At 33.7% G+C, this 57,671-nt stretch carries 53 protein-coding genes and 1 CRISPR repeat array (2 of these 54 cut by a window edge); of the genes, 11 read left to right on the top strand and 42 right to left on the bottom strand.

All coding sequences use genetic code 11. From position 1 onward, the window contains the following. From lptD to sppA, 5 genes are all read left to right on the top strand, one after another. Positions 1–1,501, top strand: partial view of an LPS assembly protein LptD gene (lptD, locus tag J3U09_RS05570; protein ID WP_267357476.1) — the 3' portion only. The gene continues 887 nt to the left of window position 1, outside the view; only the last 1,501 of its 2,388 coding nucleotides appear in the window; the start codon falls outside the window, past its left edge; it ends in the stop codon at positions 1,499–1,501. Positions 1,502–1,563: 62 nt separating this feature from the next. Beyond that, positions 1,564–2,877, top strand: coding sequence for a peptidylprolyl isomerase SurA (gene surA / locus J3U09_RS05565; RefSeq protein WP_267357474.1), 1,314 nt, complete (start codon positions 1,564–1,566; stop codon positions 2,875–2,877). Then, positions 2,870–3,667 (top strand): 16S rRNA (adenine(1518)-N(6)/adenine(1519)-N(6))-dimethyltransferase RsmA, encoded by a 798-nt coding sequence (rsmA, locus tag J3U09_RS05560; protein WP_267357472.1) that lies wholly within the window; start codon positions 2,870–2,872, stop codon positions 3,665–3,667. Before surA ends, rsmA begins: the two co-directional genes overlap by 8 nt. Positions 3,668–3,671: 4 nt before the next feature. Continuing rightward, complete coding sequence (apaH, locus tag J3U09_RS05555; protein ID WP_267357471.1) at positions 3,672–4,484, top strand: bis(5'-nucleosyl)-tetraphosphatase (symmetrical) ApaH; 813 nt, start codon at positions 3,672–3,674, stop codon at positions 4,482–4,484. Positions 4,485–4,516: 32 nt separating this feature from the next. After that, entirely contained in the window at positions 4,517–6,334 is a 1,818-nt protein-coding gene (gene sppA, locus J3U09_RS05550) for a signal peptide peptidase SppA (protein WP_267357469.1), read from the top strand. A 26-nt stretch (positions 6,335–6,360) separates the two neighbouring features. Here the strand turns inward: sppA and J3U09_RS05545 are convergent, their stop codons facing one another. The 4 genes from J3U09_RS05545 to moaC all read right to left on the bottom strand — a co-directional run bounded on the left by J3U09_RS05545 (position 6,361) and on the right by moaC (position 9,551). Then, a complete protein-coding gene (locus J3U09_RS05545; protein WP_267357467.1) occupies positions 6,361–8,175 on the bottom strand; it encodes a sulfatase-like hydrolase/transferase in 1,815 nt (604 codons plus the stop codon). 192 nt (positions 8,176–8,367) lie between these two features. Next, the gene (gene moaE, locus J3U09_RS05540) at positions 8,368–8,811 is read right to left on the bottom strand and encodes a molybdopterin synthase catalytic subunit MoaE (RefSeq protein WP_255305717.1); all 444 of its coding nucleotides are present in this window, start codon (positions 8,809–8,811) and stop codon (positions 8,368–8,370) included. Between the two features lie 4 nt (positions 8,812–8,815). Continuing rightward, positions 8,816–9,061: a molybdopterin synthase sulfur carrier subunit gene (moaD, locus tag J3U09_RS05535; RefSeq protein WP_267338187.1), complete on the bottom strand. Its 246-nt coding sequence runs from the start codon at positions 9,059–9,061 to the stop codon at positions 8,816–8,818. Between the two features lie 4 nt (positions 9,062–9,065). Then, positions 9,066–9,551 carry a cyclic pyranopterin monophosphate synthase MoaC gene (moaC, locus tag J3U09_RS05530; protein ID WP_065562378.1) on the bottom strand — a complete coding sequence of 162 codons (486 nt, stop codon included), beginning with the start codon at positions 9,549–9,551 and terminating at the stop codon, positions 9,066–9,068. Between the two features lie 188 nt (positions 9,552–9,739). Here moaC and priA point away from each other — a divergent pair, with 188 nt between their 5' ends. Then, positions 9,740–11,896: a primosomal protein N' gene (gene priA, locus J3U09_RS05525; RefSeq protein WP_267357465.1), complete on the top strand. Its 2,157-nt coding sequence runs from the start codon at positions 9,740–9,742 to the stop codon at positions 11,894–11,896. 44 nt (positions 11,897–11,940) lie between these two features. Here the strand turns inward: priA and J3U09_RS05520 are convergent, their stop codons facing one another. The 21 genes from J3U09_RS05520 to accD form a co-directional block, all read right to left on the bottom strand. Continuing rightward, entirely contained in the window at positions 11,941–12,240 is a 300-nt protein-coding gene (locus J3U09_RS05520; protein WP_220225168.1) for a ComEA family DNA-binding protein, read from the bottom strand. Between the two features lie 152 nt (positions 12,241–12,392). Continuing rightward, positions 12,393–14,270 carry a SurA N-terminal domain-containing protein gene (locus J3U09_RS05515; RefSeq protein ID WP_267357463.1) on the bottom strand — a complete coding sequence of 626 codons (1,878 nt, stop codon included), beginning with the start codon at positions 14,268–14,270 and terminating at the stop codon, positions 12,393–12,395. Between the two features lie 126 nt (positions 14,271–14,396). Next, positions 14,397–16,832: an endopeptidase La gene (lon, locus tag J3U09_RS05510; RefSeq protein ID WP_065562382.1), complete on the bottom strand. Its 2,436-nt coding sequence runs from the start codon at positions 16,830–16,832 to the stop codon at positions 14,397–14,399. 162 nt (positions 16,833–16,994) lie between these two features. Next, positions 16,995–18,260: an ATP-dependent protease ATP-binding subunit ClpX gene (clpX, locus tag J3U09_RS05505; protein WP_065562383.1), complete on the bottom strand. Its 1,266-nt coding sequence runs from the start codon at positions 18,258–18,260 to the stop codon at positions 16,995–16,997. Between the two features lie 19 nt (positions 18,261–18,279). Then, the gene (gene clpP / locus J3U09_RS05500; RefSeq protein WP_304363924.1) at positions 18,280–18,882 is read right to left on the bottom strand and encodes an ATP-dependent Clp endopeptidase proteolytic subunit ClpP; all 603 of its coding nucleotides are present in this window, start codon (positions 18,880–18,882) and stop codon (positions 18,280–18,282) included. A gap of 92 nt (positions 18,883–18,974) precedes the next feature. Then, positions 18,975–20,276, bottom strand: a complete 1,302-nt coding sequence (gene tig / locus J3U09_RS05495; RefSeq protein ID WP_267357461.1) for a trigger factor — start codon at positions 20,274–20,276, stop codon at positions 18,975–18,977. 105 nt (positions 20,277–20,381) lie between these two features. After that, positions 20,382–21,410 carry a UDP-3-O-(3-hydroxymyristoyl)glucosamine N-acyltransferase gene (gene lpxD, locus J3U09_RS05490; protein WP_065562386.1) on the bottom strand — a complete coding sequence of 343 codons (1,029 nt, stop codon included), beginning with the start codon at positions 21,408–21,410 and terminating at the stop codon, positions 20,382–20,384. Then, positions 21,410–21,898 (bottom strand): OmpH family outer membrane protein, encoded by a 489-nt coding sequence (locus tag J3U09_RS05485; protein WP_065562387.1) that lies wholly within the window; start codon positions 21,896–21,898, stop codon positions 21,410–21,412. Before J3U09_RS05485 ends, lpxD begins: the two co-directional genes overlap by 1 nt. A gap of 41 nt (positions 21,899–21,939) precedes the next feature. Beyond that, positions 21,940–24,363, bottom strand: coding sequence for an outer membrane protein assembly factor BamA (gene bamA, locus J3U09_RS05480; protein ID WP_267357459.1), 2,424 nt, complete (start codon positions 24,361–24,363; stop codon positions 21,940–21,942). A gap of 25 nt (positions 24,364–24,388) precedes the next feature. Then, positions 24,389–25,699 (bottom strand): RIP metalloprotease RseP, encoded by a 1,311-nt coding sequence (gene rseP, locus J3U09_RS05475; RefSeq protein WP_267357458.1) that lies wholly within the window; start codon positions 25,697–25,699, stop codon positions 24,389–24,391. A gap of 13 nt (positions 25,700–25,712) precedes the next feature. Continuing rightward, positions 25,713–26,549, bottom strand: a complete 837-nt coding sequence (locus J3U09_RS05470) for a phosphatidate cytidylyltransferase (RefSeq protein WP_267357456.1) — start codon at positions 26,547–26,549, stop codon at positions 25,713–25,715. Next, the gene (locus J3U09_RS05465) at positions 26,543–27,268 is read right to left on the bottom strand and encodes an isoprenyl transferase (RefSeq protein WP_065562391.1); all 726 of its coding nucleotides are present in this window, start codon (positions 27,266–27,268) and stop codon (positions 26,543–26,545) included. Before J3U09_RS05465 ends, J3U09_RS05470 begins: the two co-directional genes overlap by 7 nt. Before the next feature lie 47 nt (positions 27,269–27,315). Beyond that, positions 27,316–27,948 (bottom strand): cAMP-activated global transcriptional regulator CRP, encoded by a 633-nt coding sequence (crp, locus tag J3U09_RS05460; RefSeq protein ID WP_034903327.1) that lies wholly within the window; start codon positions 27,946–27,948, stop codon positions 27,316–27,318. A gap of 85 nt (positions 27,949–28,033) precedes the next feature. Further along, complete coding sequence (locus J3U09_RS05455; RefSeq protein WP_267357454.1) at positions 28,034–28,240, bottom strand: YheU family protein; 207 nt, start codon at positions 28,238–28,240, stop codon at positions 28,034–28,036. A gap of 126 nt (positions 28,241–28,366) precedes the next feature. Beyond that, positions 28,367–29,437, bottom strand: coding sequence for a hypothetical protein (locus tag J3U09_RS05450; RefSeq protein WP_267357452.1), 1,071 nt, complete (start codon positions 29,435–29,437; stop codon positions 28,367–28,369). 116 nt (positions 29,438–29,553) lie between these two features. Continuing rightward, positions 29,554–32,229 carry an inverse autotransporter beta domain-containing protein gene (locus tag J3U09_RS05445; RefSeq protein ID WP_267357450.1) on the bottom strand — a complete coding sequence of 892 codons (2,676 nt, stop codon included), beginning with the start codon at positions 32,227–32,229 and terminating at the stop codon, positions 29,554–29,556. 470 nt (positions 32,230–32,699) lie between these two features. Beyond that, positions 32,700–34,214 carry an amidophosphoribosyltransferase gene (gene purF, locus J3U09_RS05440; protein WP_267357448.1) on the bottom strand — a complete coding sequence of 505 codons (1,515 nt, stop codon included), beginning with the start codon at positions 34,212–34,214 and terminating at the stop codon, positions 32,700–32,702. Between the two features lie 18 nt (positions 34,215–34,232). Further along, positions 34,233–34,718, bottom strand: coding sequence for a CvpA family protein (locus tag J3U09_RS05435; RefSeq protein ID WP_065562475.1), 486 nt, complete (start codon positions 34,716–34,718; stop codon positions 34,233–34,235). 70 nt (positions 34,719–34,788) lie between these two features. Next, on the bottom strand, positions 34,789–35,343 hold the full coding sequence (locus J3U09_RS05430) for an SPOR domain-containing protein (protein WP_267357447.1): 555 nt from the start codon (positions 35,341–35,343) through the stop codon (positions 34,789–34,791). Further along, positions 35,333–36,622, bottom strand: coding sequence for a bifunctional tetrahydrofolate synthase/dihydrofolate synthase (folC, locus tag J3U09_RS05425; RefSeq protein ID WP_416380046.1), 1,290 nt, complete (start codon positions 36,620–36,622; stop codon positions 35,333–35,335). Before folC ends, J3U09_RS05430 begins: the two co-directional genes overlap by 11 nt. A 3-nt stretch (positions 36,623–36,625) precedes the next feature. Continuing rightward, on the bottom strand, positions 36,626–37,516 hold the full coding sequence (gene accD / locus J3U09_RS05420) for an acetyl-CoA carboxylase, carboxyltransferase subunit beta (protein WP_267357443.1): 891 nt from the start codon (positions 37,514–37,516) through the stop codon (positions 36,626–36,628). A 307-nt stretch (positions 37,517–37,823) separates the two neighbouring features. On the opposite strand from accD, the gene tmaR reads away from it, so the two are divergent. Next, positions 37,824–38,144, top strand: coding sequence for a PTS system regulator TmaR (tmaR, locus tag J3U09_RS05415; protein ID WP_065562399.1), 321 nt, complete (start codon positions 37,824–37,826; stop codon positions 38,142–38,144). Positions 38,145–38,206: 62 nt separating this feature from the next. Here tmaR and yciH read toward each other — a convergent pair whose 3' ends face one another. The 7 genes from yciH to tmk are packed head-to-tail and all read right to left on the bottom strand — an operon-like array spanning position 38,207 to position 44,827. After that, positions 38,207–38,527 (bottom strand): stress response translation initiation inhibitor YciH, encoded by a 321-nt coding sequence (gene yciH / locus J3U09_RS05410; RefSeq protein WP_065562400.1) that lies wholly within the window; start codon positions 38,525–38,527, stop codon positions 38,207–38,209. 5 nt (positions 38,528–38,532) lie between these two features. Further along, on the bottom strand, positions 38,533–39,237 hold the full coding sequence (pyrF, locus tag J3U09_RS05405) for an orotidine-5'-phosphate decarboxylase (RefSeq protein WP_065734751.1): 705 nt from the start codon (positions 39,235–39,237) through the stop codon (positions 38,533–38,535). A gap of 30 nt (positions 39,238–39,267) precedes the next feature. Then, positions 39,268–40,443, bottom strand: coding sequence for a GDSL-type esterase/lipase family protein (locus J3U09_RS05400; protein ID WP_267357441.1), 1,176 nt, complete (start codon positions 40,441–40,443; stop codon positions 39,268–39,270). Then, positions 40,436–41,722 (bottom strand): DUF459 domain-containing protein, encoded by a 1,287-nt coding sequence (locus tag J3U09_RS05395; protein ID WP_267357439.1) that lies wholly within the window; start codon positions 41,720–41,722, stop codon positions 40,436–40,438. Before J3U09_RS05395 ends, J3U09_RS05400 begins: the two co-directional genes overlap by 8 nt. 18 nt (positions 41,723–41,740) lie before the next feature. Next, a complete protein-coding gene (locus tag J3U09_RS05390) occupies positions 41,741–43,141 on the bottom strand; it encodes an MBOAT family O-acyltransferase (RefSeq protein ID WP_267357437.1) in 1,401 nt (466 codons plus the stop codon). 58 nt (positions 43,142–43,199) lie between these two features. Next, positions 43,200–44,189, bottom strand: coding sequence for a DNA polymerase III subunit delta' (gene holB, locus J3U09_RS05385; RefSeq protein WP_065562476.1), 990 nt, complete (start codon positions 44,187–44,189; stop codon positions 43,200–43,202). Positions 44,190–44,200: 11 nt separating this feature from the next. Then, positions 44,201–44,827 (bottom strand): dTMP kinase, encoded by a 627-nt coding sequence (tmk, locus tag J3U09_RS05380; protein ID WP_267357435.1) that lies wholly within the window; start codon positions 44,825–44,827, stop codon positions 44,201–44,203. A 494-nt stretch (positions 44,828–45,321) separates the two neighbouring features. Between tmk and J3U09_RS05375 the strand changes: the two genes are divergently transcribed. Together J3U09_RS05375 and J3U09_RS05370 are read left to right on the top strand one after the other, a co-directional pair. Continuing rightward, positions 45,322–45,792, top strand: coding sequence for a hypothetical protein (locus J3U09_RS05375; RefSeq protein ID WP_267357433.1), 471 nt, complete (start codon positions 45,322–45,324; stop codon positions 45,790–45,792). Positions 45,793–45,891: 99 nt separating this feature from the next. Beyond that, complete coding sequence (locus J3U09_RS05370) at positions 45,892–46,422, top strand: hypothetical protein (protein ID WP_267357431.1); 531 nt, start codon at positions 45,892–45,894, stop codon at positions 46,420–46,422. A gap of 84 nt (positions 46,423–46,506) precedes the next feature. Continuing rightward, a CRISPR array of direct repeats spans positions 46,507–47,574; the repeat unit is 29 nt; unit sequence CGGTTTATCCCTGTGTATACAGGGAACTC. Between the two features lie 84 nt (positions 47,575–47,658). On the opposite strand, the gene cas2e is transcribed toward J3U09_RS05370, so the two are convergent. Genes cas2e through casA form a run of 7 tightly spaced genes read right to left on the bottom strand, consistent with a single transcriptional unit; the run spans position 47,659 to position 53,602 of the window. Next, positions 47,659–47,952: a type I-E CRISPR-associated endoribonuclease Cas2e gene (gene cas2e, locus J3U09_RS05365; RefSeq protein ID WP_220225192.1), complete on the bottom strand. Its 294-nt coding sequence runs from the start codon at positions 47,950–47,952 to the stop codon at positions 47,659–47,661. 2 nt (positions 47,953–47,954) lie between these two features. Then, positions 47,955–48,872, bottom strand: coding sequence for a type I-E CRISPR-associated endonuclease Cas1e (gene cas1e, locus J3U09_RS05360; protein ID WP_220225193.1), 918 nt, complete (start codon positions 48,870–48,872; stop codon positions 47,955–47,957). Between the two features lie 10 nt (positions 48,873–48,882). Further along, positions 48,883–49,554 (bottom strand): type I-E CRISPR-associated protein Cas6/Cse3/CasE, encoded by a 672-nt coding sequence (cas6e, locus tag J3U09_RS05355; protein WP_220225194.1) that lies wholly within the window; start codon positions 49,552–49,554, stop codon positions 48,883–48,885. Further along, positions 49,555–50,277: a type I-E CRISPR-associated protein Cas5/CasD gene (gene cas5e, locus J3U09_RS05350; RefSeq protein ID WP_267357429.1), complete on the bottom strand. Its 723-nt coding sequence runs from the start codon at positions 50,275–50,277 to the stop codon at positions 49,555–49,557. A gap of 12 nt (positions 50,278–50,289) precedes the next feature. Beyond that, on the bottom strand, positions 50,290–51,405 hold the full coding sequence (cas7e, locus tag J3U09_RS05345) for a type I-E CRISPR-associated protein Cas7/Cse4/CasC (RefSeq protein ID WP_267357428.1): 1,116 nt from the start codon (positions 51,403–51,405) through the stop codon (positions 50,290–50,292). A 5-nt stretch (positions 51,406–51,410) separates the two neighbouring features. Beyond that, positions 51,411–52,028, bottom strand: a complete 618-nt coding sequence (casB, locus tag J3U09_RS05340; RefSeq protein WP_267357426.1) for a type I-E CRISPR-associated protein Cse2/CasB — start codon at positions 52,026–52,028, stop codon at positions 51,411–51,413. Between the two features lie 26 nt (positions 52,029–52,054). After that, on the bottom strand, positions 52,055–53,602 hold the full coding sequence (casA, locus tag J3U09_RS05335; protein ID WP_267357424.1) for a type I-E CRISPR-associated protein Cse1/CasA: 1,548 nt from the start codon (positions 53,600–53,602) through the stop codon (positions 52,055–52,057). 280 nt (positions 53,603–53,882) lie between these two features. Between casA and J3U09_RS05330 the strand changes: the two genes are divergently transcribed. Both J3U09_RS05330 and frdD read left to right on the top strand, forming a co-directional pair. Next, positions 53,883–54,314: a hypothetical protein gene (locus J3U09_RS05330; protein ID WP_267357422.1), complete on the top strand. Its 432-nt coding sequence runs from the start codon at positions 53,883–53,885 to the stop codon at positions 54,312–54,314. A gap of 14 nt (positions 54,315–54,328) precedes the next feature. After that, entirely contained in the window at positions 54,329–54,685 is a 357-nt protein-coding gene (gene frdD, locus J3U09_RS05325; protein ID WP_220225200.1) for a fumarate reductase subunit FrdD, read from the top strand. Between the two features lie 63 nt (positions 54,686–54,748). On the opposite strand, the gene J3U09_RS05320 is transcribed toward frdD, so the two are convergent. The 3 genes from J3U09_RS05320 to J3U09_RS05310 form a co-directional block, all read right to left on the bottom strand. Continuing rightward, positions 54,749–55,609: a hypothetical protein gene (locus tag J3U09_RS05320; protein WP_267357420.1), complete on the bottom strand. Its 861-nt coding sequence runs from the start codon at positions 55,607–55,609 to the stop codon at positions 54,749–54,751. 67 nt (positions 55,610–55,676) lie between these two features. Beyond that, positions 55,677–57,422, bottom strand: a complete 1,746-nt coding sequence (gene yejF, locus J3U09_RS05315) for a microcin C ABC transporter ATP-binding protein YejF (protein ID WP_267357418.1) — start codon at positions 57,420–57,422, stop codon at positions 55,677–55,679. Continuing rightward, on the bottom strand, positions 57,419–57,671 hold the final stretch of the coding sequence (locus J3U09_RS05310) for a microcin C ABC transporter permease (RefSeq protein ID WP_267357416.1). Its footprint extends 779 nt past the window's final position; the window shows 253 of its 1,032 coding nt (coding positions 780–1,032); its start codon lies off the right edge, out of view; it ends in the stop codon at positions 57,419–57,421. The genes yejF and J3U09_RS05310 overlap by 4 nt, the downstream gene beginning before the upstream one ends.

Genomic DNA, 57,671 nt, shown 5'->3' with positions numbered 1-57,671 from the left:
TAATCAATACAGTGACGATAGAAAAAAATCAACAAATGGCAACAGATACGATAACAATCGTAATCGATGGTTATTCTATTGGAAAAACGACGAATTAATTAACTACAATTGGCGTTTTATAGCTGATACTACACGAGTCAGTGACAATCAATATTTAACAGATCTCAGTTCTAAATATGCGTCTCAAACAGCTGGATATCTGACTCAGTTTTATAAATTAGCATACAATGATGAAAATTGGGATGTTGCTTTAGGTTACAAACACTTCCAACCATTCCACTATGATATTCTTTACCAAACTCAGCCTCAATTAGATATCAACTATTATAACTACGAGCTGGGACCATTAAAATTGAAGACTTTTTCACAACTTTCTCATTTTATAAATTCAACAGATAATGAACCCGAAGCTTGGCGAGTCCATATAGAACCAACTATCAATTATACAGTTACAAATTCTTGGGCAAATTTATCTGCAGAAACTGGTTTTATGGCAACACATTACAACCAGAAAAACATATTTAAATATAATAATAATCTTGAACACATAAAAGAAGGGACAAAGTTAGATCGCACTGTAAATCGTTTTATACCGAAATTTAGTATTGATGGTAAAGTAATTTTTGAAAGAGACTTTGATCTAATCGATGGGTATAGCCAAACACTCGAACCTAGAGTGAAATATACTTATAACCCTTATCGTAACCAATCAAATATTGGAAATTACGATTCCACACTCTTACAAGCTGATTATATTGGTTTATTTAGAGATCAAACATATAGTGGTTTAGACCGTATTGCATCAACAAATAAACTTTCAACAGGTGTAACTACACGTTTTTATGATAGTAACAAAGTTGAAAAATTTAATATGTCCTTAGGGCAAATTACCTATTTTACAAAATCTAAAACCGGTGATCACAATAATGAATTAGATAAAAATTCTGATACGGGTAGTGTCACTTGGGCAACAGATAATTTCTGGCGAATTAGTAACGATATTATTTTCCGAAGCGGGATTCAATACGACACCCGTATCGATACTATTTCGCTAGCCAATACAACGTTTGAATATCGACCATCGGGTGACAAATTAATTCAATTATCTTATCGTTATGCCAATCGTAACTATATTGACACTGTAGATGACAGGTATAAGTATTCCGCATATAAAGGTTACAAACAAGATCTTTCTCAAGCCGGCATTATGGTTAGTTGGCCACTATCTGAAAAAGTGAGTGCTGTGGGATCTTATTATTATGATATTAAGCAAAAACAGATTTCAGACAGTTTTATTGGGGTAAATTATAGCGACTGCTGTTGGGGAGTAACCGTACAATATGGACGCAAATTAACCGACTGGGATAACACAGAACATATAAGTAAATACAAAAACAAACTGTCAATTAACTTTGAACTTAAAGGTTTAGGAAGTAATCGTGACACGCAAGCCAAAATGTTAAACTTTGGTAAATTACCTTATACAACAACATTTGAATAAACATACTAATAAATTTATTGTGGTAAATTTAATACCGCAACAACATAATGAGTTGAGTAAATATGAAATTATTAAAACTTTTTATTGCATTAAACTTGAGTGTTAATTTAGTGCTCTTTACACCTTTTTCAGCAAATGCTGCTCCAAAAGTGGTTGAACAGGTTGCAGCTGTTGTGAATAACAACGTCATTTTAGAAAGTGATGTTAGTGACATGCTCAAAACGATTAAAGCGAGCGCCGATCCTAAATCTTTACCTAATGATAAAATACTTAGAAAACAAATTATTGATCGCCTTGTTGTTGAAAAATTAATTTTACAAAGAGCGGCTAAAGCAAAAATTACTATTAGTGATGATGAAGTTACCGCCGCAATCGATAGAATTGCTGCTGAAAATGGTATGACAATAGATCAACTAAGAAGCAGATTATCAACTATGGGCATGAGCTATAGCACTTATCGTGATCGTATTCATACTGATATGCTAATAGAACAAGCGCGCCTGCATGAAGTTCGACCTAGAATCAAAGTTTCTAATAGAGAAGTAGAACATTTAACCAAAACAATGGCTAACCAACCAACTAACAATATTGATGTTAAAATTAGTCATATTCTAATTACTATTCCAGAAAAAGCGTCTAAACAACAAGTTGACAGTGCTACCAATAAAGCGATGGACATCATCAATCGTGCAAAAAAAGGGGAAAATTTTGCTAAATTAGCCGCGTCATACTCAAATGATGACCTTGCTTTAAAAGGTGGATCAATGGGCTGGAAAAAGTTAAATGAGTTACCTACTATTTTTGAGGAACGACTAATTCGAGCGCCAAAAGGAAGTATTATAGGACCAATTCGCTCTGGAGTTGGGATTCACATATTAAAAGTTGACGATAACCGTTCTGAAACACCACAAAAAATTACACTTCAAGAAGTTAATGCTCGTCATATTTTAGTTAAAACCAACGTATTAGTTACCGATCAGGTGGCTAAACAAAAATTAATTAACATTCGCAAAGCCATTACCAGCGGAGCAACAACTTTTGCTGCAGCAGCAAAAGCTAACTCAGAAGACACAGGTTCAAAAGATAGTGGTGGTAATTTAGGATGGAATAGGCCAGAAGTTTATGATGAAGGTTTCAGGACTGCATTATCACAATTGAAAAAGGGTGAAATCAGTCAACCAATAAAATCATCTTATGGTTGGCATATAATCCAACTAATTGATACCAGACAAACTGACGGTACAAACTTAGTTAAAAAAGATCAAGCTTATCGGATGATTTTCAATAGAAAATTTGCTGAAGAAGCACAAGTTTGGATTCAAGAGTTAAAAGGTGATGCATATATCAAAATTACAGGTGAAGGTAAGAATGAATAATCGTGTTCATCAAGGTCATTTTGCCCGTAAACGATTTGGTCAAAACTTTCTACATGATAATTATATTATTGAAAGTATTGTGGCAGCCATACAACCTAAGAAAGGAGAAGCACTGGTTGAAATAGGACCAGGGCTTGCCGCATTGACAGTACCTGTAAGTAAATTGGTAGATCATTTAACTGTTATTGAGATTGATAGAGATTTAGCTAGCCGATTAGTTGAAAATCCTTTTTTACAAAATAAAATCAGTGTGATTGAACAAGACGCACTAAATTTTGATTTCAACAAATTGTCCGATACATTAGGCCAACCTCTGAGAGTTTTTGGTAATTTACCTTATAATATTTCAACACCATTGATGTTTCAATTATTCAAATATGCACCAATCATTACTGATATGCATTTTATGCTGCAAAAAGAGGTTGTTACTCGTTTAGTTGCTGCACCTAACAGCAAAAGTTATGGTCGATTGAGTGTTATGGCACAATACTACTGCCAAATCATCCCTGTTTTAGAAGTACCACCTACAGCTTTTAAACCAGCACCTAAAGTTGATTCAGCTGTAGTTAAACTAATACCTTACAAAGAAAAGCCCTATTTAGTTAATGATATTAAAGTACTATCACGTATTACTACCGAAGCTTTTAACCAAAGACGTAAAACAATTCGTAATAGCTTAAGTAATTTATTTAACAGTGAGCAAATAGCTGAATTAGGTATTGACCCGAATTTACGTGCGGAAAATTTGACAGTACAACAATATTGTCTATTAGCAAACGCTTGGAAATAACCTTATGGCAAATCTAATAATTGGTGATATTCACGGCTGTTATGATGAGTTTATGCGACTATTAGAGAAAGCTGATTTTTCATCATCAGATACCTTATGGCTTACTGGAGATTTAGTTGCTAGAGGACCAAAATCACTTGAAGTTCTTAGATTTGTAAAACAAAACAGCGAACAAATAAGATTAGTTTTAGGTAACCACGACTTACATTTACTATCAATTTACGCCAATGTTACACCATCAAAAAAGAAGGATAATCTTGACGAACTCATCCACGCTGATGATTTCGATGAACTAATGAATTGGTTGCGTAAACAACCATTAATTCAAATAGATGAAAAATTAAAACTTATTATGACTCATGCCGGAATATCTCCACAATGGGATCTTGAAACATTGAAAAAATGTGCTAATGATCTTCATCAGGTTTTAACTAGTGACTCATATCCCCTCTTTCTTGACAAAATGTATGGTAACTTTCCTGATGAATGGTCATATGAATTACAAGGGTTAGATCGATTACGCTTTATTGCTAATGCTTTAACAAGAATGCGTTACTGTTACGAAGATGGACGGCTTGATTTTTATTGTAAAGATCAACCAGATGAGGCCCCATCGAAACTTAAACCATGGTTTTCATTACCAAGTAAAATTCCGTCAGAATATAGTATTGCTTTTGGTCATTGGGCAGCATTGAATGGAAAAGGAACACCTGAAAATATTTACGCACTCGATACAGGGTGCTGTTGGGGTGGCAAATTAACATGTTTACGATTTGAAGATAAAAAATATTTCAAAAAGAAAAACATGAAAAATTAAAAATAAAAGAATAATTAAAGGGTTATTTTATTATGTCTGTACTAACTGTTATAAAATCAATTTGGAAAGGTATCAATTTAATTAGAGAAATATTTCTTAACCTAATTTTCTTAATCATAATCCTATTGATCTTGAGTGGTATTGCATTATTTAAAGAGTCACAAAAGCAAGACATCATTCCTCAATATGGCACATTAGTTATAAATCTTGAAGGCGTTATTGTCGACAATTCACTTTATAGTGATGAATTGTATGAAATACAAAATAAATTATATGGTAAAAGAGTAAATCTATCACGTGAAAATAGTTTATTCGATTTAGTGCAAAAAATATCACAAGCTACATCAGATCCTAATATAAATAGCATAGTCCTAAAATTGGATAACTTTGTCGGAGCAGACTTGAGTTCTTTGCAATATATTGGTAAATATTTAAACAGATTCAAAGAGGCAAATAAGCCTATTTACGCTATTGGTTCAAGCTTCAATCAAAGCCAATATTATTTGGCGAGTTATGCTAATAAAATCTATTTAACCCCATTAGGTGCAGTTAATGTTTTTGGATTATCCGCCAATAATTTGTACTACAAAACATTATTAGACAACTTAAAGATTAATACTCATGTTTTCCGTGTAGGAACTTATAAATCAGCTATTGAGCCATTTATCAGAGATAATATGTCAGAAGAGGCAAGAAGTAACACTTCTCGATGGTTAAATTTAATGTGGAATAACTACCTTAATGACATTTCTGCAGAACGCAAAAAAGCACCAACACAACTAGTTCCTTCAACCGATATAATGTTATCAGAACTAAAATCTGTTAATGGTAATATGGCCCAATACGCTTTAGCAAACGGTTTAATTGATGCGATAAGAGATGAATTTGATTTTGAACTTGAACATAAAATAAAACAAAAAGTCAGTATTTATGATTATAGACTTAAGGAAAATGCTGAAGAATCAAACAAAGAACCAAAAATAGCTGTCATTTTTGTGAATGGAACTATTACTAACGGCGCAAATAGCAGTAATGTAGCTGGTAGCCAAGATATTGTTAAACAATTAAGAGATATTCGTAATAAATTACAAAGTAATAACATACAGGCTGTCGTACTCAGAGTAAATAGTCCAGGAGGAAGTGTCGAAGCTTCAGAAGCAATTCGCAGTGAACTAGAAACTTTACGTCGTTACCAAATCCCGGTTGTTGTTTCTATGGGCGGAATGGCTGCTTCCGGAGGATACTGGATATCAACTGCTTCTGATTATATTGTCGCTAGTCCGAATACGATTACAGGTTCTATAGGTATTTTTGGCATTGTACCAACCTTTGAAAATTCGCTTTCTCATATTGGTGTTTATAACGATGGCGTTTCAACCTCACCATTGGCCAATAACAGCTTAACTCAAAATTTATCCGATGAAATGAATCAATTTATTCAAATGAATATTGATAATGGTTACTTTAATTTCATATCTTTAGTAGCAAAAGCTCGCAATATGACCTCAGAACAAGTAGATCATTTAGCTCAAGGGCAAGTTTGGCTAGGCTCCGAAGGAAGTAAAAACGGCTTAGTGGATAAGTTAGGGGATTTTGACGATGCGGTTGACATGGCTGCAACATTAGCCAATATTTCTAATTATAAAATAGATTGGCAAAAGCCTGAAGGAAGTTGGTTCAATGCACTTTACTCAGATATGTTTGCTATGATGCCAAAATCAACAGCAGAGGTATTTTTTGAGCATATCCCAGAAGTAAAACAAATTAAGCAACAAGTTTCACTATGGGATAAGTTCCAAGATTCACAAAACCGTTATATCTACTGTCTAAACTGTGCTGATGTTCGATAATAAAAATCCACCTTACGGTGGATTTTTTATTTTTGTGCCTGGAAAAAATAACGCATATCATTCATTGCCGCTTGGATTGTTTTATAATCAGGTGTCTTATCGACCTGATTATTATGACAATCAAAATAGTGGCTTATACCAAGACGATTAACAAAATAGATGTTGTCTGTAGTCCGAACTGCATAAGAACTATAATTTGACATTAATAGCCAATCTCGATCAATTATTGGGCTAAATAAATCATAACCTGTCGAATAATCTGAAATATCATTTTCCACATGCAAATAATGTCGCATTATTGTTGGAACGACATCTTCATGGCTGGTAAATTTATTTATATTATCTGTGATATATTTAAGATCTTTTGCTCCAACTATGATAAAAGGTACTTTAGTTTGAGCATCAGTATAGTTACCATTATGCCCCCAAAAACCCAGATTATTGTCATTCATTTCTTGTGAATGATCACCTGTTATAAAGATTAACGTATTATCTAGCGAGCCTGTTCGTTCAAGTTCATCATAGACCTTTTGAAGCAAATAATCATCATAGTAGACACTTTGTTTATAACGATTAAAAATGGGAACAGGATCTGTATCATTGCTTAATGCCATATAATTTAGCTCGCCAATTGGGTTGAATTTAACTTCAAAATAATTGGGAAAATCATAAGCATGTGGTGCATCAAAAAATAAAAATGAAAAACTTGGTTTAGATGTATCTCTACTCTTATACCAGTTTAGCCAATCATCAGTTAACTGTTTATCTCGACTCGATGCAGATCCATCTTTACTACTAATTCTTAAGTTTTTAATGGTTAAAAATGCCGTACGATCGAATTCTGGCGCAGTAACTTTGGCTGAAGTAAATATACCTATATTATAATTTTCTTTTTGCAATGTTGTTATGAATAACGAGGGAATTCTATTTCTTAAAAAAGCATCCCAATACGTGCCGGGGATACCATAAAAAAGTCCAAAAATACCAGTTCGAGTTGCATTCCCTGTTGAGTAATGATTATTAAAAATTATTCCATTATTCTGTTTCACAAAATGGTAAGTATTGGGTGAAATTTCTTGACTAAAAGTATCATAACGCCAAGAATCTAAGACAATAAACATAATATTGGGTGTTGTAGTATTATGAGGGTTAATCATCAGCTCATTTTTAGGATAATAGATAGTTGCGTGTTGGTTCTCCTTTTCTATAAGTATCTTACGTTGCCCTGATTTATCAAACAATCCCATTATCTTTTTCGAGGTAAATGGACGATATAATGGAATATATTCTTTAACAATCATGATGGGGGAATAGGCATAATAAAACGCAACCATATGGATTAAATGACTAATAAAAAAACAACCGAAAAGAAATACTGTCGATACGATTAATATTCTTGAACGTTTTTGGCTAAATTTTTTATCTAACAAATAAAGAATTAAATATTCTGCTCCAAAAGATACTAATATTAACAAAAACATCAAAACATAAGTGATCGTTGAAAAATCGACAACTTGCCCCGAGAAAACCATTGATAGCACAGATTCATTGATATGAAATCGATACTGCTGAAAAACAATAGTATCAACATACAGCACAATCTGTAACAAACTAAATAAAGCAGCTAAACAAATATTACTTAACGTTCTCTTCACCCAAATAAACGGAAAACATAAAATAAAAAGTAATAAATAAACAGAGAAAAAATGGCCTAACACGGCTAATAGAGAAAAAAAGCTTCCATCCCAACTAAACGATGAACCAGGCACCCCAAAATATCGGATAGTAATGATAGACGAAATAAAAATATTTATTAATACGAACGAATAGAGTTTTTTCATATAGCTCCACGAGCAATAGGATTAAAAATTTTTAATAATAGCGATTTTTCTACTTAAAATTAGTACTTTCCTCAAAATTTTTAACAAAAAAAGATAAATATGAAGAGATTAATATAAGCTTAACAAAAAAGGCTCTTTTTTGAGCCTCTGAAGACATTTTGATGATGAAATCTATTATAGACTAAATAAATATTAATACCATTTCTTCAATGCATTTATATCCGATTGCTTGGCTTCTACCCAATTTTCGCCACTAGAAGTCTGTTCCTTCTTCCAAAATGGAGCCTCATTTTTTAGTACATCCATAATAAACTCCGCTGAAGCAAAAGCATCACTGCGGTGTGCTGCACTAACACCAACAAAAACAATACTTTCATTTGCATAAATTTGACCCACACGATGGACTATTGCAACACGATTAATCGACCATCTATCTCTGGCTTGATTAATAATATTGCACAGCACCTTTTCAGTCATTTCTGCATAATGCTCTAACGTTAAACTTATAACTTGGTTTTCAAAACTACGCACCTTACCCATAAAAGTCACTACAGCACCATCTATAGGCGATTGATAAAGCCAAGTTATTAATGAATTCACATCAATGGGAGATTGGTTAACTTGAATAATGTTCACGCTGTTAACCACCTGTAACTGGAGGGAAAAAAGCAATTTCATCACCCTTTTGAATGACATAGTCATAGTCAACTAAAGTCTGATTAACTGCACATAATACTGTTTTTTCTTTTAAAGCTAATACCCACTTATCACCACGCAAACTAAGGTGATCTAAAAGTTGATTTATTGACATTTGCTCTACCGATAATTCAAGTTTTTCAACCCCAATTAATTCTCTAATTTGTGCAAAAAAAATAATTTTGTTCATAGTATCACTGCTCTGCCGCATTAAATTCGCCCGATTTACCACCAATTTTATTCAGTAACCGAACTTGATTAATAACCATATCTTTTTGGTTAGCTTTACACATATCATATATCGTTAATGCAGCAACTGAAGCAGCAACTAAGGCCTCCATTTCGACACCTGTTTGGCCCCTTAGCCGACAAATTGTTTCAATCCTAATGCTGTGATTTTCAAATACAGGTTCAATATTGACTTCAATTTTACTTAGAAGTAGTGGATGGCAAAGTGGAATCAAATCCCATGTTCGTTTAGCCGCTTGAATACCGGCAATTCTTGCAGTTGCAAAAACATCACCTTTATGATGTTTCCCTTCAATAATTAGGTTAAATGTTTCAGCATTCATTAATACTATTGACTCGGCTCGAGCTTCTCGTAAAGTTAACTTTTTTTCAGAAACATCAACCATATGTGCATCACCATGTTGATTAATGTGTGAAAATGATGCTGACATTTTTAACTACCTTTAAATATTATGCTTTAACTTGCTGTTCAAGATAACAAATTTTGTTTATGGATACTACTATCATATAAATAAAGTTTTTAGATAGTTAACTCAAAAATAATTAATTTCTCTATGTAACTTTTGCGAGTTAAATAAAATCTGCGTACAATATCAATTTTTAATAATAGTGATTGTTAATGCTGATTGCCCATGTAGCCTTACCGGTACCCCTTTATCGACTGTTTGATTACAAACTAACAGTACCTGCTGAAATTGGTGCGCGGGTTAGAGTGCCTTTTGGTAAAAGGGAAATGATTGGAATAATCATTAAAATTGATCAGCAATCGACCTTTGATAGCGAAAATTTAAAATCAATTACCGCAATTATTGATACCAAAAACCCCTTTCCTCAACCAATTTGGCAGTTATTGAATTGGGCAACAAGTTATTATCACTTTCCAATTGGCGAAGTCATATTTCATGCCATGCCAGTTCTATTAAGGCAAGGTCGTCAAGCTATCAAGGATGATATAAAACAGTGGCAATTAACACCTCTAGGGCAACAAATTGATTTAAGCTTATTATCACGTGCACCAAAACAAAAGTTATTATTATCTTCACTTAGAAACAACTGTTTAAATGAAGACGAATTTAGTTCAAATTTATATCAAGAATTACAAAAAAAACAGCTTATAGAATTAGTTTATCAACAACCTGACAATATTTGCTGGCAATACTCGACCAACCCAACATCGATCCAATTAAATGATGAACAATCTAATGCCATAGAGACTATTAATAAACAGAATAAACAATTTGGTGTATTTTTGCTTGATGGTATAACTGGTTCAGGAAAGACTGAAGTTTATTTAAATATAATTGCAGATGTGTTATCACAAGGTAAGCAAGCTTTAGTTTTAGTTCCTGAAATTGGTTTAACACCTCAAACAATAAAGCGTTTTAAACAGCGCTTTAATGCCCCGATTGATATTTTACATTCAGGCTTAACAGACAAGGAACGTTTAGATGTTTGGTTAAGAAGTAAAGACGGTGAAAATGCCATTGTCGTAGGTACTCGTTCTTCGCTTTTTACTCCCTTTAAAGATTTAGGTATCATTATTATCGACGAAGAGCATGATAGTTCTTACAAACAACAGGAAGGATGGCGTTATAATGCTAGAGATCTAGCAATTATCCGAGCTAGAATTGAAAATATACCTATAGTTTTAGGTTCCGCAACGCCTTCTCTTGAATCGATTAATAATGCACAAACTCATAAGTACCAGCATCTCAAGCTTACTCAAAGAGCGGGTAACGCCCAATTAGCCAAACAATCTATTTTAGATATTCGCGGCATGGCTTTAGCTTCAGGTTTATCTCAACCACTTATAGAAAAAATAAAAACGCATTTAAATAACAATAACCAAGTGATGTTATTTCTTAACCGTAGAGGGTTCGCACCATTAATAATTTGCCATGATTGTGGTTGGATAGCAGAATGCCCACGTTGTGATCGCCCTTATACTTATCATAAAAAGCAGAATAAACTGATTTGTCATTATTGTGATACGCCAAGAGAAGTGCCAAAACAGTGCCCTAAGTGTGGTTCGACCCAGTTACTACCAATTGGATTTGGAACGGAGCAACTTGAAAAACAACTGAATATTTTGTTCCCAAATATAAAAGTTACTCGTATTGATCGGGACACGATAACTAAAAAAGAAGCATTGAATACCTATTTAAATGATATTCATAAAGGCGGAGCTCATATTTTAGTCGGCACACAAATTTTGGCTAAAGGTCATCACTTTCCTGATGTGACGTTAGTTGGCATAATTGATGTTGATGGCGCCTTATTTTCAAGTGATTTTAGAGCAACTGAAAGATTTGCTCAGATTTATACTCAAGTATCAGGCCGAGCTGGTCGTGAAACAAAAGCTGGCGAAGTGATTCTACAAACCTATCATCCAGAGCACCCTTTATTAAATACTTTATTAAATGAAGGTTATCAGGCATTTGCAAAACAAACATTAATTGAACGTCAACAAACTTTACTGCCACCATTTAGCTATCAGGTGTTAATTCGTGCTGCTGACCGTAATAATTTACAGGCACCAAAATTTTTACAGCGTATCCATGATTGGTTAAAATCCAATTATGACCATAATTTATGGCAACTTGGTCCAATGCCTGCTAGTCAACCTAAAAAAGCGGGTTATAATCGTTGGGAATTATTGTTACAACATACGAACAGACAATTATTACAACAAATATTAGATAATCTTATAACTGAACAGTGGAGTGAAGCATCAAACGTAAGATGGAGTATTGACGTTGATCCAATTGATAATTAAAAATATCTCCCAACAGATAGATTATCTATTGGAAGATAGGATATTTATAATGTGATTTTTCCTATATTTTTATCCAGCGTTGCTTGACCAATACCAGAAACTTCCTTTAATTGTTCTATAGATACAAAAGGACCAAATTTTTCTCTATACTCAATAATTTTCTTAGCTTTACTCATCCCAATACCTGTTAATACTTTACTTAGCTCTTCAGCTGTTGCAGTATTAATATTGACTTGTACAATTTGCTCTTCTTTTATAGTGACATCTGTTTTCGAATCAGCAAAACTAACTGTTGAAAAAAGTAAAGATGAAAATAAAAGGCATAATAGTGTAAAAATTTTCATGTAAATTAACTCCAAAATAATTATGCAACTAAATTTGCTTCATAACTATCTCATGGAATTAATTTGCTAAATTTAAATATTCATAAAAATGCGAAAAGCCACCAAAGTGGCTTCTCTTTTTTTGATTTATCACCAAAATTTTTCGATCTTTATCACAAATTTGCATCTTGCATGATTTCAATCTTGGCTTTAGAACGGATATCATTTGCAAGATAATGATAAGTGTCAGACAGAGACAATGGTAATAATTCTGATGAAATATCTTGATATTCTTTAGGCGTATCAACATCAGTTATGACGACAATATAAGCGGTATTATCCTCTAAAAATTCCGCATTAAAACGATTAGATTTTCGCCCCGAAATTGATGGTTCTAAATTAAAAACCATATCTACGACTTTTTTGTCTAAATCTGTCGAATCTCTATGTAAAACATATTTATTACTAAAGCTAATTTTATCTGATTTTCCAGTAGTATTTAATTCATTTAAGAGATTTTCAACATTAGCTTTAAAATGACTCTCGGAAATATTTTTAGATAGTTTTCTATTAATTTCTTCTTTAACCTCGTCAAAAGGAGCTACCCCCTCGGGGCGATAATCAGTAACTTGAATAATAAAATCATAACTACCATTAGCTCTTTCAACTGGAATTAAGTCTGATATATTAAGAGTCGATTGTCCATTAGCGATCATTTCTTCGCTAAAGACTAAATCACTAATTTCAGGATGAATCATAATTGTAGATATCTCTTTATAACTTGTCCAATCAGTTGTTTGAACTGGAAGACCTGTTTTTTCAGATAATTCTTCAATAGATTTAGGCGATTGAGATAAGGCATTTTTCATTTTATCTTCAATAGCATTAAATTCATTTTGTAATTTTTGTTTGCTTAAATTCTCGTAAATTAAAATTGAAGCATAATCAAAATCCATAGTCTTTGATGGTACCTCACCATCAAGTTTAATTATAATAAAGCCATCATCAGTAGGAATGGGTTTTGAAATTTGGTTAACTTTTTTCAATTTTGCTTTTTTAAAGAACTCAGGCAGAGAATCATCATCAACAAACCAACCTAAAGAACCATTCTTACCATAGGCTGAAATATTATTATTATTATTTTGATTTAGACTTTCAGCTGTATTTTGAAAATTTGCGCCTGAAGATAACTCTTTAACGATCTTGTCTGCTTGCTCTTTGTCTGTAACAAAAATAGCACTAAACTCTTTTTTTGCTGGGTAAGAATATTTTTTTAAATTTTGTTCATATTCTTTTTTGATATCATTATCAGTTACCTTAATGGTTTTAACGATGTCATCTTTTGAATTATAGATATATTTTAATTTTACTCGATCTTTCTTTAAAAATTCATTTTGATGTTCATCATAATACTTTCTTTCATCTTCTTCAGTGATATTAACATCTTTCATATCATCTATTGAGGAGTCAACTTTAGCAGCATAAATTTTTCTTGTTTGATTTTGTAACAAATTGATTTCAGAATCAGATGGTAAAACAAAACTAGTTTTAACTAATGCATCAATAACTTGTTCTTGTTGTAATGATGTTTTTAATATTTCTGCATAACTATCTGGAGTAAAACCGTTTTCAGCAAGTAGATTTAAATAATTTTGATTATCAAATTTACCATTTACAAAAAATACTTTTTGCTGTTTAATGAAATTTTTTACCCGTTCATTACTAATTGCTGCATGAATTTTTTGTGAAAATTGATAAGCTAAATAGTTATCTATTTGCTGAGCTAAAACACTTCGTCGGACCATTTTAATAAACGAAGCATCACCACCCTTGATATTATTTAATTGTTGTTTTACTTGAGTCTCAAATTGAGCTCGACCGATACCTTCTCCATCAACTTTAGCAATATATAATTGCTCATCATTTACATTTCTACTACTGCCACCAAAGCCTAAGAATCCAACACCAGTAAAAATAAAACATAAAATAATAATAGCAAAGATTATTTTAACAACAAGACTGTTTGCAGCTGTTCTAATTTTTTCCATCATAGCTTGTCATTCTCCATATACCTGAATTTTAATTTCGCAAGTATATCATATTTGCCAAAATTGGCTATTATCTAATTAAAAGTCAAAAAAAAGCCAACATAAGGTTGGCTTTTTGATTTTTTTATTTTAGTTCAATCGAGTTGAAATATTTGCTGTATTTTTAATTTTTTTAACAGATTTTTTAACTGGTGACTTTATTTGAACTTTTTCCTTAACTGGCTCAATACCAAATGGATTATTTTGCAATGCAATCGTCAATACGTCATCTATCCATTTAACAGGTTTTATATCAATTTCAGCTTTAACATTTGCTGGAATTTCTTCGAGATCTTTAACATTATCAATAGGAATTATAGCTGTTTTTATACCACCTCGGTGAGCAGCCAATAATTTCTCTTTTAATCCACCAATTGGTAATACTTCACCTCGTAGAGTAATTTCACCTGTCATGGCAACATCAGCACGAACAGGGTTACCCGTTAAAGTAGATACTAATGAAGTACACATTGCAATGCCTGCACTTGGACCATCTTTCGGTGTAGCACCATCAGGAACATGCACATGTATATCACGCTTTTCATAAAAATCGCTATTAATGCCCAATTTTTCAGCGCGCGAACGAACAACCGTAAGTGCTGTTTGAATGGATTCTTGCATAACGTCACCAAGTGAGCCGGTATAAGTTAATTTTCCTTTACCAACAACACTCATTGATTCAATGGTTAGCAAATCACCACCAACTTCTGTCCATGCTAGACCATTCACTTGACCGATCCGGTTTTCACTTTCGGATTTACCATAATCAAAACGCTGTACACCCAAGTAATCTTTTAAGTTAGTTTGAGTTACACTTACTTTACGTAAACGCTTGTTTAAAGCCAATTGTTTAACAACCTTACGGCAAATTTTAGCAATTTCTCTTTCTAAGCTTCGGACACCAGCTTCACGAGTGTAATAGCGAATAATGCCAATTACAGCTGAATCATCAATATCAATTTCATTTGCTTTTAGGCCATTATTAGCAATCTGTTTAGCGATTAAATGTTGTTTAGCAATGTTCAATTTTTCGTCTTCGGTATAACCAGATAGCCGAATAACTTCCATTCTATCAAGTAGTGGTGCTGGAATATTCATTGAATTAGCTGTCGCAACAAACATTACATCAGATAAATCATAATCCACTTCTAAATAATGGTCATTAAATGCATTATTTTGTTCAGGATCCAGAACTTCCAATAATGCCGATGCAGGATCACCACGCATATCAGAAGCCATCTTGTCAATTTCATCTAATAAAAATAGCGGGTTTTTTACACCAACCTTTACCATACGCTGAATTAATTTACCTGGCATTGAACCAATGTAGGTTCTTCGGTGTCCTCGTATTTCGGCTTCATCACGCACACCACCTAAAGCCATACGAACATATTGTCTTCCCGTAGCTTTAGCAATAGATTGACCTAATGATGTTTTACCAACACCTGGCGGCCCGACTAAGCATAAAATTGGGCCTTTAACTTTATTTACTCGACTTTGTACGGCCAAATACTCTAAAATTCGGTCTTTTACGCGATCCAACCCATAATGATCTTTATCTAAAACTTTTTGTGCAGAATTGATATCTTTTTTTACTTTACTGCGTTTATTCCAAGGAACTTGTAACATCCAATCAATATATCCGCGAACAACAGTTGCTTCGGCAGACATAGCGGGCATCATCTTAAGCTTATTAAGCTCAGATAGTGTTTTTTCCTTTGCCTCTTTTGGCATTTTTGCTTTAGTAATTTTTGAGTTTAGCTCTTCAAATTCATCAGGTTTATTATCTATATCACCTAGCTCTTTATGAATAGCTTTGATCTGTTCATTTAGATAATATTCCTTTTGCGCTTTTTCCATTTGTTGTTTGACGCGTTGACGGATGTTTTTTTCAACTTGCAACAAGTCAATTTCTGATTCCATTAATGAAATAAGCAACTCGAAACGTTTTTCTAAATCAGCAGTAACTAAAATCTCTTGTTTTTGTTCAACTTTTATATATAAGGTAGCAGCTATGGAATCTGCCAATTGAGATGATTCTTTAATTAAATGAATAGAATCAACAACCTCTTGAGTGACTTTTTTATTAAGTTTCGCATAATCATCAAAATTTGATAATAAGACTCTTATCATCGCTTGACTAATACTATCTGCTTTTTTAGGTTCTTTTAGTGGCTTAATATTTGCGATTAAAAAATCTTCTTCTTTTCGCTCAATAATATCAACAATTTTAGCTCGCGCGACACCCTCAACCAGAACTTTAACTGTACCGTCAGGTAATTGAAGTAATTGTAAAACATTGGCTATAGTACCAACTTCATACAAATCCTCTACATCAGGTTCATCTTGTGAAGGATATTTTTGTGTTACAAGAAAAACTTGTTTATCCATCTCCATTGCACTTTCCAAACAACGGATTGATTTATTACGACCAACGAAGAGAGGAATTACCATATGTGGAAATACAACAACATCACGCAATGGTAAAATAGGCATAATCATTTGTTTAGTTTGTTTTGTCTTCATTTTATTCTCTCGGTAGTACAAACTTATCTGTCTTATATTGGGGTGATTTTAAGATATTCAAGCTTATCCTGTTTTAAATACGTAGTACAATAAATGTACATACGTATTTCATTTTTTACATAAATGCTACTTACCAATTTGAATAGGATAATTGCTTATCTATTATGCAGATAGTTCTGTATCTTCACGAAAAATCAATTTAGGTGATTGCAAATGATTTACCGTATCTTTCTCAATAAGTACTTTTTTGACGTTTTGCATTGATGGTAAATCATACATTGTATCTAACAGTATATTTTCGACAATTGAACGTAATCCTCGAGCACCTGTTTTACGTTTCATCGCTTTAATTGCAATGGCATCTAAAGCTTCTTTAGTAAATTCCAGTTCTACACCATCCAATTCTAATAACGCATTAAACTGCTTGGTCAAAGCATTTTTGGGTTCAGTTAGGATATTAACTAAAGCATCTTTATCTAGCTCTGATAACGTTCCAATAACAGGTAATCTACCAATAAATTCAGGTATAAGACCAAATTTGACCAAATCTTCAGCCTCAATTTGAGCTAATAACTCAGATTCTGTCGCTTTATTTTTAGTGCTTTTTACATCAGCACCGAAACCAATACCTGTATTGGTTGACACCCTATTTTCAATAACTTTATCTAATCCACTAAATGCGCCTCCACAAATAAAGAGGATTTTAGAAGTATCAACTTGTAAAAACTCTTGTTGAGGATGCTTACGTCCGCCTTTAGGAGGAACAGATGCAACAGTACCTTCAATAATCTTTAATAAGGCCTGCTGAACTCCTTCACCAGAAACATCTCGCGTGATAGATGGATTATCTGATTTTCTAGAAATCTTATCAATTTCATCAACATAAATAATCCCTCGTTGCGCTTTTTCTACATCATAATCACAACTTTGTAATAATTTCTGAATAATATTTTCTACATCTTCACCAACATATCCAGCCTCAGTCAATGTAGTTGCATCAGCCATGGCAAAAGGGACATCAAGAAAACGCGCTAATGTTTCAGCTAATAATGTTTTACCACTACCCGTAGGACCAATTAATAAAATATTACTTTTACCTAATTCAACATCACTACGGTTAGAATAGCTACGTAAACGTTTATAATGATTATAAACTGCAACTGATAATACTTTTTTAGCCCGCTCCTGACCAATAACATATTCATCAAGGTGAGCTCGTATTTCATGCGGTGTCGGTAATGGTTTACTAATAAATTCTTCATGTGAAAGAAAACTTTTCGTTTCTTCTTTTAGAATATCATTACATAGTCCAATACATTCATTACAAATATAAATAGATGATGGCCCAGCAATTAGCTTACGGACTTCATGTTCACTTTTGCCACAAAAAGTACAATAGAGTAATTTTTCTGAGTTTTCTTTATCCACTTTCTTTACCTATTTATTATTAAGAGCGTTTACTGTATATGGCGTCAACTAATCCATATTCAACTGCTTTTTCTGCTGACATAAAGTTATCACGATCTGTATCTTTTTCAATTACACTAATATCCTGACCAGTATGCATTGATAAAATATTATTTAATCGGCTTTTAACCTGTAATATTTCTTGAGCATGAATTTGAATATCTGACGCTTGTCCTTGAAAACCACCTAATGGTTGATGGATCATGACGCGTGCATTAGGCAGGCAAAAACGTTTACCTTTAGTACCAGCAGTTAAAAGTAATGAGCCCATTGAACACGCTTGTCCAAGACAAATAGTACTAACATCTGGTCGAATAAATTGCATCGTGTCATAAATAGCCATACCAGCAGTCACTACGCCACCAGGAGAATTGATATATAAATGGATATCTTTTTCAGGATTTTCAGCTTCAAGAAAAAGCATCTGAGCAATAATCAAATTTGCCATATTGTCTTCAACTTGCCCAGTTAAAAATATAATTCTTTCTTTTAATAATCGTGAGTAAATATCATAAGCTCTCTCGCCACGAGAACTTTGCTCAACAACCATTGGAATCACACTCATGTATGGTTCTAAAGGCATTTTCATCTCCTAATTAAACAAAATAGCCCAAACAATTGATCCTTATTTGGGCTTATGATAAATTTTAATTAATTAAAGTGACAAGCTGCTTATTAAGCAACTTGTTGATTCATTAATTCTGAGAATGAACAAGTCTTATCTGTTATTTTTGCGCTAGCTAATAATAAATCAACTACTTGATCTTCTAGTGCAACAGAACGGATATTATCCATTGCTTTCTTATCTTTACGATAATAATCAACCACTTCTTTAGGATCTTCATAAGCAGTCGCTATTTCATCAATTAAAGATTGTACTTTTGCTTCGTCAGCCTTTAACTTGTTACTTTCAATAATTTCGCTAAATAGTAGTCCTACTAACACACGGCGTTTTGCTTCTGCTTCGAATAACTCTTTAGGTAAATCCATTGATTGTTTAACATTACCACCAAAACGAGTTAACGCTTGTTGACGTAAGACATCAATTTCGCGATCAATTAAAGCAGATGGAACTTCAATATCATTATTTTTTACTAAACCATCAATGACTTGTGTTTTGATTTTATTGCGAATTGTTGCATTAAGTTCACGTTGCATATTTTTACGTACTTCTGCTCGTAAACTTTCAACTGTGCCATCTGCAATACCAAATCTTTTCACTACTTCTTCAGTTAGTTCTGGTAACTCAAGCTCTTCAACTTTTTTAAGTGAAGCTGAAAATACTGCTGGTTTACCTTTTAAATTCTCAGCATGATAATCTTCTGGGAATGTAACATTAATATCAAATTCATCTCCAGCTTTGTGACCGATGATTGAATCTTCAAAACCAGGGATCATTCGACCTTGTCCTAATACAAGTGCAAAATCATCAGCTTTACCGCCTTCAAATTCAGCGCCATCGACTTTACCTAAAAAGTCAAGTGTGACACGGTTTTGTTCTTTTGCTGTCTTTTTAACTGCTTTCCAAGTACCTTGTTGTTTACGTAAGGTTTCAATCATTGTTTCCACATCAGCATCAACAACTTCAGCTACTGGTTTTTCAACTTCAATTTTATCTAAATCTTTGATTTTAATTTCAGGATAAACTTCAAATTCAACAGTGAAAGTATAATCTTCACCATTTTTATATTCAGTTGGAATATATGTTGGCGCACCAGCTGGATTTAATTTTTCTTGGATAATTGCATCGATGAAATTACGTTGCATCAAATCACTTAAAGCGTCTTGTAAAATAGAAGCACCATAGCGTTGTTCAACAATTTTTAAAGGTACTTTTCCTTTACGGAAACCATCAATACGAACTTTCTTTGCTGTATTGATAAGTTCTTTATCAACTGCTTTGGTAATATCTTCTGATTTAATTGTAATTGATAAACGACGGCCTAAACCTTCTGTTGTTTCTACCGAAACTTGCATCTTTATACCTCGGAATTATTGAATATATTTGCTCATAATTATAAATTGATTAATTGAGCTAATTAAATTTATAAAATAGGGAAGCATTATACCGACCGTAATCGTCTACGTCGAGACATTTAATAGCTTCTTCTCAAGTGCTTTCAAACGTTTATTCATTTCATCAATATGTAAAACTAATGAAGCTGTTTTACGCCATACTTTATTTTGTTGTAATGGAATACCCGATGAATATACACCCGGCTCAGTAATTGGTCTCATAACCATACCCATTCCAGTCACAGTTACTTGATCACAAATTTCCATATGGCCGTTAATAACACTCGCACCACCAATTAGGCAATGGCGTCCAATCTTTAAACTACCAGCCATAATAACACCACCAGCAACAGCAGTATGATCGCCAATAACATCGTTGTGCGCAATTTGACATTGATTATCAATAATGACGCCATTACCGATGACAGTATCATCTAAAGCACCACGATCGATTGTTGTTGATGAGCCAATTTCAACGTTATTACCAATTACTACCCGGCCAAGCTGAGGGATTTTTATCCATTTACCTTTATCATTTGCATAACCAAATCCATCTGCACCTATTACTGTTCCTGATTGGATCAAACAGTTTTCACCAATAATACAGTTATGGTAGATAGATACATTAGACCATATTTTTGTGCCTGCACCGATTTGAGTATCTTTCCCAATAAAACAGCCAGCACCAATACAACAGTTATCACCAAGATTTACACCACTTTCTATAACAGCATTTGGACCAATTGAGACATTTTGTCCAAGCTTAGCAGTAGAATCAATTACCGCAGATTGCGCGATTCCTTTAGCTGGTAACGGTGTCGTATCTAAAAGTTGTGCTAATTTTGCATAAGTAAGATAAGGATCTTTAACAATCAAAGCAGCCCCATTCCAATATTTAAGGCTATCTTCTGTCATAACAACTGCTGAAGCGTTACAAGTTAATAAATTGTTTTGGAATTTTTTATCCGACAAAAAAGTGATTTGACCTTTTGTGGCACTTTTCATTGATGCTATACCGGTGATAGTTAATTCACCATCACCATGTAATGTAGCATCAAGTTTGTCAGCTAATTGCTCTAAACGAAAAGCAAACATTATTTTTTAACCTTCTCCAAAACTTTGTCAGTAATATCAACAGCGTCTGAAGCATATAAAACCGTATCGACTCTTAAAATAAGATCATATTTTTCTTCAGCAACGATGGTTTTGACTGCTTCTTGAATTTTAGTTAGTAATTTACCAGCTTCTTTTGTTTCGCTTTCACGATATTCATTTGCGAAAGCTGTGGCTTTATTCTGAAAATCTGCAATAGTTTTATTTAACTTAGTTTTTTCAGAAGATGACAAAGTTAGTCCTTCTTTCTTTAAACGTGCAGCAGCTGCATCAGCAATTTTTTCTTCTTTTTCTAATGCTTTTGCTCTTGCTTCAAATTTTTGGTTCAATTCTTTACCGATCGCTTCTCGTTCTGGCATACGATCCATTACGGATTTAATATCGATAACACCAATTTTAGTTTCAGCGTTTGCAAAGCCTGTAAAAAGTAGAGCAATACTGATGCCAATAACAGATATAATTTTTTTCACTTTATTCACCTATGTGTATTTTAGTTATTAACAACATGGCATTACCATGTTGAACCTATATTAAATTGGAACTGCTGAGCTGAATCACCCTTATATTTCTTTAACGGCTGTGCATAAGAAAATACCAGTGGCCCTAATGGCGACATCCATTGAACAGCAAGACCAGCAGACATTCTAATATCAGATGGGGAACTATAATCTGGAATATTTTTGCCTTTTAGATCCCATTCGGTATCCCAAACCGTTCCTGCATCAAAAAATACTGATGTTCTAATACTATCTGCATACTTTTCACTTGCAAATGGTGTGGGGACTATTAGCTCCGTACTTCCGAATGCTAACGCATTACCACCTATTGCATCTTTAGAACTAGTACATTGAGCTGTATCACCTAAGGTTTTACATCCGGGTGTATTAAAGTATACTGCTTTAGGGCCGACAGTATTTGTTTTAAAGCCACGCAATACAGTTGAGCCACCTGCATAGAAATTCTCATAGAATGGTAATTCTTTTCCGCCAAATCCACCACCATAACCTAATCGTCCACGAGCTAAAAATACCCATTTATGGTCGTTATCAATTGGATAATAATAAGAAGCATCACTAACCATTTTATAGAATCTATTGTCAAATACTGGCGCTGTCGCTTTCAAACTAGCGGTAAGTTTTAACCCATCTGTTGGAAAATAGCCGCGATTTAACGAGTTATATGTCCAATAGGCGTTCAATAACAAATCATTGGTGTCATATGAATAAGACTTATCTTTATTTGTCATATTTTCACCCATTGATTCAAAATAGCGCCACATATTATACTGAGGTTTCATATCAGTTAATTTATGATTAGCGTATTCTGTGCCAAAACGAACAAAGTTATTTTCACTAATCGGGAAGCCGAGGTCTAAATTAGCCCCCCAAGTTTTACTTGAATACTCAGATTCATCATCATCACTATCAGTTTTATAAGTATTGTAGTAAACGCTACCACCTAAACTAACACCATCAACAGTAAAATAAGGATTAACAATCGAAACAGATGCACTTTTATCACTACTGGTTGTATTAATATCAAATGAAACGCTATTCCCCGTTCCTAACCAGTTATCTTGAGAAATTCCGGCATTAAAACTTATACCACTGTCTGTGCCAATACCCACGCCAAATTTAATACTACCCGTATTACGTTCAGCTACTTTATAAATAATATCAACTTGATCATCAATGCCAGGAACTCGTTCAGTATTCGCTTCAACGCTTTCAAAGAACCCTAATCGATTTAGACGTTCTTTACCTAGTTCAACCAAACCATTACTCAACCATGAGCCTTCCATTTGACGAAGCTCACGACGAACCACACTTTCACTTGTAATTGTATTGCCGACAATTTTAATATTGCGTACGTAAAAACGTTGCCCTACATCAACTAATACTACCAATTTAACAGTATGTGATGAGTCATCCATTTCAGGCTGAATAGCTACTTGAGGATAAGCATAGCCAAAATTAGCCAGCAATCGCTTAATATTATCCTCAATATCAGTTATTTTTTTACCATTATAAAGTTCACCTACAGTAAGCTTTTCTTTGGCTAATTTTTGTATTGCCTCTTCATGCCCAGCAAAGTTACCTTTAAAATCAAAATCGGCTAACTTATATTGTTCACCTTCATGAATATTAATAGTAACATAAATCCCTTTTTTATCTGGCGTTAAGCTAACTTGTGTAGACTCAATATTAAATCGAGCATAACCTCGATTTAAGTAAAAACTTTGCAACTCATCTAAGTCCGATGCCAATTTTTGCTTTTGATATTTGCGATCACCAAGCATATTCCACCAAGGCACATCATCACGTAATGAAAAACGTGAAATAAGCTCTTCAGATGAAAAAGCTTTTGCACCCACGATATTGATTTGATCTATTAAAGCAGATTTACCTTCAGCAATAACTAATTTTAAATCAACGCGATTTCGGGATAGTGGTGTTACGACGGCTTTGATTTGAGCATTATATTTACCAACACTATAGTAAAAATCTTCTAGACCTTTCTCGATTCCTGAAAGCATTGTACGATCTAATGCATCGCCTTCACGAATACCGGTACTATCTAAATTCTTTTTCAACATGTCGTCTTTGACAGATTTGTTACCAGAAAAGGTAATACTTGCTATAGTTGGGCGTTCTTGGACATGGATAATTAATCTATCGCCATCACGAGAAACAGTAATATCATCAAAATTACCGCTGGCGTAAAGTGATTTGATAATGCGACCTAAATCAGATTCATTTACATAGTCACCGACTTGAACAGGCATTTCAAGCATCGCAGCACCGATTGTAACTCGTTGCAAACCTTCAAACTTGATGTCCCTAACCACAAAATCATCAACACAAAATGCATTGGAACTATATACTGCTGTGCTACTAAACAGCAAAGATGCTATAAGTAATTTATTTATTTTCATCGTATATATTTATAACCTCATCCCATTACAATCGTAAAATATCATTAAATAGTGCAATTCCCATTATTACCATTAATAAAACAAATCCGATACGAAAAAAACGCTCTTGTGCTTTATTTGATAAGGCATTTCCTTTTATTTTCTCAAAAAATAAAAAAAGCAACTGCCCGCCATCTAACATAGGTAATGGAACAAGATTGATAACTCCTAAACTTATACTAATAAAGGCTAGAAAATATAAGTAAGGAGTAAATCCATAACTTGCTGTTTGCCCTGCGCTTTTTGCTATTGTAATTGGTCCTGATAAATGTTTTAGACCAATCACTCCTGTTACTAATTGATAAAGAGAACGAACCGTTAACTTGGTTGTTAACATTGTTTGTTTCATCGCTTTATCAAATCCATTAAAAAAATCATATTGTTTAATTACTGCATCAGATGTCGGATAGAAACCTGCAACACCTTCTCCATTTCTATTTCTTGTTGGCTCAAGTGTAAGATCGATGTCTTTATTGTTCCTACTTACCTTCAGTTTTAAAATTCCAGCCTTTTTTATAGTATCAGTAAAATCATTCCAATTTTGATAAAGGTGATCATTATAACTAAGTATTTTATCACCTACTTTTAAACCAGCTTGAGCCGCTGCTGAATCGGGTACAATTTTACTCACAATTGGATAAATTTCCAATTGTTTAGGTATAAATCCAAATGCTGCGATTGAAGATTCCTTTTCAATATCAAAATACCAATTACTAATATTAACATCTCGACTAACTTCTTGTTGATCAATATCAGTACTATAGGTAACCTTAATATTGCTTTTACCTAAAGCAGAAATCAATGCTGCATTTACGTCATTCCAAGAGTCTATTTTAGCATTATCAATCATTCTTAACTCTGCACCTGCTGGCATATTTATAGATGCAGCTGGAGTTGAAGGTATAATACTTTTTATTCTAACAGGATAATCAACCACACCCGTCAAAAAAATAACCCAATAAATAATTAAAGCTAAAACAAAATTGGCAAATGGTCCTGCAAAAATAATTGCAGCCCGTTGCAAAATACTTTTTTTATCAAAAGCGCGTTGTTCTAAATTAGGGGATAATTCACTCGTTCTGCTATCGAGCATTCTAACATATCCGCCAAGTGGAATCATAGCGATAACTAATTCAGTTCCATTTGAAAACCTATGCGACCATATTTTTTTTCCAAACCCGATTGAAAAACACTCTACATGTACTTTACATAGCCGAGCAACCAAAAAATGCCCAAACTCATGAACAGTAACTAATATACTGATAGTAATAATAAATAACAACAGTGACCAAAGCAAAATCAGTAACCCTTTAGAATAAATGCAAAGATAATATAGTAAATACAGGAACTGCCGCGGTTAAACTATCAATACGATCTAAAATACCACCATGCCCTGGGATAAGATTTCCACTATCTTTAATTCCTGCTTCACGCTTAAACATGCTTTCAGTCAGGTCACCTAATACCGAAGCCAAAACAGCCAATAGAGAGCTAAATAAAAATTGAGTAAAATTAATATTAAAATAACCAGTTAAGTAAGCGATCACACAAACTAAAATTGCTAAACTGACACCACCGATAAAACCTTCTACCGTCTTTCCTGGTGAGACTTTAACAGCCAACTTCCGTTTACCAATCGCTCTTCCAGCAAAATAAGCACCGGTATCGGTTGCCCATACTAACACAAATACATAGAGCAACCAAATAGCCCCCGTATAACTATTAACACCGTAATTAATAGTCCGTAATTCAAGCATTCCTATAAAAAAAGGTACTAAGGTAAAAAAAGCAAACAACAGCTTAATTAATGGTGATTTAGACCAGTATTTTGCTGAGTTAGGATAACCTACAACTAGTAACAAAGCGGTTAACCACCAAATAACTGATAAGCAAATTATTAAAGCAAATAACTTACTTTTTAGTGTTGACTCAATTGGTATGAAGTAAAGCAAAACTATTGAAAAAACAATTAAAAACAAAAGAACTGTTTTCTCGGTTCTTTCTGCTAAAAAATTACGCCATTCCCATGCTGCTAATGCACAAACAGCAATGATTAAATAAGAAAATATCGATAAAGGTGCAAAAAATAGTGCAATAATAACAAGGGGAATAAGTACGATGGCTGTTAAAATACGCTGGATTAGCATGAAAGGTCCTCATTTAGAACGCCACCAAAACGCCGTTCTCTAGTGTTAAAAATATTTATCGCTTCATCAAATGATGCCTGATTGAAATCAGGCCACAATGTGTCAGTAAAATACAATTCTGCGTATGCACATTGCCATAATAAAAAATTACTAATTCGGTATTCGCCACCGGTGCGAATAACTAAATCAACTTCAGGTAAATCATTCATACAAATAATCGAGCCAAAATATTCCTCATTGATATCCTGTGGCGTTATTTTACCATCTAATGCTTGTGAAGCTATTTTTTTAGCTGATTCAACAATATCCCAACGACCACCATAATTAGCTGCAATATTCAAGGTAAGGCCAGTATTATTTTTGGTTAAAAGCTGAGCATCAATAATAAGATTTTGAAGATTTTGATTAAATTTTGATATATCACCAATGATATTTAATCGAACATTATTTTTATTTAAATTTTTAATTTCGCGATTTAACGCATAAATAAACAGTGAAATTAAAGCAGTAACTTCATTAGCTGGACGTTTCCAATTTTCACTACTAAAAGCATATAAAGTAAGCACTTTTACATCTAATTTTGCTGCATATGTGACAATTTTACGCACCGCTTTTAAACCAGCTCGATGGCCTTTAGCACGTAATTGATTTCTTTGCTTAGCCCATCGACCATTACCATCCATAATAATCGCCACATGATTGGGAATATATTGTGTCATGTATAATCTCGTTATATATCTATCATATTAATGATAATTTCGATAAATCAACGGGTGCCATAAACAACTATCGTCTTACCATGTGCTGAAATTAGGTGTTGATCTTCAAGCATTTTTAAAATTCTTCCAACGGTTTCACGTGAACAACCGACAATTTGCCCAATCTCTTGGCGGGTTATTTTTATTTGCATACCATCTGGGTGAGTCATCGCATCAGGCTGTTTAGTTAAGTTTAATAGTGTTTGTGCAATTCGGCCGGCGACATCTAAGAAAGCTAGATTACTGACTTTTTCTGATGTAACTTGTAACCGGCTTGCCATTTGACTAGCTAATCGCATTAATATATCTGGGTTAACTTGCACTAGCTGTTTAAATTTTTTATAGGATATTTCGGCCACTTCACAACTTGTTTTCGCTTTAACCCAAGCACTACGTTCTGTACCTTCTTCAAAAAGACCTAATTCACCTAAGAATTGATTTTGGTTTAAATACGACAAAATCATTTCATTACCTTCATCATCTTTAATCAATACCGCTACAGATCCTTTTAAAATATAATAGAGAGTTTCGGCTTTTTCACCTTGATGAATAAGGGTACTTTTAGCTGGATATTTATGAATATGGCAATGAGATAAAAACCATTCCAATGTTGTATCTGATTGCTGTTTACCAATCATTATTCCTTCCTCTCTATTCAAATTACTACAGTAACACTATAACAAAGTTACAGAATAAATCATATACTCACTAAAATGATTTTAATCATTACTTAATAAATTTAATATCTAATGTTTCATGTAATTCAGACCAAAAAATTACAGCCGAGCCATTAATTAAATGAAGTTTTACATCATTCACTTTATCTTCTAGTGATTTTTCTTCCTCCCCATAATCAGTCCCTTCACGTAAAACAAAGTATTCTATTAGATTGTTTAATGTAGTTGAATCAAGAGATTGCCAAGGAATTATCATAATTATATTTGCTAAGTTAACTTACATTAATTTATTTTAACAAGTTAATTGTAAGAAGTGCATACGGAATATTAAATAAAAAAACCACTCAGTTGAGTGGTTTTAATTAGTTTCATTAAATAATGATTAGTTTGCAGTAACTTTAAGTTTGTAGCCTTGAAGACCTGCTTTAGTGCCCATTGAATATTTTGAGTTATGTTTAACTGTAGCAGAAATATCTCCTAATTCAATTGTTCCATAGCCATGAGTATTATCTCTACCTAATCCAACGTTAATTGCAGCAGCAGGAGCTGCATCTCCCGCATAAGTACCATCTAGATGCCATGTAAAGCTATAAGCTGAAGATTTATTCATATCAGGAGTAGATCCAGTAAAATTAGGGGCATTCGAAACAGCACCGCCTGAATTATTCAACCATACAATAGCTGCCAATTTATCACCATACATTGGAGTTGAAGCTTCATCGGTATTTCCTGTAGTAGCAAGGTTAACTGCTAAATCTACAGAACCGTCAGCCTTATACTTGAAGATACCCAAAGCAGTAGCCCCTGGAAGTTCGACAGGACCAACTGGGTTATCTGGATCAGGATCACCTGGACCTTCGTCGCCCGTACCTGGATCGTTTGGTTTAGTATCATCTTTCTTAGGAGGATTAGCAGTAGACCAAATATCAGCAACACTTAACCATTTACCATGGTCTGGACTACCAAATTCCGTTCTTTCTTCAAGTTGGAAACCAATTTGTTCAGCCCCTGCCATTGAATTACTAATTTGGAAAGAAATATGACCTTTTTCACCATCAGCTTCATACGCTATAGCGGTATCAGTGATATCTGTTACTTGTTGCCAAGCACCATTAACACGATCCAATTTCATCCAAACTGTTAATGTACCTGCTACTTTCCTTGCTGATGTTGGATCTTGATCCCCATCACTATCTTTTAAATTATAAAAAATGTGGATGTAATCACCAACTTTAGCTTTTTCACCACTACCAATAGCAGTTGTACCAGTAGCATTATTTGAGATACGAACTGTCATAGTATGAGCTGCTGTTCCAGCTTGAGACCACATCACAGGAGCACTACCTTGAACTGCGTTTGTTGTAGTTACAGGACTTATTGCATAAGCACTACTTGCAGCATAACCTGCTAAAAACAAGCTTAATGCAATTTTTTTTATTGCTAATTTTTTCATGTTTAACTTCCTATTTTCTCTAATAAATTAACATGTTATATTTATATGAATACACCATTTTTTGGTGTTGCCTTTTAAATCACCTTCGATAATTCGAAGATGATTAAAATTTTTCTCTAATTAACTGAAACTTGTAATTTAAATCCTTGATCTCCAGCACATGCTACTGGTGATGCTGCTACCTGATTAAGATTTATATACCCTGGAGCTCCAGCCACAGCAGGAATGCTTGTACCTGTTGTTGCATAACTAGTCATGTTCGTTCTGATAGTGTAAGGTGCATTCGGCCCCATACTTACGTTAAACCAAGGACCATAAGGATTATCAACATAACTCGGTAATGTTGTCATTGCACTTCCAGGACAAGCTAAGCTATTTGAACCAACAAGTGACCATATAACAAATGGATTGGTAATTTCCACAGTTTCAGTATCATCAACGTAAGCTTTTACGGTATATTCAGTACCTACGTACCATCCAGTAATACCTGGTTCAAAATCAAGTACGTTTCCATTTTGTCTAGCAACTAAAGTTCCATCATTACGATAGACTTTAATGTAACCAGCTCTACCACCACCAAAATTAACCGAAGCTTTGTTGAAAGACTGACCATAACCATCTAATTTGATAGAAAAATCAACTGCTCCATCAAAGTTTGAAGCAACATCGATGGTGTAAGTATCACCAATAGCTGTTATACCCGCTGCGGTAGAAGCATTTGCTGAAATGTTATCGTTCATTTTAACTTTTTCAAAAGATTTAACAATGACACAACGTTCTGATGTAGGACAACTTCTTACAGTTCCGGAAGTACCATCAATTAAATTGACTTTTGTACCATTACTGGTTGCGGTCCACAAATCAACTACTGATGATTTGAATGTATTGCCTACCTTAGACATCAATGATTGGTCACTAAAACCATCATAACCATCCCCAAAGCTTCCACTTCCAGTAGGCGTTCCAGGGGTAACCAAACTTGCTAATAGCGTTATTGAAGTCGTACCATCAGCAACAGCTTGTACAGACGTTGTTGGATTTCTTAACATGTCAATCGCCCAAACACCTACTTTACGAATATTTAAATTAGGTAGAACTTCGAATGAAACTGAATTAGATGTTGCTGAATTTCCTTTACTATCAGTAACCGTTACTGCCAGGTTATACACACCATTAGTACTAATTGGCAATCTATTCCCATTTCGGTCTATGTAACTAGGTGCAACAATCTTCCAATTCTTAACATCAGCAGGAGGTGTTAACCATGAAGAGCTAGTACACACTCCCACAGCAGAACATAAGAAACCACCACCATTATCAATATCTTGCATATTGCCGGACCAAGCTAAACTTGATATACCTTTGGCGTTATGAACGCCTATAACTAGATCATGAGTAGTACCTTCAAGTAATTGAAGAGAATCTAAACCTAAATCAACAGTCATTTTCTTTTCTTTATATTCAAGAACAATATAGTTATTACGATCAACTAAATCATACCGACTGCCTTTTAAAGAGCGTGCCGCTTGAACCATATCCGGATCTAGCTGATCTTTTAACGGTGTACCAATACGATAATTCATGGTTAATTCAGCGCTTGTAACTTTTTTGTTATCTTGTCCACGCTTATGCTGAGCTTTAACGGTAAATAAAGGCACTGGGGTATAATCCAATCCAACAGTGATCGCTCTTGGATCTTTTTGTAAATTATCCTTACCAAATAAAGCAACCTTATCACCGTAGTATTGTTCATACATAAGTGATCCGCCTAAATGAGGATATTGAGGTAAATAGCCCTGAAAGCGAATGTCAAAACCTCTAGCTGCTCGTTCTAAATAGTCATCAAAGTCTCTTGATTCTTTCCAATCAGATAATGGATGATAATAGTTAGCAGCAAACTTCATATAATCAGTCCAGGCTTCAGCTCCCAGACCTAAACGATTATGTGAACGTTGGAAATCATGATCAAGAAAGGCGTTATATCCTAATAACCATTTATTATCAGCTACATCCCAACGTTGACCGATACCAAAGTTACCAATATGACGATTATGCTCGTATTCTTGGAATGATAACTGACTAAAAATCAGCGTGCTGTCCGTATCAATCAATGGGCTAAATAACTTAACATTAATATTATTGAATTCACCCTTATCGCTTAAATCAAACTGTAATTGAGCAGTACCAAAACGCCCTAAAAAATTTTGAGCAGCGCTACGAAGGGGATCTACTACTTGTGAATGAATACCATTACGGACATAATTTTCAGCATAATCTTTACCTTTGTTTTTCAAATGTCCAGAGATACCGCCATTATCTGCTGAAGTTATATTTTTCCAATCTTGAGTTGCAAGTGTTTGCAAGGTAGTAGCTACTTGGCTCGATAGTGCATCTTTGTCTTTATTTACATCGTAATTATCATCAGAGCCTAGCGAAGGTAAATTTGAGTATTTATCTTTCTTATTATTTTTATTTATTGCCGGTAATAAAGGAGAATTTTCAGGTAAAACTAATCGTTCATCGACTTCAACCATATCTTTTTTATCGAAACGACCTGCATTCATAGCACGTAATTCAGAAATTGAAATATTGCTTAATAACGCAATTTGGTACAAACTACGTTTTTGATTATTAATCATTTCTCGAGCTTTAGTACCATTTTTTAATTCAATGATTTTATTGCTATCAACCACATTCGACGGTTGCTGAGTATCAACAGCATAAGCATAATTCCAACTTAACGTAGCCATTACAAATGCTGAGATAACTCTTAAATTAAGATTCTTTCTCACCGTAATCATTCCTTATATTTCACCAACTTTAAAAAGGCATCGTTTTTATTTACGTTGCTATACTGTTATTAAAGTTGCTATTATTTAATATGTTGTTTTCATTATGCGACTTTTATACTAGATATTATTCGCGTCAAAATTAAAACTTCTTTACAAAACAGCTGTATTTGAAAAGATTTTATTACATAATTGTAATTTATAAAACTGTTTTATAACTTTTTTTGACATCTTTTTGTAAAGACTATTTTTTTGATTATTAATCAAACGGTTAGTTAATTATATTTTTGTATAAAACTTACGACTTTTATTAATTAATCAACTTAATATTACTTTTTAGTAATAGAAATTAAACAACAGAATAATATTTTAATTGTAAAATAGGGAGGCTAATTTATGGGGTGCAAATAAGCTTGAACTATTCACTTCAAGCTTATTTATGACTTTAGGTTATATTTTAGAAAATTAAATGACTAGTATTGACCTTCATTATAAATTTCAAGATTTTCAGATTCTGGTGTGATTGATTTATTTTCAGCTCTGTGATGTCCTAGCGTATCAAAATAATTATCATCAATTCCTTCAGTAACATATTTTCCATCAAAAACAGAACATTCTAGATGATGAATATTAGGATTTTGCTCTTTAATACAATCAATTAAATCCGAAAGATCTTGAAATATTAATTTATCTGCTCCAATTTCTTTGGCAATTTGACCAACAGAGCGGTTATAAGCTATAAGTTCACTAGCAACTGGCATATCAATACCATAAACATTAGGATGTCTAATTTCAGGCGCTGCCGAAGCAAGATAAACTTTTTTAGCACCAACTGAACGCACCATCTCAAGTATTTTTTCCGATGTCGTTCCTCGAACAATGGAATCATCAACTAGAAGAACATTCTTACCTTCAAATTCAATACGATTAGCATTTAGCTTTCTTCTTACTGAAAGTTTTCGTTCCGCTTGACCTGGCATGATAAAAGTACGTCCAACATAACGGTTTTTAACAAATCCTTGTCGATAGGGTTTATTCAGAATTCTGGCAATTTCAAGCGCGGCATCACATGATGTTTCAGGAATAGGAATTACTACATCAATATCAATGTCTTTCCATTCTCTAGCAATTTTTTGACCTAGTTTCTGCCCCATTAATATACGGGATTGATATACTGAAACACCATTCATCAATGAGTCAGGGCGGGCAAAATAAACATATTCAAAAATACATGGATAATATTGAGGATTATTTGCACACTGTTTTGAATAAAGTTGTCCATCTTGAGTAATATAGATAGCTTCACCAGGTTCAACATCACGCATAAATTCAAAATCGAGAATATCTAAAGCAACACTTTCCGATGCAACCATATATTCTATCTTTTGATTATCAAGCACTTTTTTACCTATCACCAAAGGACGAATACCATATGGGTCACGAAATGCGACTAATCCATGTCCAATAATCATTGCAACACATGCATAAGCACCTTTAATGATTTGATGTACCCGATTGATAGCGGTAAAAATATTTTCTGCAGTTAATGGATACGTAGGGAATTTATCAAGTTCGCTAGCAAAAATATTAAGTAATACTTCTGAATCAGAACTTGTATTAATGTGGCGTCTTGCTAATTCAAATACTTTATTTCTTAATTGGTCGGTATTAGTTAAATTACCATTGTGTGCAAGTGCAATACCATAAGGTGAATTGACATAAAATGGTTGCGCTTCTGAAGGGCTTGAGCTGCCCGCAGTGGGATAGCGAATATGCCCTATTCCTAAATTACCTTGTAAACGCAACATATGATGTTCTTGAAATACATCTTTAACTAAACCATTTGCTTTACGTAAGCGAAAACGATTTTGCTCGTCGATAGTTACAATCCCCGCAGCATCTTGTCCTCGATGCTGCAAAACAGTTAAAGCGTCATAAATAGATTGATTAACTGTACTGCATCCTACAATACCAACAACACCACACATACAATGATTACCTCAAAGTTATTGAACTAAAAATGAAGACGACTGCTGTATAAAATCAAAAAACCAACGAATAATAAAATGAAAATGCGGAATTAGCTGCGATTGCTCCCACTCAGGAGATTGGGATAACGGTGTGAAAGTATCGACAAAAAAGAGCACTGCCGCCACAACTAAAATCCCCCTTAATACACCAAAACAAATACCTAATACGCGATCTGTACCTGATAGTCCTGTTTTTTGAACCAATTGCCCAATAATATAAGAAACAATAGCACACACAATTAGTGTAGCAATAAATAAAATAGCGATAGCTACAGCAATACGAATTACATCACTATCAAAATAAGTTAAGTAACTAGTAATATGCATGTAAAAACGACTTGCTATAAAAAAAGCCAGAACCCAACTTATTAGGGATAACGCTTCTTTAACAAAACCTCTAATAATACTAATTAGTGCAGATAAAATAATCACACCAATAATCGTATAATCAACCCAATTCATCATAATAACTCACAATTTTATATTAATATTTTTATTTAATGTTTGTACTCATTAAAGAGTAAAATAATTTTTAATTTGTAACAATAACACCTTTTAATTTTGTTAAATTGTTTAGGTTACTAAGCAACTGCTCTGCTTGCTCTTTTTTTGCATAAGGACCGACCTGTAATTTTATTAATTGATTAGGTCCTGGATTACTTGGAATGATTCTAACGTCATAATTGTTTAGCCTTAATAATGCCACTAATTCCTCAATTTTTTTCTTATTTTTCAATGCGCCAAGTTGAATCATGTAGGGCTTATCTGTTTGTTCAGAAATAGATGAAGCATCGCTATTATCATTATCAGGTGATGCTAAAGAGCTAGTATATTGATCAGAATCAGGTGTATAAGATTGTTCAAATCCTGAATCACCATTAATAGTTGACTCATTTTGTGATGTAATCACTTGATTTTGTTCATTTACTACTTCTGGTTGTAAAATAGGAATTGTAGGCGTATGTAAATTAGATTTATCTGTTATGATATTAGGTGCAATTATAGCAATAGTTAGCAATAATGTAGCAAAACCAACTAGTTGATTCCTAATTTTATTTGAAGTAGTTTTCTCTTGATTAGTATCCATGATTACATTTGCCTAATTTATCTAAAACGGCAGATACAGTATAAAATGAACCACAGACGACAATAATATCATCTTCTTTTGAATCTTGCATGGCCTTTTGATATGCATTATCAACTGATTCAAACGTAGTTATATTTTCTACTTTATTATCTTGCAAATACTGCTTTAATACCTCAGCATTACATCCACGCTCACCGTAAAGTGAAGCACAATACCATTGATCAGCATTTAATAAAGATAGAGTGCTTTTAATATCTTTATCTTTCAACATACCAATGACAAACCTAATCTTACCAATAGTAGGTTGTTTCTTTACCAATAACTTAATTTGGTTAGCTAAATAGTTAGCAGCATGAGGATTATGTGCAACATCAACAATTACAATTGGTGATGTCTGTATTATTTGAAATCTTCCAACTAAATTTGTTTTTTCAAGACCCTCGATTATTTGATTCTGGTCAATTGAAAGCGAAGAATAAGTTAGTGCTGCTATTGCAGTAGCAGCATTAGCTAAAGGCACATTGGGAATAGGCAATTGATCATACTGTTTTAACGGTGAAATGAATTGCCATAATGAATCATCAATTTGTTGATATGACCAATCTTTATTAACTACATAAATAGGACAATTCACCGTTTTAGAAACATCTATAATAGATGATGGTATCTCTGGCTCACCAACTATAGCAATACTATTGGGTTTAAAAATACCTGCTTTTTCTCGACCAATACTTTCTCGAGTATTGCCTAAATATTCTACATGGTCGATACCGATTGTAGTAATAATTGCTATATCAGCATCAATAATATTGGTGGCATCAAGTCTTCCACCTAAGCCTACTTCTAGAATAACTACATCCAATTGAGCCTGTTTAAATTGATATAATGCAGCTAACGTTGCATATTCAAAATAAGTTAAGGAAATATTTCCTCTCGCTTTTTCAATTTCAACAAAGGCATCAACTGTGTCTTGCTCTTTTAACTCTTGATTATTTATTCTAACCCTTTCAGTAAAACGCACTAAATGAGGAGAGCTGTAAACTCCAACATGCTTATTTGCAGCAAGTAATATCATCTCAAGCGTGCGGCAAGTCGTTCCTTTGCCATTAGTCCCTGCCACCGTAAAAATATAAGGGGCTGGCTGCAAAAGATCTAGACGCTCTGCAACTGTTCTAACACGCTCAAGTCCTAAATCAATGGTCGTTGGATGTAATTGTTCCAAATAAGTAAGCCATGTTTCAAGATTAGACATGGCATCAGGAATTTCAGGTCGCATGATTAATTAAATAGTCTCATCATTAACGATAGAATCAAAAGGAACTGGGAGTTTCATTAATTTAGCTAACAGACCTGCAATTTTAGGGCGCATATCACGACGATCAATAATCATATCAATTGCACCTTTTTCTAATAAGAACTCGCTACGTTGGAATCCTTCTGGCAGTGTTTCACGAACTGTTTGTTGAATTACTCGAGGCCCCGCAAAACCAATTAACGCTTTAGGTTCAGCAATATTAATATCACCTAGCATCGCTAGACTAGCAGATACACCACCCATTGTTGGATCGGTCATCACAGAAATATAGGGTAAACCTTCATCTTGCATTTTTGCTAAGATGGCACTCGTTTTTGCCATTTGCATTAATGAAAATAATGCTTCTTGCATTCGGGCACCACCACTGGTAGAAAAACAGATTAGTGGGCATTTATCTTCAATTGCCTGTTCTGCAGCTCGCGTAAATAAAGCTCCGACAACAGACGACATTGAACCACCAATAAAAGCAAATTCAAAGCAGGCAACAACGACTGGAATGCCCAGTAATGTGCCTTTCATTACTACCATCGCTTCTTTTTCATGCGTTTCTTTTTGAGCGACAGTTAAACGATCTTTATATTTTTTGGTATCTTTAAACCTCAAAATATCTTTAGGAGCAAGTTCTGAACCAATCTCTACATCAGAACCTTCATCTAAAAAACGATATAAGCGAACTCGGGCAGGAATATGCATGTGATGATCGCATTTTGGGCAAACTTCTAAATTACGATCAAGTTCAGCTTGATAGATAACCTGCTCACAATTACTACATTTGGTCCAAACACCACCTGGAATATTTGCCTTTTTATGATCTGACGATATATTATTTTTACTCAGAATTTTTTCAATCCAGCTCATTATGATTCTCTCATTTGGTACTCTTTTCAATTAACGACACATTGTATAATACTTTGCAATAATTCTTAATAGTTGTTTTTATTTTTATCGCAATTAGAAGGAAAATCGATAAATTTATCGACAATTTTATAAAAATATTATTATTTCATACTTCAAAAAATTTGATTTAAAACAAAACTCAGCAAGCTTGATTGATATTTAAATTTAACATTTTTCAATAAAAGTATATTTAGTATGACCTTAAAAAATTATTGGTATATAATTAACTCAGAATCGTTTTCCATTTTTTAGAAATAAGGGGTTATAGATGGACAAGGAAAAATCAGCCGCACCATCATTTCAAGATGTACTTGAATATATTCGTTTATCACGTCGTTTAAATAAATTAAAACGTGAAATTTCAGATAACGAGAAAAAAATTCGTGATAACCAAAAACGTGTGCTATTACTTGAAAATTTAAGTGATTACATTAAACCTGATATGACTTACGAAGAACTTCAAGCTATTATTGCTAATATGAAGAGTGATTATGATGATCGTGTTGATGATTATATAATCAAGAATGCTGAAATTTCTAAAGAAAGACGTGAAATCAGCAAAAAAATGCGTAGTTACCGTTCTAATTAATGTTTTTATGTATAACAACGCCCTTTTTCTTAATAGGGCGTTATTACTTTATTTTTAAACAATTAACCGCCAGCAAATTTGACTTTAAAACCTTTATCTTCTAATAATGATTTTAATAGTTCACGTTTGTCGCCTTGAATTTCAATTTTCCCGTCTTTAACTGAACCACCGCAACCACAACGCTTTTTCAGCTCAGCTGCTAATTGCATCAACTGAGAATCCTCTAAATCGAATCCCTCGATAACACAAACTCCTTTACCTTTACGCCCTGATGTCTGGCGTGAAATACGAATAAAACCATCGCCTTTAATACGAGGTTTAGCAGCCTGCTTTGGCGTAATTCGACCATGTTCAGTTGAATAAACAATAGCGTTATCAGACATAATTATTAACTCTTTGATAAATCTAGTGTTGTTAAAATAGCATGTAATGCTTTGGTTGGGTCTTCCGCTTGAGTAATAGGACGCCCAATAACTAAATAATCTGAACCAGCAGCTTGTGCGCGTTGAGGTGTCATAATACGGCGTTGATCATCAGGTGTTGATCCTGCTGGACGAATTCCTGGAGTAACTAATTTAAAATCACTTCCTAGTCTAGTTCTAAAACTTTGTACTTCTTTAGCAGAACATACAACTCCATCGAGTCCGCAATTCTTTGCCAGTAATGCCAGCTTTGTTGCTTGCTCTAATGGTGAAACGTTAATACCTATTTCTTTAAGATCAGAAGACTCCATACTCGTTAATACAGTCACTGCGATTAACATTGGTGCATCCTTACCGTATGAATAAAGCGCATCTTTTGCAGCTTCCATCATACGAGCGCCACCACTAGCGTGAACATTTGTCATCCAAACACCTAAATCGGCAGCTGCAGCTACTGCTTTAGCAACAGTGTTAGGAATATCATGGAATTTAAGATCCAAAAAGATATCAAATCCTTTTTGTTTTATTTGCCTAATAAAGTCAGGACCTGCATGAGTAAATAATTCTTTGCCTATTTTAAGACGACAATCTTTTGGATCAACTTGGTCTATAAAGTTCCATGCTGACTTAGTATCTGAAAAATCAACAGCAACAATGATTGGAGATGACATAACTTATTTGTTCCTTTTTAATTATATATTCTATCTTTTCTTCTTAATAAACTCATTAAAACCTTTATAGAAAATTTTAGCACTTTCTTTGTAGCCTTGTAAGGTTTGATGTACTAAATCTGGTCGAGTCAGTCCACGTTTTTGCCAAACTTTAACTGAACCAGCTCCCCCCATAGCTGCTTGCCAATTCCAATATAGTGTCCTTTCAGATTTAGCTACTTGCTTTTGAATACTCATAATTGCTGAAAATGATTTAGGGATCTTATTTTCATTAACCATTGTATCTGGTGGTGTCATCAATAAAATGGCTGCATTAGGTAATGCTCTACGAATTTGGCGAATATTATTCACTAAGTTTTTGCGGTAATCATTAACATCTAAAGTTTCATCAAAACTTTCATTTGTTCCGTATTCAAGAATAACTAAATCACTTTTTGAAGCAGATAATTCTTTCAACCAACTTGAACCCCATTTTTGCCATATGCTCTGTTTAGCGCCATTAGTTGCAATTGAAGATACAATAACCCCTGATTTTTTTGAGCGATTTAACCAAATTCCTCCAATTTCAACATCACGGCTTCCTTTAATCGTAAAAGGGTTTTTAGTCACAAATGACACCGTTTGCCAAATACTACTTTTGGGTAAATAACTTATATTTATTTTTTTACCGTCAGCATCATAAATACTCAATAAATTAGGGGTATTCTTCAATGCTTTGAAGGTTAATTTTACTTGCCAATTTTTGTTATCTAAACTTTTTGGTATTATTTGTATAGTGGCTGAATCGTTAGTCGCTTTTGCAATAAATCCACCCATTGGAAAATCTACGTCACTTACTGTACGGCTACTTATTACACGCCAATCTTTTACTTTCCAACCAACTGCTGTATGGTTTTGACCTTTAATGGCAACAGGTGTAACCCAACCAATTCCGGCATCACCATATTTTTGTTGCATTAATGTTCGAAACTCACCAGTAAAAAAATCTGCTGCTGAATGCGAATCTCCAAATTGTGTAATATTAACGACTTGGTTAACATTTCTATTTCTAGCTAAGGAATTTAAACGTTGAGCAAATTGCTTTGCATTTGGGTCACCAAAATCAACAACAGTAGATTGTGCACCAGTTTTACTTTCTGCTACACTGCATCCTACTGAAACAGTGATAGTCACTATAGTAATAATATACTTTAAAAGTTTAATCACTATCGTCATCCTCTAATTGTTTAAAAATGATTTTATCCATAATTGCTTTAGCTAAAATTTTTTGGCCTATAGGTGTAAAATGGATTCCATCATCAACTCTAACTTTTATTTTATCTTTATTAGATTCAATAAAACTATTAAATGTTTCATAAGTACAACCTAATAATTGGTTGGTTGTTAAAAAGTGTTGTTGTCTCTTTTCTACTTCAGATTGATACAGCGTATTTAAATAAACCATCCCTAAATTTAGTTGCGGTTTGCGCATACAAGGAGCAGCCAGCCAAAGCACTTGAACATTATGTTCACTAGCACTATTTAAAATTGTGGCGATACGTAAACGGTATTGTTCTTCCCACAACTCAGATTTAAATTTAACGTATTTAGCATAACCTTTTACAGGAAAGTCCCAAGGATCATTAGGTCCTAAAAAAACAACAAGTAACTTGATAGAAGGATCGGCAATTAAATTATCATTGATTGTTTTTGGCCAATTGAAAGCCTTTGGATAAGCGAGTCCAGTACTTTGTTTGCTTAGATTCACACTTTCTATTTTATATTGTTTAAATAACATTTTTTTAACATATGGTGCAACGCCTTGCATCAAAGAGTCGCCAACAAACAATACTTTGTCATTTTGAGTTAATACAATCGGTAAGGGCTCATGAATTAATGGAATATTTTGAATTTTAGGTGCTTCATCTTTAGCTTCGGTATCTATCTGTTCAGTTGCTGGCGTTCCATCAAACCTAGTTTTGCTTAATTTAGTATTTTCTTGCTTAATTGATATTGGTTGAACATGAATTTTTTGCCTTTTTTTATCTTTTTTAATATTAACCATTTCGGATGGTGAAATAACTAACACATTTGTTACTGGTTGGTTTAAATGTGACTCATCATCAATGGATCTAATGACATTATTTTCATCAATAACTACATCTTTCGAATATTCTTCTACTCGGCCATCAGAATCGTCTAGATCCATTTTTTGGGTCATACTTCCTGAATTAAAGAGATCATGATGATACGTTTGTTGCCAATAAATTAATACCGATTTGTGATAAATTGCTATTAATGCTATTGCGGTAATCAATAGCATAATAAAAACATATTTAGGTGAAAGTGATTCTTTTTGAGTTATTGCAGCTTCTGATACTTTAGTCTTAGCATTATGCTTTCTTGATTGCTCATGTAAGCCATTTTCGAACAAATCAATTTGTTGCCTATTTTTTTGAGGCCTATTTCTTCGTCTATTTTTTGATAATGTTTTTTTATATTTCATTTTTATTATTCATCATAATCAAAAATTAGCATAAATAAAATTTGGCACTCCAGATGGTGCAAAATAGATAGTTAGCCATAATATAAATATAAAAATGATAGGCAAATAAATCCTATTTATTTTGCTAAGTTGTAAAGAGCACCAATCAGGAATATTTTTAAATAATGGGTATAACAAAAATATGACACATATACTTAGAAATACCTCAATATAATGTGACTCAATTAAAAAGTTATGACCTAGAGCCGTCAAATAATCTAATGCGTCAGGTAAGCTTACACAATAAAAAAATAACCAAGTAAAACAGATATAATGCCAAGTAATTAATCTAGCAATAATTGGGGAACGTTGAGTAATCCAGCTTCTTCCCATATAACAATCTAATATATTAAGAACAATAATCCCCAAACCATGACATCCACCCCAAATAACAAAATTAATCCCAGCTCCATGCCATAAACCTGACAATAACATAGCTGACATAACATTAATTTGAGTGCGAATAAAACCACGACGATTGCCACCAAGAGGGATATAAATATAATCGCGGATCCAATGAGATAAACTAATATGCCAACGTTCCCAAAATTCGCGGACATTACAGGCTAAATAAGGAAAGTTGAAGTTGATAGGAAGTCGAAAACCTAATAATAAAGCAATACCTGTAACAAGGTCGGTATAACCAGAAAAATTCAGGTAAATTTGTATAGCATAACCGTATAAGCCTACCAATAAATCAAGAGTACTGTATTCTAATGGATTTGAAAAAATCGGAGTTATCCAGTTTTCGCTAATTAATCCACCTAAACAATAAACTTTTATCACGGACAGAATAATTAACGTAAATGCCCGAAAGGGTTCTAAAATCTCTCTAGGTTGACTAACCACAATTTGTGGAATAAATGTTTTTGCTCGATTAATTGGACCCGCAATTATACAAGGAAAAAAGGATAAAAATAAGGCAAAATCCCAGAATTTAGCAACAGGTAATTCTTTCTTTTTTATCGAAACTAAATAGCTTACCGAGTGGAACGTATAAAAGGAGATGCCTATTGGAATAAAAATGGTTATTGCTGGCAATAATATAGATAAATTTAGATAGTTAAGCAATGACTGTAATTCATATCGAAAAAAATCAAAATATTTGAACAATGCTAAATTGATTATTGCGGCACTTAATCCTAAAACCAGCCATATTTTTGCGTGTTGTTTAGACGTTGCAATCATTATTGAAAAGAAATATATCACGCAAGTGTAGCTAAAAAGGATAACAGCAAATTGAACACTATAACTAGCAACAACAAGGTAACTTGAAATCAAAAGTAAATTATTTTGGAATTTTGGTAATAATCTAAAAGCCCAATATATAGCAAAGAGAACTACAAAAATTAGACCAAACTCAATTGATAAATAACTCACTGCAATCCTTTCATATGTAAATCTACTATTGACCTAAAATTTTATTATTCTATAAAGTCTATTTCTGATACCCAATTAATTGTGATTGAGCAAGAACATTATAGACAATCAACTCCCTATTTAACCCATTTATCGATAACAAGTTTTTTGCCTTTAACCACAGTTGATAAAGCGAAATAATTTCATCATTACTTTTTGTGGCAAGTAGCCTAACTAACGGAACCTGATCACGATTCACAATATATCGACCAACTTTCTGTTTAGCTTTTAACGCATCACCTAGCAATGCACAAAACCAAGTGATACGCTCAAAAAATTCCTCATGATTAAATGTCTTTGCTAATTGCCAAAAATTGTTTTGTGGCAAGACATTTAACAAGTTTTCACAAAATAATTTTCGTTGTTGCCAATTTTCGGGTTGCAACAGAAGAGCTGCATTTAGTGGCGCATTTTCACTCAATAACAGAGCAGTGGCAAGCTCATTATCACTGTATAAATCATTATGTATCTTTTTTAACCAATTAATAGATTCTTCTATTTTGGGTATTTTTAAAAAATAACAAAAACAACGGCTATGAATTGTAGGTAAAAATTGACTATTATGGTTATCACTTAAAATAAAATAGGTATTTTCTGGAGGTTCTTCTAACGTTTTAAGCAATGCATTTGCAGCGGCTTCTGTCATAAAAGCAGCATGTCTAATCCAGATGACCTTATTACCGCCCTGTTGGGATTTTTCATAGATTTTTGTAGAAATATTCCGTATTTGATCAATACCAATCGATTGTTTTCCCTGTTCATTTGTTATTTGGTAATAATCAGGATGATGTTGAGATAAAAATAACTGACAACTATGACATTTACCGCATGGTTCCAACTGTTTTGAAGATTGACAGAGTAATCGATTAGCTATTAAGTTGATTAATTCTTCTTCGCCACTACCTTGAATATAATTGATTAACAAAGCATGATGAGCACGATGATTAACAATCGTTTCTGCTAACTGTTCAAAAGGTAATTTAAGCCATGGATATTCGTTGAAAATCATAAAATCGAAACCTAATTTGTTAACCATGAATTTAATGTTGTTTCAATTTGAGCTGTCACTTCTGTAATTGATTTTGATGCATCAATAGTAATGATAGTGTTATCATTTTCAGCTAACTCTAAATAACGCTGACGAATTCGCTCAAAAAAAGGTAGTGATTGTTGTTCAATACGATCAAGTTGCCCTCGAGATCTGGCCCTCATCAATCCAAGTTCTGGTGAAATATCTAAATACAACGTTAAGTCTGGTTTAAAATTACCTAAAACCTGAGAGTGTAGTGTTTCGATAAAAACTCTGTCTAACTCTCGTCCGCCACCTTGATAAGCTTGAGTAGATAAATCATGTCGATCACCAATGACCCATTTCCCCATTTTCAGTGCAGGCTTAATCACGTTATCAACTAATTGAATACGCGCAGCATATAACATAAGTAATTCAGCTTTATCAGTTAATGGCTCATTATCTAAACCATTTTTAATAATATTACGCAATGCTTCAGCAATCGGTGTACCACCCGGTTCACGAGTAAATTGCAAATCGCAAATATGATGTTGATTCAAAACACGCGCAACAGTATGTATGGCTGTCGTTTTACCGGCGCCTTCCAAACCTTCGATGACAATAAATTTGCCTGTCATACTTATTTCCTAAACTAATTAAGCTGATGAACGAGTAAACATTGCGCTATTGTACGCTATTTTTACCAATTATTTTAGTTCGTATCGTAAATACCTTGTTAATAGTTATCAAATATGAGTACTTTTTAATATACCGACATAGTAGAACATCCTGTTTACTTATTAGCGATTCGTTTATAAGATCGAAATAAATCAAAATAAAAATAGTTTGATGTTGTTCATTAATAGGAAAATCATTGAGTATATGAACTTTGTATTTATCGCCTTCTAAAAAAGCGATATCGATTGGTATTTTTCACTCACTTATCATTTGTTTAGTAAACAATTCATAGTATTATGAATTAGTATTTAACACTGTGTTGCTAGAGAAAATAAAGTTTTTAGATTATAAAATCATTAGGCGGATTTCCAACCATACCTGAACAAGAATATAAAACAAAATTAATCCGGAATGCCAAAGAATGAAAAAAATACTCCTACTATTAGTTGCATTTATGTCAATAGTAACATTAACCAGTTGCAACAAAACACCCTTAGAAAAAGTAGCCGAATATATAGAACAAAATCACCCTAAAATTATAAAACTCTCTGATTATACTAATTTTAAATGGGATGAAGCATGGTTAATCTATGGAAATGTTGGTGTAAGTTATTTAAACTTCATGAGAGATCAAAATATTAATGTGGAAAGAATAGATGATACCATCAAAATGTGGAAGGAATTTTCAAATACTATAGTGTACATATATAATAAAAAAGTTGTTTATTACGAATTCCCTCCGGATAATAGGGATGGCGAGATTTTTGGTTTTGCCGAGCCATTTTCACTTTTAGATTTTAATTTAGAAAGAGGACAAATTATAGTTCTTTCAAGTAATAATTCTGAGTGTGAAGTAAAAGGCAAAACATTAATCCCCATTAAGCCAATTAAGATCTATGAAAATATGGATAAAAAACTGAAATAAACTGCTAACAAATTGTTTTAAACAATTTAGAGGTTAAACAAAAAGATATAGCTTGGTTTAAGACCATACCTAAAGCAAAAGAATATTAAGAAATAAAAAATGAATAAAATAATAATACTATCAGTAATAACATTCATATCAATAGTAACATTAACCAGTTGCAACAGTGAAAGACCTTTAGAAAAAGCATTAAAAGATATAGAAGAAAATCACCCTCAAACTATAACCTTATCTGATTATACTAATTTTAAATGGGATGAAGCATGGTTAATCTATGGCAATATTAGCGGACGTTATATTACATTAATGCGGGAACAAAATATTAATGTTAAGAAAGTAGAATTTTCTGATAAAAATCCTGATTTTGGAAAATATCAAGAGCATTCTGATGCTGTAGTGTATGTATATAATAAAAAAGTAGTTTATTACGAATTCCCTCCGGATAACAGGGACAGGGAATTTTCTCCTTTAGGTTTTGTAGAGCCATTTCCACTTTTAGAGTTTAACTTAGAAAGAGGTCAGATAATAGTTGTTTCCAGTAATAATTCTGAGTTTGAAGTAAAAGGCAAAACATTAATCCCCATTAAGCCAATTAAGATCTATGAAAACATGGATAAAAAATTGAAATGATCCCTAATGCATTAACAATTCTAGATATTCTGAAAATTTCAAATTCTATAATTTTTATAAATTGAGTTTTTATGATATAGATAATAGTTTATCCCTGTGCATACAGGGAACTCTAAATAAAGCGCTGTTTTCTCGTAGCCTAGCGCGGTTTATCCCTGTGTATACAGGGAACTCAATTAGAGATGAAGTCGCAAGTATGGAACATCCGGTTTATCCCTGTGTATACAGGGAACTCTTAGTTCGCATAATCTGCCGTTATGCTAAATTCGGTTTATCCCTGTGTATACAGGGAACTCTTTTGTTGCGTTACAGAGTGTTACTAAATCATCGGTTTATCCCTGTGTATACAGGGAACTCTTTTGTCAACTCGGCATCATCGATTAAAAGTGCGGTTTATCCCTGTGTATACAGGGAACTCGAAAATTGACATTAATATCTTTCTGGACGCCGTCGGTTTATCCCTGTGTATACAGGGAACTCCATTGAATCAACAGAATCAGAGAAATCTAACGCGGTTTATCCCTGTGTATACAGGGAACTCGCAATCATCCGTTTTCATCGCCATTCCCTTACCGGTTTATCCCTGTGTATACAGGGAACTCTAGTGTTATTGGGAGCAGAGTCCAGAGGCAAACGGTTTATCCCTGTGTATACAGGGAACTCGTCAGCAAAAGATAATCCCAGCTCCCTGCCTGCGGTTTATCCCTGTGTATACAGGGAACTCGCGGCTTGCGTAGGGGCTTGCGGACTTTTGCACGGTTTATCCCTGTGTATACAGGGAACTCTATCATCAAATGAAAAATCAAAGTACCCAAGCCGGTTTATCCCTGTGTATACAGGGAACTCTAAGTCGCCCTCCATCTCGTTAAAGACAATATCCGGTTTATCCCTGTGTATACAGGGAACTCTACTGTTTTGGATTTTGTTACTATTTTGGTAACGGTTTATCCCTGTGTATACAGGGAACTCGGTACTACTTTGTAGACCATAGTTTCTTTCGCCGGTTTATCCCTGTGTATACAGGGAACTCGGTGTACCTTTTAATTTTTTCATTTTTCTTTCCGGTTTATCCCTGTGTATACAGGGAACTCTTGTAATAATCCCAATTCACAGGAATTGTAAGCGGTTTATCCCTGTGTATACAGGGAACTCTCTAAACGTATCTATTTGTTTTATTTAAACTTATAGCGACCATAAAATTCTACCAGATTTTTTGAATTTTTAAAGAACTTTAACTTATTGATTTTCAATAGGTAAAAAAGAGACCAATCTGAGTCCATCGAGTTCTACCGGCACTCTTCTGTTGGTACCATAAGTTTGGAAGTCAAATCCAGATTCAGTATTGGTTGCCCAAGCAAGTACAACATTACCTTCTTCAGCAAGCTCGATGATTTGTTGCCAAATCATCTCCCTTACCGGTCTGGAAATATCGCCTATGTAAACACCGGCTCTGATTTCTAATAACCATATAGCTAAGCGTCCTCTTAATCTAGGTGGTACATTTTCTGTAACGACAACACTCATACTCATGATTAATGGCTCCTAAAGCCACTATCGGCAAGTGATTGTGGTTCTGGTATCGCAGGTGGTGGTACATCATCTGGAGGTGGTGGAGGCTCAATCCCTCCAGCGGATAATACCTCTTCAATAAGTGGAATTAATGTCGCTAATGTTTTTTGACTTCTAAAAATTTCACGACAAGCAATACGCACTTCACGATCGGGATCAGCTCTATTTTGGGCAGCAATTTCAAACGCTTTCGGAACTACCGTATCAAATTTTATAATATCAGCAATATCATAAACAAAAGATAGCGGTTTTCCGCTATGCACAAAACCGATAGCAGGCGCATAACCAGCCGCCAAAACTGCTGCTTCAGTAATACCATAGAGACAAGAAGTGGCAGCACTAATACATTGATTGACTGTATCTCCTTTTTGCCAATCTTTAGGATCATATTTACGTCCATGCCACTTAACACGATACTTTTTAGCTAATAATGCATAAGTTGCACGTACACGAGCACCTTCAACTCCTCGTAGTTGTTCAACAGAACGTCGGCTAGGAGCCGGTTCACCAAATCGTAGTTCAAACATCTTTTTAACAACTTTTAAACGAAGTTCATCATCCAAGGCTAATTTGGCTTGATAAAGTAGTTTATCCGATCGAGCACCGCCTGGTTGACCTGACGAATACATTCTGACACCAGCCTCACCCACCCATACTAACAGAGTTCCCACGGTAGCTGCTAATCTAACCGCAGCATGCGATACGCGTGTACCTGGTTCAAGCATAATACAAGCGATAGAGCCAACTGGAATGTGGGTTCTAATGCCTGTTTTATCTATTAATACAAAAGCACCATCTAAAACATCAATTTGTCCATATTGGAGAAAGATCATTGATGTTCTATTTTTTAAAGGAATAGGATTCAGTGGAATATACACCATATTAAATATCCTATTGACAGTGTTTGATTAAAAATAGCCCACAGCCAAACCCTTTGCTTTTACCAATACCTTGATAAAGTGTAGCTAAAAATAGTTTTGGATCAGTAACAGTCAATACTCCCTCAAAATCAACACTACTATAACTAATCGGTTTAAGTTCTGACTTTTTATTAAGCAGATGTTGGTTGTAACTGATAACATTACAGCAAACTGCCGAATGCTCATTTTGTTGTAATGAGAATCCACGTTTTTCACTTTGCTTAATCAACCAATCTATGGCCGCTTGATATTGCTGAGCTTTGATCTCATTAGATGATAAACTCTTCTGTTTAGCCAGATATTTAGCATTCATCATCACATCACAACGTTTCCCTTGTTTCATTACAACAGGATTGGCACGTAATAAAAAACTTAACTTCATACCTGTTGTTAATTGCGGCGCATAAAGTTTTGTGTCAACTTTAAATAACTCATGATTAACCAGTGGTGCAACTTCAGATAAAAGATAAAACTGAGTTTTTTTAGCATTAAGATCTTCATGAAATAAAAAAGAACGTTTATTTTCATCAGGAAACAGCTGCCATAACCATTGATGTATTGCATACTCACCTGCATGAAGTCTTTTTTGTTGCATCACATAAGGAAGCCGTTCAAGTTTTAGCTCCACTTTTGAAAAAAACATCTATTCGCTCCTTTTTAAATGTCCTGCATATTGATGGCGATTGATAAATTGCCAACGCTTCCTGTTAATGGGCTGATCTTGTCGAAGTTGTATTTTCATTACGTCAAAATGAGTTTCTTGATCAGCATGATCCCAATAATATTCGTTAGCATCACTATCAACTAAATACTTTAGGACAGGATCTAATTGGTGGTATTGATGATAATGTTCATTAGCGAAGACAAAAGCATCATTAAGCTCACCTTCATAAATCACCGGCGCTAATGGCAATGACAATGGAGAGTTCTTTCTGCCCACATAAAGTGGAAAGACAGGCGTTAATAATGCCTGCTTTATCTGCTCTACAGAATAAGGGGCGCTTTTTGTTTCGGTAATAATAACTTGATAATAGACATCGTTGTAATATTCACGATGAGTTACCAAATTATTAAAATCTTCCTCATCAACCTTTTTAGAATTTTTGCTTATTGCGGGTGGAAATTGAACAGTATGAAAATCATACAACCAACTTCCTTTAACAATAAAAGGGCGAGAAGCAATAAAATAATGCTGATTGAAAGCATCAATACGATCATCATCACGCCGAATACCTAATGCTGCTGCCAAAAAACCTAATACAGCTGAGCGGGAAGGAATAATATTGCTGTGGCGAACTTCGCCAACAGCTGGTTCCCCCCACGATGTGAACGGTGCATAAATCTGAAAAATAAGATGTTTTATCATCTTGACCGCTCCTTATTTTTGCGCAACAAACGTTAATGCAGCTGCAAGTGTCCCTTCTCCACTTTCAATATTGAGTTTGTAGCGATCATCCGCACATTGACCATAAACTTGATCAAACTTATCCAATTGTTGCTCTAATCGAGTTATGGCATCATTCACCATATCTTGGCTACGGATAGGATTGAAATAAGCAACAGCAAGTGAACGTGGTTGCTGAGTACCTTTTTCAATCAATAAATAAGAGGCATAAGCACGTGATGCAAAGCTATTTTGCATGCCAGTTGGCGCCACTTTTATAGCGGATTCAGTTAATGCTTTTAGTGTCTTTTCAACCAATGCTTCATCACCGTTTAAGTTATCAAGGAGCAAATCACGACTTATACAGATATAAGTATAAAACAGTGCCGACGCAAAACCACGTTCGCCTAAGTGCCCTGAACTCGCATCTTTTTCTTTATCATTTAAATCATCAACAGCAGTAAAAAAATCATCTTCGATAGAAATTGCGCTCACACTTAGCGCATGGGCAACTTGACAAGCAGCTTCAATGCTAAATTCTGTTTTACCCGCTAACATACGACCAAATAGAGCAATATCAATACTGCTATTTTCTTGACGAGTTTTAATTAATTTATTCAATTCGTCTTGGGTTGGCTCTCTTTTCTGATTAATTAATAGTGCAACTAGTCTTTCTATTTCCTGTTGTTCATTATTACTAATATGAATAAGTTGATCCATATCGAAGTTTATTTTTGCTTCTTCGGATTTTTTTTCCTTTTTTTCTGTTTTTTTATCAGTTTCATCATCTGAATTTTCTTTTTTATTTTTTTGAAAGTGTTCCCTTATTTTTATTGCACATGATTTAGCTAGCTCTTCTGATACTTCATTTTCTTTCATATGGTTATAAACCCATTCAGTAATAAATTTACGAGAACGAACACCTATATTTTCAGTTAGTGACTCAGTAAAAAAGTCTGATTTTCTCCAAGCACGCTTCAAACTTTGAGAAGAAATTCGTAAACGTTCACTATTTCCCATTTTAGCTGTTTTCGGACGACCTAAATCATCACGATTTAAATTTGAAGGTGCATAAGCAGTTAATAAATGTAATTGTAAAAATGTACTCATAATAGTTATTCCTTAATTGATTTTTCGGTCAAATAGTAATCCATTGCCCAACGAACAGAATTACGTTTAAATGGTTCCATATTATTTAATAAATTTTTTTGACGATTATTTTTCTCTTTAACCCATAAAAAGATACTATCAGCAAGTGAAAAGAGATTTACCCCACCATCACCACGCAATTTGACAGCACGAATTAAACGCCGGCAAAACTCTTCTTCTGTATCACTTGCAAGAAGTTGGTTAAAGCGCAAAGAAGACATGATGTTTCGTTCATTTTTTTTATTTTTCTCACTTAATTGAGATGCAAAAGAAGCATTTTCATTATTAGCTTTAACAAAAACGGCAACAGCAACAAAAATTGCAAGTGCTTGATGATGATTATCTGAAGCTTTTAGAAAGCTTTTTTCTTCAAATAACTGATTAGCTAACAACCAATAACCTTCTTTGAGCATTACTCCATTAGGTAAAAATGATCTTTTCAGCTCTGCTCGTAACTTTAAACCATTGTATGCTTTACCAAAGAAAAAACATTCTTGAACCTGCAACTTAGAAAACCATTTAATAATGATTGCTTTGTGATCATCATTAAGAATGAGTGTTTTTTTTATAAGATATTTTGACACGTTATTCCCCTTATACGTAATCAAAGTTATTTGCTAATTTTTAACTTTCTATTTTTCAATTTATAAAATTTATTGATTAAATTTTCTCTACCACTAATTTCTTTGCAAACTGCTTGATTAGTTTTTTTATCTTTTGAAAAATTAAAAGACTGGTCAGGATCACCAAAAGCAGCTTTATCATAAACTTGGATAAGATAATGTAATAATGTGTTTGCCCACTCTGCTAACAATGATTGCCGACCACTGGAATTATCTTTCTGTATAATTAATTGTTTTACAAACTGATAAAATGGCAATTCTGTTTCTTTCCAAAAGGCAACATCAATTAAAGTCGACTCCTTATTGATTGCCGTCATCGCTTTACGCAAAATCGGCAAGGTATCTTTACTGAGTGCTAATGCTTGTGCAATTATCTCTTTTAAATCACTGTTAGGATCCGCCAAATCGGGGTAGACAGGGAATGTGTGTTCATACCAACAACGAGCTTTCATATTGTCAAAATCGTAACCAAAACACCATAAATGATAGTATTGTTTATCTTTAAAGTTTCGATCAAGATGAGTGGTAACCACTCTAGCCGAATGCATATCATCATTGGCACTCACCATACCTAACCAATCCCGATAAATTAATCCGCCAGGTTGTCCTTTAATGGCAAGTTGATCGCCTGTCTTTTTATTTGTGCGATAGGGAGTTAGTGGATGTTGCCAATGTTGATATTGAATCCCATAATTTTTGGTTTGATATTGGGTAATTAGTTGTGTTGAATCTTCACCACAAATGCCACATTGTCCTTGCTCAGTTTGGTGAAAATCTAACTCAATACGCCGAGGCATTCCCCAAAAAGCTTGACAGAAATTAGCTTGCTCGGGAAATAAACTTAAATTTTTTGGCTTTTCACTGGTTTTCGTTGGGGCTAACCAAGGAAAGACTGATGCATCAAACTGCTGCGGTCTTTCTTCATCATCTAAGGGAATCACATTTAACCACAATTTTTTCCATAAAGGAGTAGGTTTATTCAGTTCAGGCATGATTAAAGTCGTGATAGGCCCTCCACCACGCAAACTCACTCGATGTCCTTGACCACCCGATGGGGCATTAGTTTGCAAAGTGAATAGCGCCATGACAGCACAGTGTGGGCACATCACTTTGACAAAACCACGCTTAACAAAGTGATCGGTGTTTTTTTTCAATGCATTCTCACCCGGAGCGTCAATTAATAAATTCGTTATAGGTATTTTCTTACCTTCCAATTCAGCAAAATCTTGCATAAAGGAAGGTTTAGTTGCACCAAATTGCATGGCAGTTCTGACTTGTTCAAACGCTTGCGTTAGTTGCTGTAATGAAAAACCATTATTCCAATATTTTCGCCACTCTGAATTATCTTCGGGCGATAGTGTGGTTTGCAATAAACCAATAAGAAACTGGTAAGCCGCACCTTGAAAATCGGGTCTTAAATAAGCTAAATCTGAAATTGTTTCATCAACCAGCTGACTAGGTTGAATTTTACTAAGATGACCATCGAAATGAACAACCGGTATCCATTTTTCGTCTAATAAAGATAAAGAGAACAAAATTTAATCCTTTTTTATATTATTTATCATTTAACTATACCGATTATCTGTTTAACGGTAAATTATTAATTTACAAAAATGCTTTCTTGATTTTTTTATCTTAAATCTTAATTTACATTAAACCCAACGCACTTTCTGCCTAGTGTTGATAAGTAAAAAAACGATATCATTCGTGACTTTAATTTGACGATATTAATCAGTTAGTGTTTATAATATTCAGATGAACATTGATCGCTTAAAAGATTAATTACGTGATAATCCTACCTCCATTGAGAATGTTATGATTAAAAAGAATAATGATAATTACCAATCAAATACTAAGTTAATTAATACTAACAATCAGCCTGAACATATTAATTTATCAAAAAAACAGGCGCGATTTTTTTCAATTGTTAATAAATTAACCCCTTTTTCCATGATTTGGGTAAGCTTAATATTGATGTATGGGGTTATTTGTATGTACACAAACGCAATGGGGCAAGACGAGTTTTATCGTTTTATCTTTTTCTTGCAAAAGCCTTTAGTTGTTGTCATCAATTCTATTGCTTTATTACTTGCTTTATTTCATTCAATTAATTGGTTTAGATTAATACCGAAAGTTATTTTTAAGCAAGATTCGCATAAAAAGGGTAAAGTATATTTACTTATTATTGTTTTTTGGTGTGTAACACTTTTACTTTCATATTACTTACTATTATTGATTATTAAATAAGTGGTGTTTGATTAATGAAAAAACAAGAAAATCAACCAATACGCTCTGATTCAACAGTGGCAAAAGGACTATTTGCTTTAGGTGGACTTTGGGCAGCTATTTTTGCTCCCGTGGTATTGGGTATCATTGCATTTATTATCCCTTTTGGTGATGCAATAACGCGTTCATCAATTCTTAAATTAGCCAACACCGAATTAGGCAAATTATTTTTATGCTTAATGATTTCGCTACCAATTTGGTGTGGATTACAACAGATTCTAACTTTGCTTCATCATTTCAACATACATCCAAAACGAGAAAAGCTACTAACTTTCTGTTTAGCATTCGCATGGACTGCTCATGCAATTTATATTTTATTTGTCAGAGCCTAAAGCTACTTTGATATTAATTTATTGGCGCTATCGATTACTTTTGATAACGCCATTTAAATTTGATTAATAATAGGTAATTTGTCGAACAATATTAGTCTGTTTGTTTTTTCTATTTTGTTTAGACTGACTTGCACTAAGCCAATCATTTTTTTCATTAAAAGTTAAGAAATCGGTTATATAATTTGTTGTATCTTTACCCACCATTGAATAAGCTGAATGAATGGCAATTAATCGGTTAATTTCATCAAATTGGTAAGAAAAATTACTTTCATTTTGGGTTTTATTGCTATATTGCGCTGACACTTTTGCTAATTGATGATTTTGGTAAGTAACTGAATATACCGAAGCACCTTTTTGAACAGTTCCAACTACATCTCCATTAGCATTCAACTCTTTTAGCTGCCATTGAACATTTTTATTAACTAAACAATTGTTATTATCAAACTGATAATTGTCATTCTCAATAAATGTAAAATCAGGAGCCTTCTTTATTTGTTCCGACGCAATAATACGGCCTTTTTCATCTGTTTTGAATTGAATCGTACTATTAGTTTTATCTTCAATATCTTGAATAACATTTTGCCAACCAAATTCTGTTTTTTGTAGATGCTCAGAATAAAGTTTTTCATTTTTATCAGAATAAAGGTCGTAATGACTTTCAGTAATTAAGCCATTGGAATCATAATTTAAACTATGTTTCGCAATTGAACGGATCGCACCTGTATCTGATGTGATTGTTGAAGTTCTAACTTCTTGTTTTATACCTTTAGCTTTAGAATCAATAAAATCTAATATTTTGAAGATATAATTATTTGCCTCAACTTTATTTTGCTCAAGATCATCAGAACACGTTAATGCCATGACATTTATTGAGACAAATGATACACATGAAGCAGTTAAAAATCGGAATACTCGTTTGTTCATAATTAACCTGTTGAATCTTTTAATAAATTAAATTTTCAATTATGGTTTATACCTAAGCCTTATAAATTTATTTTTTGCGCATTAACAATGCATCTTCCCAATTGACCTTTTTTTCTTCTTCACCATCATGCTTTTCAACCTTTTCTATATTTTCTTCTGTTTCAGCTTTCTGCGTTTTTTCCAGAATATCAGCATGAATTAGGATTTTAGTTGCTTTTCTAGGTGGTTTATCTAAAAATGAAAGCAAATCTTTCGTATAGTCAGTTTCAGGCGTATAGAAGATTTGTTCACGAGAGCCTTGTTCAATAATTTTTCCCTCTTTCATCACAACAATTTGGTGGCAGAAAGAATAAACTAAGGCAAGATCATGACTAATAAATAGATAACTAAGGTGGTGTTTTTCTTGCAATGATTTAAGCAAATTAATTATTTGCTTTTGAATAGTATGATCTAATGAAGAAGTTGGCTCATCTAAAATCAATAATTCTGGTTGTAAGATTAAAGCTCTAGCAATGGCAATTCGTTGTCGTTGTCCGCCAGAAAATTCATTAGGGTAACGAAAACGCATTTCAGGCTCTAATCCAACTTCTTGCATAATATCAATCACGGCTTGTTCACGCTCTGTTTTACTCAATTTCTTATGAGTAATTAAGCCTTCACTAATAATTTGTTCAACGTTTAAGCGCGGATTAAGTGAAGAGTATGGGTCTTGAAATACCACTTGGATTCGGCTGCGAAATGGTAATAATTTTTTAGCGGATAAATTCTGTATAGGATGGCTATCGAATAAAATATCACCTTGTGATTGAATTAAACGCAAAATAGCTAGTGCAGTAGTACTTTTACCTGATCCTGACTCGCCAACTATACCTACAGTTTCACCTTGGTGCACCGTGAAGCCAATGTTATCAACAATTTTCTTCTTTTTACTACTAAATAATCGTTTTTGTGCGATGACTTCAACATTCAGATGATTAATACTGAGCAATATACCCGGTGTATCAGGTAAAGGAACGGGTTCACCACTAGGTTGTGAATTTAATAATGTTTGGGTATATTCTTGTTGAGGGCGTAAGAAGATGCGTTGTTTATTATTGAATTCAACAATTTGCCCATTTTGCATTACTGCCACTTTATCTGCCAGTTTTTTAACAATCCCCAAATTATGTGAAATAAATAGCATACTCATATTAAGTTCTTTTTTAAGTTCTTTGAGTAAATCAATAATTTGTGCTTGAACTGAAATATCTAAGGCTGTAGTTGGTTCATCGGCTATTAGTAATTTAGGATGCGTTAAAATTGCCATTGCAATCATGATCCGTTGTCTTTCACCGCCAGACAATTGATGTGGATAAGCAGAAAGTTTAGTTTTAGGCTCTTTGATTCCAACACGATCTAAATATTGTAAAATCTCCCCCCGAGCAACATTACGTCGCATACCACGATGTAATGATAGTACTTCGTAAAGTTGTTTTTCCACTGTATGTAATGGATTAAGTGATACCATTGGTTCTTGGAATATCATACTTATTTCATTACCACGAATTTTACGTAACTCTTTTTCAGGCGCATGTAATAACGATTTATCCTCAAAAATAATATCGCCAGATGGATAGATCACCTGCTCTTTGGGTAACAATTTTAAGATCGATAGTGCAGTCACACTTTTACCAGAACCAGATTCACCAACTAATGCAACCGTTTCTTGTTCGCCGATATCAAAGCTAATATTTTCGACAATTTGACTTTGCAAGTCTTGACCAGTTTTAAAAGCAATACTTAAATCAACAATCGATAATAAAGGAGAACTCATTTATATACTCCTTTGGTTGGATCAAATGCATCTCTAATTCCTTCACCAATAAAAATTAAAAGTGACAATAATATAGAAATAACTAAAAAAGAACTAATACCGAGCCATGGTGCTTGTAAATTGTTTTTACCTTGTAGAAGTAATCGACCTAAGGATGGTGAATCAATGGGCAAACCAAAACCTAAAAAATCCAATGCAGTTAAAGTCGAAATTGAACCACAAAGAATAAATGGTAAATATGTTAATGTC

Source organism: Gilliamella sp. B2889 (assembly GCF_026536885.1).
Classification (GTDB): domain Bacteria; phylum Pseudomonadota; class Gammaproteobacteria; order Enterobacterales; family Orbaceae; genus Gilliamella; species Gilliamella apicola_E.
This window is presented reverse-complemented; position numbering and strand designations above follow the sequence as displayed.

Coding starts and splice junctions, on each gene's coding strand:
- surA (WP_267357474.1), top strand. CDS start 1,564: ATGAAATTATTAAAACTTTTTATTGCATTAAACTTGAGTGTTAATTTA.
- rsmA (WP_267357472.1), top strand. CDS start 2,870: ATGAATAATCGTGTTCATCAAGGTCATTTTGCCCGTAAACGATTTGGT.
- apaH (WP_267357471.1), top strand. CDS start 3,672: ATGGCAAATCTAATAATTGGTGATATTCACGGCTGTTATGATGAGTTT.
- sppA (WP_267357469.1), top strand. CDS start 4,517: ATGTCTGTACTAACTGTTATAAAATCAATTTGGAAAGGTATCAATTTA.
- J3U09_RS05545 (WP_267357467.1), bottom strand. CDS start 8,175: ATGAAAAAACTCTATTCGTTCGTATTAATAAATATTTTTATTTCGTCT.
- moaD (WP_267338187.1), bottom strand. CDS start 9,061: ATGAACAAAATTATTTTTTTTGCACAAATTAGAGAATTAATTGGGGTT.
- moaC (WP_065562378.1), bottom strand. CDS start 9,551: ATGTCAGCATCATTTTCACACATTAATCAACATGGTGATGCACATATG.
- priA (WP_267357465.1), top strand. CDS start 9,740: ATGCTGATTGCCCATGTAGCCTTACCGGTACCCCTTTATCGACTGTTT.
- J3U09_RS05520 (WP_220225168.1), bottom strand. CDS start 12,240: ATGAAAATTTTTACACTATTATGCCTTTTATTTTCATCTTTACTTTTT.
- J3U09_RS05515 (WP_267357463.1), bottom strand. CDS start 14,270: ATGATGGAAAAAATTAGAACAGCTGCAAACAGTCTTGTTGTTAAAATA.
- lon (WP_065562382.1), bottom strand. CDS start 16,832: ATGAAGACAAAACAAACTAAACAAATGATTATGCCTATTTTACCATTG.
- clpP (WP_304363924.1), bottom strand. CDS start 18,882: ATGCCTTTAGAACCATACATGAGTGTGATTCCAATGGTTGTTGAGCAA.
- tig (WP_267357461.1), bottom strand. CDS start 20,276: ATGCAAGTTTCGGTAGAAACAACAGAAGGTTTAGGCCGTCGTTTATCA.
- lpxD (WP_065562386.1), bottom strand. CDS start 21,410: ATGTTTGCTTTTCGTTTAGAGCAATTAGCTGACAAACTTGATGCTACA.
- bamA (WP_267357459.1), bottom strand. CDS start 24,363: ATGAAAATAAATAAATTACTTATAGCATCTTTGCTGTTTAGTAGCACA.
- J3U09_RS05470 (WP_267357456.1), bottom strand. CDS start 26,549: ATGCTAATCCAGCGTATTTTAACAGCCATCGTACTTATTCCCCTTGTT.
- J3U09_RS05465 (WP_065562391.1), bottom strand. CDS start 27,268: ATGACACAATATATTCCCAATCATGTGGCGATTATTATGGATGGTAAT.
- J3U09_RS05455 (WP_267357454.1), bottom strand. CDS start 28,240: ATGATAATTCCTTGGCAATCTCTTGATTCAACTACATTAAACAATCTA.
- J3U09_RS05450 (WP_267357452.1), bottom strand. CDS start 29,437: ATGAAAAAATTAGCAATAAAAAAAATTGCATTAAGCTTGTTTTTAGCA.
- purF (WP_267357448.1), bottom strand. CDS start 34,214: ATGTGTGGTGTTGTTGGTATTGTAGGATGCAGTACAGTTAATCAATCT.
- J3U09_RS05435 (WP_065562475.1), bottom strand. CDS start 34,718: ATGAATTGGGTTGATTATACGATTATTGGTGTGATTATTTTATCTGCA.
- J3U09_RS05430 (WP_267357447.1), bottom strand. CDS start 35,343: ATGGATACTAATCAAGAGAAAACTACTTCAAATAAAATTAGGAATCAA.
- accD (WP_267357443.1), bottom strand. CDS start 37,516: ATGAGCTGGATTGAAAAAATTCTGAGTAAAAATAATATATCGTCAGAT.
- tmaR (WP_065562399.1), top strand. CDS start 37,824: ATGGACAAGGAAAAATCAGCCGCACCATCATTTCAAGATGTACTTGAA.
- yciH (WP_065562400.1), bottom strand. CDS start 38,527: ATGTCTGATAACGCTATTGTTTATTCAACTGAACATGGTCGAATTACG.
- pyrF (WP_065734751.1), bottom strand. CDS start 39,237: ATGTCATCTCCAATCATTGTTGCTGTTGATTTTTCAGATACTAAGTCA.
- J3U09_RS05395 (WP_267357439.1), bottom strand. CDS start 41,722: ATGAAATATAAAAAAACATTATCAAAAAATAGACGAAGAAATAGGCCT.
- holB (WP_065562476.1), bottom strand. CDS start 44,189: ATGATTTTCAACGAATATCCATGGCTTAAATTACCTTTTGAACAGTTA.
- tmk (WP_267357435.1), bottom strand. CDS start 44,827: ATGACAGGCAAATTTATTGTCATCGAAGGTTTGGAAGGCGCCGGTAAA.
- J3U09_RS05375 (WP_267357433.1), top strand. CDS start 45,322: ATGTCAATAGTAACATTAACCAGTTGCAACAAAACACCCTTAGAAAAA.
- J3U09_RS05370 (WP_267357431.1), top strand. CDS start 45,892: ATGAATAAAATAATAATACTATCAGTAATAACATTCATATCAATAGTA.
- cas2e (WP_220225192.1), bottom strand. CDS start 47,952: ATGAGTATGAGTGTTGTCGTTACAGAAAATGTACCACCTAGATTAAGA.
- cas1e (WP_220225193.1), bottom strand. CDS start 48,872: ATGGTGTATATTCCACTGAATCCTATTCCTTTAAAAAATAGAACATCA.
- cas6e (WP_220225194.1), bottom strand. CDS start 49,554: ATGTTTTTTTCAAAAGTGGAGCTAAAACTTGAACGGCTTCCTTATGTG.
- cas5e (WP_267357429.1), bottom strand. CDS start 50,277: ATGATAAAACATCTTATTTTTCAGATTTATGCACCGTTCACATCGTGG.
- cas7e (WP_267357428.1), bottom strand. CDS start 51,405: ATGAGTACATTTTTACAATTACATTTATTAACTGCTTATGCACCTTCA.
- J3U09_RS05330 (WP_267357422.1), top strand. CDS start 53,883: ATGATTAAAAAGAATAATGATAATTACCAATCAAATACTAAGTTAATT.
- frdD (WP_220225200.1), top strand. CDS start 54,329: ATGAAAAAACAAGAAAATCAACCAATACGCTCTGATTCAACAGTGGCA.
- J3U09_RS05320 (WP_267357420.1), bottom strand. CDS start 55,609: ATGAACAAACGAGTATTCCGATTTTTAACTGCTTCATGTGTATCATTT.
- yejF (WP_267357418.1), bottom strand. CDS start 57,422: ATGAGTTCTCCTTTATTATCGATTGTTGATTTAAGTATTGCTTTTAAA.